This window comes from Streptomyces sp. NPDC090083 (genome assembly GCF_044747445.1).
Lineage (GTDB): Bacteria > Actinomycetota > Actinomycetes > Streptomycetales > Streptomycetaceae > Streptomyces.
In genome coordinates this window covers 1-56870 of the sequence record NZ_JBIVED010000021.1, presented here as the reverse complement: position 1 = coordinate 56870, position 56870 = coordinate 1, and the positions used below count along the sequence as shown (strand labels likewise).

At 72.3% G+C, this 56870-nt stretch carries 50 protein-coding genes (1 of these 50 running past the window's edge); 28 read left to right on the top strand and 22 right to left on the bottom strand.

Annotated elements, in window-relative coordinates; translation table 11 throughout:
- The 4 genes from ACIPTO_RS41875 to ACIPTO_RS41860 all read left to right on the top strand — a co-directional run.
- Positions 1-773: the 3' portion of a peptidase C39 family protein gene (locus ACIPTO_RS41875; RefSeq protein ID WP_401200893.1), read on the top strand. It extends 595 nt beyond the left edge of the window; the window shows 773 of its 1368 coding nt (coding positions 596-1368); the start codon falls outside the window, past its left edge; the stop codon is at positions 771-773.
- A 115-nt stretch (positions 774-888) separates the two neighbouring features.
- The gene (locus tag ACIPTO_RS41870) at positions 889-1035 is read left to right on the top strand and encodes an SCO1431 family membrane protein (protein ID WP_366323265.1); all 147 of its coding nucleotides are present in this window, start codon (positions 889-891) and stop codon (positions 1033-1035) included.
- Between the two features lie 65 nt (positions 1036-1100).
- Positions 1101-1760, top strand: coding sequence for a TetR/AcrR family transcriptional regulator (locus ACIPTO_RS41865; protein ID WP_401200890.1), 660 nt, complete (start codon positions 1101-1103; stop codon positions 1758-1760).
- Positions 1761-1989: 229 nt separating this feature from the next.
- Positions 1990-3171 (top strand): acyl-CoA dehydrogenase family protein, encoded by a 1182-nt coding sequence (locus tag ACIPTO_RS41860; RefSeq protein WP_401200887.1) that lies wholly within the window; start codon positions 1990-1992, stop codon positions 3169-3171.
- A gap of 71 nt (positions 3172-3242) precedes the next feature.
- On the opposite strand, the gene ACIPTO_RS41855 is transcribed toward ACIPTO_RS41860, so the two are convergent.
- Positions 3243-3485, bottom strand: coding sequence for a hypothetical protein (locus ACIPTO_RS41855; protein ID WP_366323271.1), 243 nt, complete (start codon positions 3483-3485; stop codon positions 3243-3245).
- Positions 3486-3626: 141 nt separating this feature from the next.
- Here ACIPTO_RS41855 and ACIPTO_RS41850 point away from each other — a divergent pair, with 141 nt between their 5' ends.
- Both ACIPTO_RS41850 and ACIPTO_RS41845 read left to right on the top strand, forming a co-directional pair.
- Complete coding sequence (locus ACIPTO_RS41850; RefSeq protein ID WP_401200884.1) at positions 3627-4727, top strand: hypothetical protein; 1101 nt, start codon at positions 3627-3629, stop codon at positions 4725-4727.
- Between the two features lie 15 nt (positions 4728-4742).
- The gene (locus ACIPTO_RS41845) at positions 4743-5837 is read left to right on the top strand and encodes a phosphotransferase family protein (protein ID WP_401200881.1); all 1095 of its coding nucleotides are present in this window, start codon (positions 4743-4745) and stop codon (positions 5835-5837) included.
- Between the two features lie 10 nt (positions 5838-5847).
- On the opposite strand, the gene ACIPTO_RS41840 is transcribed toward ACIPTO_RS41845, so the two are convergent.
- A complete protein-coding gene (locus tag ACIPTO_RS41840) occupies positions 5848-6282 on the bottom strand; it encodes a hypothetical protein (RefSeq protein WP_366323277.1) in 435 nt (144 codons plus the stop codon).
- 269 nt (positions 6283-6551) lie between these two features.
- Between ACIPTO_RS41840 and ACIPTO_RS41835 the strand changes: the two genes are divergently transcribed.
- From ACIPTO_RS41835 to fxsA, 4 genes are all read left to right on the top strand, one after another.
- Complete coding sequence (locus tag ACIPTO_RS41835; protein WP_366323279.1) at positions 6552-6992, top strand: Lrp/AsnC family transcriptional regulator; 441 nt, start codon at positions 6552-6554, stop codon at positions 6990-6992.
- Between the two features lie 47 nt (positions 6993-7039).
- Positions 7040-8641 carry an amidohydrolase gene (locus tag ACIPTO_RS41830; RefSeq protein ID WP_401200878.1) on the top strand — a complete coding sequence of 534 codons (1602 nt, stop codon included), beginning with the start codon at positions 7040-7042 and terminating at the stop codon, positions 8639-8641.
- Positions 8642-9171: 530 nt separating this feature from the next.
- Positions 9172-9984, top strand: a complete 813-nt coding sequence (locus ACIPTO_RS41825) for a polyprenol monophosphomannose synthase (protein ID WP_366323282.1) — start codon at positions 9172-9174, stop codon at positions 9982-9984.
- 72 nt (positions 9985-10056) lie between these two features.
- Entirely contained in the window at positions 10057-10614 is a 558-nt protein-coding gene (gene fxsA, locus ACIPTO_RS41820) for an FxsA family membrane protein (RefSeq protein WP_401200875.1), read from the top strand.
- Positions 10615-10719: 105 nt separating this feature from the next.
- Here fxsA and ACIPTO_RS41815 read toward each other — a convergent pair whose 3' ends face one another.
- The 4 genes from ACIPTO_RS41815 to ACIPTO_RS41800 all read right to left on the bottom strand — a co-directional run bounded on the left by ACIPTO_RS41815 (position 10720) and on the right by ACIPTO_RS41800 (position 14191).
- Positions 10720-11094 (bottom strand): RNA polymerase-binding protein RbpA, encoded by a 375-nt coding sequence (locus ACIPTO_RS41815; RefSeq protein WP_003977404.1) that lies wholly within the window; start codon positions 11092-11094, stop codon positions 10720-10722.
- A gap of 255 nt (positions 11095-11349) precedes the next feature.
- Positions 11350-12699 (bottom strand): MFS transporter, encoded by a 1350-nt coding sequence (locus tag ACIPTO_RS41810; protein WP_401200872.1) that lies wholly within the window; start codon positions 12697-12699, stop codon positions 11350-11352.
- A 38-nt stretch (positions 12700-12737) separates the two neighbouring features.
- Positions 12738-13505 carry a glycerophosphodiester phosphodiesterase gene (locus tag ACIPTO_RS41805; protein ID WP_366323288.1) on the bottom strand — a complete coding sequence of 256 codons (768 nt, stop codon included), beginning with the start codon at positions 13503-13505 and terminating at the stop codon, positions 12738-12740.
- Positions 13502-14191 carry a YitT family protein gene (locus tag ACIPTO_RS41800; RefSeq protein WP_401200869.1) on the bottom strand — a complete coding sequence of 230 codons (690 nt, stop codon included), beginning with the start codon at positions 14189-14191 and terminating at the stop codon, positions 13502-13504. The genes ACIPTO_RS41805 and ACIPTO_RS41800 overlap by 4 nt, the downstream gene beginning before the upstream one ends.
- A gap of 64 nt (positions 14192-14255) precedes the next feature.
- Here ACIPTO_RS41800 and ACIPTO_RS41795 point away from each other — a divergent pair, with 64 nt between their 5' ends.
- Positions 14256-15755 carry a PLP-dependent aminotransferase family protein gene (locus ACIPTO_RS41795; protein WP_366323292.1) on the top strand — a complete coding sequence of 500 codons (1500 nt, stop codon included), beginning with the start codon at positions 14256-14258 and terminating at the stop codon, positions 15753-15755.
- A gap of 69 nt (positions 15756-15824) precedes the next feature.
- Here the strand turns inward: ACIPTO_RS41795 and ACIPTO_RS41790 are convergent, their stop codons facing one another.
- Positions 15825-17402, bottom strand: a complete 1578-nt coding sequence (locus tag ACIPTO_RS41790; RefSeq protein ID WP_366323294.1) for a hypothetical protein — start codon at positions 17400-17402, stop codon at positions 15825-15827.
- 34 nt (positions 17403-17436) lie between these two features.
- Positions 17437-17631, bottom strand: coding sequence for a hypothetical protein (locus ACIPTO_RS41785; protein WP_019059657.1), 195 nt, complete (start codon positions 17629-17631; stop codon positions 17437-17439).
- A 256-nt stretch (positions 17632-17887) separates the two neighbouring features.
- Here ACIPTO_RS41785 and ACIPTO_RS41780 point away from each other — a divergent pair, with 256 nt between their 5' ends.
- The 5 genes from ACIPTO_RS41780 to ACIPTO_RS41760 all read left to right on the top strand — a co-directional run bounded on the left by ACIPTO_RS41780 (position 17888) and on the right by ACIPTO_RS41760 (position 23319).
- Positions 17888-18280, top strand: a complete 393-nt coding sequence (locus ACIPTO_RS41780; protein ID WP_401200864.1) for an ankyrin repeat domain-containing protein — start codon at positions 17888-17890, stop codon at positions 18278-18280.
- A gap of 336 nt (positions 18281-18616) precedes the next feature.
- On the top strand, positions 18617-20035 hold the full coding sequence (locus ACIPTO_RS41775; RefSeq protein WP_401200862.1) for a HEAT repeat domain-containing protein: 1419 nt from the start codon (positions 18617-18619) through the stop codon (positions 20033-20035).
- Positions 20036-20174: 139 nt separating this feature from the next.
- Complete coding sequence (locus ACIPTO_RS41770) at positions 20175-21302, top strand: glycosyltransferase family 4 protein (protein WP_401200859.1); 1128 nt, start codon at positions 20175-20177, stop codon at positions 21300-21302.
- Positions 21299-22462 carry a glycosyltransferase gene (locus tag ACIPTO_RS41765; RefSeq protein WP_366323302.1) on the top strand — a complete coding sequence of 388 codons (1164 nt, stop codon included), beginning with the start codon at positions 21299-21301 and terminating at the stop codon, positions 22460-22462. Before ACIPTO_RS41770 ends, ACIPTO_RS41765 begins: the two co-directional genes overlap by 4 nt.
- Positions 22459-23319, top strand: a complete 861-nt coding sequence (locus ACIPTO_RS41760) for an SGNH/GDSL hydrolase family protein (protein WP_366323304.1) — start codon at positions 22459-22461, stop codon at positions 23317-23319. Before ACIPTO_RS41765 ends, ACIPTO_RS41760 begins: the two co-directional genes overlap by 4 nt.
- A gap of 6 nt (positions 23320-23325) precedes the next feature.
- On the opposite strand, the gene ACIPTO_RS41755 is transcribed toward ACIPTO_RS41760, so the two are convergent.
- From ACIPTO_RS41755 to ACIPTO_RS41735, 5 genes are read right to left on the bottom strand one after another with little or no spacing between them, the layout of a single operon-like run.
- Positions 23326-24195, bottom strand: a complete 870-nt coding sequence (locus ACIPTO_RS41755; RefSeq protein WP_401200855.1) for a biotin-dependent carboxyltransferase family protein — start codon at positions 24193-24195, stop codon at positions 23326-23328.
- A complete protein-coding gene (locus ACIPTO_RS41750) occupies positions 24192-24809 on the bottom strand; it encodes an allophanate hydrolase subunit 1 (protein ID WP_401200853.1) in 618 nt (205 codons plus the stop codon). Before ACIPTO_RS41750 ends, ACIPTO_RS41755 begins: the two co-directional genes overlap by 4 nt.
- Positions 24806-25558, bottom strand: coding sequence for a LamB/YcsF family protein (locus ACIPTO_RS41745; protein ID WP_401200938.1), 753 nt, complete (start codon positions 25556-25558; stop codon positions 24806-24808). Before ACIPTO_RS41745 ends, ACIPTO_RS41750 begins: the two co-directional genes overlap by 4 nt.
- Before the next feature lie 12 nt (positions 25559-25570).
- Entirely contained in the window at positions 25571-26392 is an 822-nt protein-coding gene (locus ACIPTO_RS41740) for a putative hydro-lyase (protein WP_366323310.1), read from the bottom strand.
- Positions 26389-27708 (bottom strand): MFS transporter, encoded by a 1320-nt coding sequence (locus ACIPTO_RS41735; RefSeq protein WP_366323312.1) that lies wholly within the window; start codon positions 27706-27708, stop codon positions 26389-26391. Before ACIPTO_RS41735 ends, ACIPTO_RS41740 begins: the two co-directional genes overlap by 4 nt.
- A gap of 169 nt (positions 27709-27877) precedes the next feature.
- Between ACIPTO_RS41735 and ACIPTO_RS41730 the strand changes: the two genes are divergently transcribed.
- The 5 genes from ACIPTO_RS41730 (at position 27878) to ACIPTO_RS41710 (ending at position 36108) form a co-directional block, all read left to right on the top strand.
- A complete protein-coding gene (locus tag ACIPTO_RS41730) occupies positions 27878-28585 on the top strand; it encodes a GntR family transcriptional regulator (RefSeq protein WP_401200850.1) in 708 nt (235 codons plus the stop codon).
- Positions 28586-28708: 123 nt separating this feature from the next.
- The gene (locus tag ACIPTO_RS41725; protein WP_366323316.1) at positions 28709-30235 is read left to right on the top strand and encodes a hypothetical protein; all 1527 of its coding nucleotides are present in this window, start codon (positions 28709-28711) and stop codon (positions 30233-30235) included.
- On the top strand, positions 30232-30375 hold the full coding sequence (locus ACIPTO_RS41720) for a hypothetical protein (RefSeq protein WP_401200847.1): 144 nt from the start codon (positions 30232-30234) through the stop codon (positions 30373-30375). The genes ACIPTO_RS41725 and ACIPTO_RS41720 overlap by 4 nt, the downstream gene beginning before the upstream one ends.
- The gene (locus ACIPTO_RS41715) at positions 30372-31250 is read left to right on the top strand and encodes a hypothetical protein (RefSeq protein WP_366323319.1); all 879 of its coding nucleotides are present in this window, start codon (positions 30372-30374) and stop codon (positions 31248-31250) included. Before ACIPTO_RS41720 ends, ACIPTO_RS41715 begins: the two co-directional genes overlap by 4 nt.
- A gap of 49 nt (positions 31251-31299) precedes the next feature.
- Positions 31300-36108, top strand: a complete 4809-nt coding sequence (locus ACIPTO_RS41710) for a hypothetical protein (protein ID WP_401200844.1) — start codon at positions 31300-31302, stop codon at positions 36106-36108.
- Positions 36109-36124: 16 nt separating this feature from the next.
- On the opposite strand, the gene ACIPTO_RS41705 is transcribed toward ACIPTO_RS41710, so the two are convergent.
- Entirely contained in the window at positions 36125-36724 is a 600-nt protein-coding gene (locus tag ACIPTO_RS41705) for a hypothetical protein (RefSeq protein WP_401200841.1), read from the bottom strand.
- Between the two features lie 419 nt (positions 36725-37143).
- Here ACIPTO_RS41705 and ACIPTO_RS41700 point away from each other — a divergent pair, with 419 nt between their 5' ends.
- Genes ACIPTO_RS41700 through ACIPTO_RS41685 form a run of 4 tightly spaced genes read left to right on the top strand, consistent with a single transcriptional unit; the run spans position 37144 to position 41468 of the window.
- Positions 37144-39981 carry a nitrate- and nitrite sensing domain-containing protein gene (locus ACIPTO_RS41700; protein ID WP_401200838.1) on the top strand — a complete coding sequence of 946 codons (2838 nt, stop codon included), beginning with the start codon at positions 37144-37146 and terminating at the stop codon, positions 39979-39981.
- Complete coding sequence (locus ACIPTO_RS41695) at positions 39978-40409, top strand: roadblock/LC7 domain-containing protein (RefSeq protein ID WP_366323327.1); 432 nt, start codon at positions 39978-39980, stop codon at positions 40407-40409. Before ACIPTO_RS41700 ends, ACIPTO_RS41695 begins: the two co-directional genes overlap by 4 nt.
- Before the next feature lie 9 nt (positions 40410-40418).
- Entirely contained in the window at positions 40419-40814 is a 396-nt protein-coding gene (locus ACIPTO_RS41690; RefSeq protein ID WP_366323329.1) for a DUF742 domain-containing protein, read from the top strand.
- A gap of 48 nt (positions 40815-40862) precedes the next feature.
- The gene (locus ACIPTO_RS41685; RefSeq protein WP_366323361.1) at positions 40863-41468 is read left to right on the top strand and encodes an ATP/GTP-binding protein; all 606 of its coding nucleotides are present in this window, start codon (positions 40863-40865) and stop codon (positions 41466-41468) included.
- A 99-nt stretch (positions 41469-41567) separates the two neighbouring features.
- On the opposite strand, the gene glpK is transcribed toward ACIPTO_RS41685, so the two are convergent.
- The 5 genes from glpK to ACIPTO_RS41660 all read right to left on the bottom strand — a co-directional run bounded on the left by glpK (position 41568) and on the right by ACIPTO_RS41660 (position 47585).
- On the bottom strand, positions 41568-43079 hold the full coding sequence (glpK, locus tag ACIPTO_RS41680) for a glycerol kinase GlpK (RefSeq protein WP_401200835.1): 1512 nt from the start codon (positions 43077-43079) through the stop codon (positions 41568-41570).
- A gap of 79 nt (positions 43080-43158) precedes the next feature.
- On the bottom strand, positions 43159-43884 hold the full coding sequence (locus tag ACIPTO_RS41675) for an MIP/aquaporin family protein (RefSeq protein WP_401200832.1): 726 nt from the start codon (positions 43882-43884) through the stop codon (positions 43159-43161).
- A 335-nt stretch (positions 43885-44219) separates the two neighbouring features.
- Positions 44220-45872: an EAL domain-containing protein gene (locus ACIPTO_RS41670; RefSeq protein ID WP_401200830.1), complete on the bottom strand. Its 1653-nt coding sequence runs from the start codon at positions 45870-45872 to the stop codon at positions 44220-44222.
- 100 nt (positions 45873-45972) lie between these two features.
- Positions 45973-47163 (bottom strand): lipid-transfer protein, encoded by a 1191-nt coding sequence (locus ACIPTO_RS41665; RefSeq protein WP_366323337.1) that lies wholly within the window; start codon positions 47161-47163, stop codon positions 45973-45975.
- Positions 47163-47585 (bottom strand): Zn-ribbon domain-containing OB-fold protein, encoded by a 423-nt coding sequence (locus ACIPTO_RS41660; RefSeq protein ID WP_401200827.1) that lies wholly within the window; start codon positions 47583-47585, stop codon positions 47163-47165. Before ACIPTO_RS41660 ends, ACIPTO_RS41665 begins: the two co-directional genes overlap by 1 nt.
- A 235-nt stretch (positions 47586-47820) precedes the next feature.
- Here ACIPTO_RS41660 and ACIPTO_RS41655 point away from each other — a divergent pair, with 235 nt between their 5' ends.
- On the top strand, positions 47821-48357 hold the full coding sequence (locus ACIPTO_RS41655) for an NUDIX domain-containing protein (RefSeq protein WP_366323341.1): 537 nt from the start codon (positions 47821-47823) through the stop codon (positions 48355-48357).
- A gap of 2 nt (positions 48358-48359) precedes the next feature.
- Here ACIPTO_RS41655 and ACIPTO_RS41650 read toward each other — a convergent pair whose 3' ends face one another.
- Positions 48360-50744, bottom strand: coding sequence for a TIM-barrel domain-containing protein (locus ACIPTO_RS41650; protein ID WP_401200824.1), 2385 nt, complete (start codon positions 50742-50744; stop codon positions 48360-48362).
- A 214-nt stretch (positions 50745-50958) separates the two neighbouring features.
- Here ACIPTO_RS41650 and ACIPTO_RS41645 point away from each other — a divergent pair, with 214 nt between their 5' ends.
- On the top strand, positions 50959-52926 hold the full coding sequence (locus tag ACIPTO_RS41645) for an acetoacetate--CoA ligase (RefSeq protein ID WP_401200821.1): 1968 nt from the start codon (positions 50959-50961) through the stop codon (positions 52924-52926).
- 315 nt (positions 52927-53241) lie between these two features.
- Positions 53242-54141 (top strand): hypothetical protein, encoded by a 900-nt coding sequence (locus tag ACIPTO_RS41640; RefSeq protein WP_401200818.1) that lies wholly within the window; start codon positions 53242-53244, stop codon positions 54139-54141.
- An 80-nt stretch (positions 54142-54221) separates the two neighbouring features.
- On the opposite strand, the gene ptsP is transcribed toward ACIPTO_RS41640, so the two are convergent.
- Positions 54222-55892 carry a phosphoenolpyruvate--protein phosphotransferase gene (gene ptsP, locus ACIPTO_RS41635; protein ID WP_401200936.1) on the bottom strand — a complete coding sequence of 557 codons (1671 nt, stop codon included), beginning with the start codon at positions 55890-55892 and terminating at the stop codon, positions 54222-54224.
- 79 nt (positions 55893-55971) lie between these two features.
- Positions 55972-56421, bottom strand: a complete 450-nt coding sequence (locus ACIPTO_RS41630) for a PTS glucose transporter subunit IIA (RefSeq protein ID WP_401200815.1) — start codon at positions 56419-56421, stop codon at positions 55972-55974.
- Positions 56422-56870 lie beyond the last annotated feature (449 nt).

Genomic DNA, 56870 nt, shown 5'->3' with positions numbered 1-56870 from the left:
GCCTGACCCTCTACCGCAAGCCCGGCACCAGGCTCACTCCCGTGGTGTGGCGGCTCGGCGCGATGGGCTCGGACATCCCGGACCGCTTCACCGTCCCGGCCTCGACCCCGGGGCTCGCGCAGGAGCTGATCGTCCCGCGCTACTCGCAGGAGCTCCACGTCGGCCAGTACCCCGAGTACGACAACGGCGGCGAGGCCTGGTGCAGTCCCACCTCCTCGCAGATGATCATCGAGTACTGGGGCGGCCGGCTCACTCCGGAGCAACTCGCCTGGGTGGACCCGGCGTTCGCCGACCCGCAGGTCTGCAACGCGGCCCGCTTCACCTACGACTACCAGTACGAGGGCTGCGGCAACTGGCCGTTCAACGCCGCCTACGCCGCGACGTACAAGGGCCTCCAGGGCGTGGTCACCCGGCTCGGCTCGCTCGGCGACCTGGAGACGCTGATCGCGGCCGGCATCCCGGCCATAACGTCCCAGTCGTTCCTGGCCACCGAGCTGACCGGCGCGGGCTACGGCACCTCCGGCCACCTGATGACCGTGATCGGGTTCACGGCGGACGGGGACGTGATCGCCAACGATCCCAACTCGCCCACCGATCCGGCCGTCCGCCGCGTCTACAAGCGGCGCGAGTGGGAGAACATCTGGCTGCGGACCAAGCGGTACAACGCGTCCGGCAACGTCTCCTCCGGCACCGGCGGCGTCTGCTACCTCTACTTCCCGGCGGAGCCGACCGCCCGGCAGCGCAAGGCCCTCGCGGCGGTGGGCGTCCGCTGATCCCGTGCCGGAGACCGAGGCCCTGTGACCAAGGTCTCCGGCACAGAAGCCCACAGGGATGGCAAGGTGGACGAAACGGGGGAGTCCACCGCACATCCGACCTCTGCGAGCCACCATGACCGCACACTCAGCCAGCGCAGCCCGCACCCGTACCCGCACCGGCGGCCCCGGGAGCGACGGCCCGAAGATCGCCGAGCACGTCATGGGCTGGACCCTCGTCGTGGTGATCGCGATGCTCGTGACCCAAATCGGCCTGCTGTGACCTGATCCATACGCGACCTGCCATACTGCGGTTGACCCAGCCCAGTTGGAGAGCCAGAGTCGAAATTGGAAATCAGCGAACAGCGTGACGTCGGACGTCCCCGGGCGCGCGGTACCGAGCGCTCCCTGGCGCGCCGCGCCGAACTCATCGCCATTGGCCGGAAGTTGTTCGCCGACACGTCCTACGACGCGCTGTCCATGGACGACATCGCACGGCAGGCCCATGTCGCCAAAGGGCTGATCTACTACTACTTCCAGTCCAAGCGCGGCTACTACCTGGCGATCATCAACGACTCGGTCGTCGACCTGGTGACCTTCGCGGCGAGCGGTCTCGAACTGCCCCAACTCGACCGCGTCCAGCGGACGATGGACAGCTATCTGCGCTGGGCCGAGCACAACCAGGCCGCGTACCGCACCATCGTGAGCGGCGGCGTCGGCTTCGACACCGAGGTGCACGCGATCCGCGACGGCGTGCGCGCGGCGATCGTCGCGACCATCGCCGACGGGGCCTACGGCGGCGCCGACATCTCCCGGATCGCGCGCATGGCGCTCTTCGGCTGGGTGTGCAGCGTCGAGGGCGCGACCCTGGAATGGATCAGCACCTCCGACCTCTCCCGCGACACCATGCGCGAGATCCTCGTGAAGACGCTCGGCGGCACCCTGCGCGCCATCGAGGAACTGGACCCCGCGTACCCGGCGCCGAAGCCCGCCCGCCGGGACGGCTGAACCGGCGCTCCCGCCCTGTTCCGGACGACCGGGTTATTCTTGAAGTGAGCGGTCGTTAACTGGTGACGCGAGACCTCCGATCGGGCATACTCACAGCGCAGAGCCGCTGGTCAGCCGCTTCCGAGACCCGGAAGCGGGAGCAGCGGCCGTACCCGCGCGATACCCGGCGGAGCCGCCTCGACCCAAGGCGACGCCCGCCGCTGTGCCCGACAGGGAGGAGAGCGTCGCCATGCCCGACCGCGCCCCGCAGCCGGTGGACCGGCAACTGCCCACGGACGAGGCCCGGGATCTGATCTCGCTGGCCCGCGACATCGCGCAGCGAGAGATTGCCCCGAGAGCGGCCGAGGAAGAGGACGCCGGACACTTCCCGCGCGAGACCTTCGCCCTGCTCTCCCGGTCGGGACTGCTCGGCCTCCCGTACGACGCGGAGTACGGCGGCGGCGACCAGCCGTACGAGGTCTACCTCCAGGTCCTCGAAGAACTCGCGGCGGCCCGCCTCACCGTCGGCCTCGGCGTCAGCGTGCACTCGCTGTCCTGCCACGCACTGGCCAACTACGGCACCAAGCAGCAGCAGGTCGAGCACCTCCCCGCGATGCTCGGCGGCGGCCTGCTCGGCGCGTACTGCCTGTCCGAACCGTCCTCCGGCTCCGACGCGGCCTCCCTGCGCACCAAGGCCGTACGGGACGGCGAGGAGTGGGTGATCGACGGCACCAAGGCCTGGATCACGCACGGCGGCATCGCCGACTTCTACACGGTCATGGCCCGCACCGGCGAGGACGGCCCGCGCGGGATCAGCGCCTTCCTGGTGCCGGGCGACGCGGCCGGCCTCAGCGGCGCGGTGCCGGAGAAGAAGATGGGCATGAAGGGATCGCCCACCGCCCAGGTCCACTTCGACGGCGTCCGGGTCCCCGACGAGCGCCGTATCGGCGAGGAGGGCCAGGGCTTCGCCATCGCCCTGTCCGCGCTGGACTCCGGCCGTCTCGGCATCGCGGCCTGCGCGATCGGCCTGGCGCAGGCGGCACTCGACGAGGCGCTGGCCTACGCGACCGGCAGGCAGCAGTTCGGCCGCCCGATCTCCGACTTCCAGGGCCTGCGCTTCATGCTCGCCGACATGGCCACCCAGATCGAGGCGGGCCGCGCCCTCTACCTCGCGGCGGCCCGGCTGCGCGACGCGGGCCGCCCGTTCGCCAAGCAGGCGGCCATGGCCAAACTCCACTGCACCGACACCGCGATGAAGGCCACCGTCGACGCCGTCCAGGTCCTCGGCGGCTACGGCTACACCGCGGACTTCCCGGTCGAGCGCTTCATGCGCGAGGCCAAGGTCCTGCAGATCGTCGAGGGCACGAACCAGATCCAGCGGATGGTCATCGCCCGTCATCTGGCAGGTCCGGAGGCCCACCGGGCCGGCTGACGCCGGAGGCCCGCCCGGAGCCGCGGCGGTCGCGGTTCCCGGGCTTCCCGCAGGGGAGGCCCCGCCGCCGCTCACGCGCCGTTGACCTCCTCCGCCCTGATCCACCGGGCGGACCGCGTCGGCGCCGCCGCGAGCCGCGCCCACTCCGGGTCGTGACGCCCCGGCAGGGTGCGGCCCCGGTCGGCCCAACTCCGCATGAGATCGCGGTAGATGGGAGGGTCCTGGAGCTGCGGCGGCGGGGGCGGAACCGATTCTTCCGGTACGGGGGCGTAGCTACGGCGCTGATGTCCGGTCGGCGCATAGGTGACGGTCATACCAAGGCAACGTAAAGGCGCGTTGACAGGTCACCGGTGCCTGTAATCGAGCGTGCGTTCACCGGCGTACGGCTCCCGGGTCTGGCTACCGCACGAAACCTGACGTACCGTCACCTCCACTGTCCCCAGGGGAGGTTAGCCGTGGCAGACGACCGTCCCGTGCCCCTCGACGAGTACCCCGTGCATCAGGTGCCCCTGTCGATGAAGCACGTAGCGACCGGCGACCGGAACGCCTACGACCGCTGCATCTTCCACGTCCTCGACCACGAGGGCCGCGCCCTGCTCATCCTCGGCCTCGGCGTCTACCCCAACGTCGGGGTGATCGACGCCTACGCCACCCTCCGCACCGGCGACACCCTCCACGCGGTCCGCGCCTCGGACGCCCTCGGTGACGACCGCATGACGCTCTCCGTCGGCCCGCTGCGCATCGAGGTCGAGGAACCCCTGCACCGACTCCGCCTGCGCTGCGAGGACAACACCCTCTCCTACGACCTCACTTGGACCGCCGAGTTCCCCGCCCTCTGGGAACCCCACCACGTCCAGCACCGCGGCGACCGGCTCACCCTCGAAGGGCGCCGCTTCGTCCAGGCGGGCGGAGTGGAGGGCGTGATCCACGCCGGCGGCGAGGAGTTCCGGGTCACCCCGGGCGGCTGGACCGGGACCCGGGACCGGAGCTGGGGCGTGCGGCCGATCCCCGGCGAGGAGGGCGGCCGGCTCGCCGAGGACCACCCGACCGAGGGCTTCCACTGGATCTGGTGCCCGGTCCGCTTCGAGGACCGCTTCCTCATGGTCGTCGTCCAGGAGGACGCCGACGGCTACCGCACCCTGAACGACGCGACCGTCGTCCGCCCCGGCCACCGCGACCGCCAACTCGGCTGGCCCCAGGCCGAGATCGCCTACCGCCCCGGCACCCGTCACCCCGAGCGCGCCGTCATCCACCTGGGCGACACCCGCAAGCCGCAGGAACTCGACGTCGAGATCCTGACCTCCTCACCGCTGGCTATCGGCGCCGGCTACCCACCCGCCGACGACTGGCAGCACGGCACCTGGCGCGGCCGGGCCTGGACCGACAGCCGCACCTACGACCTCGCCCACCCCGCGCCCCTGGCCGCCTACGGCGTCACCGACCACGCGGCCCGCTTCCGGCTCGACGGCCAGGTCGGCCACGGCATCTTCGAGCACGGCTCCTTCGGCCGCCACGACCCGAGCGGCTTCACCGGCTTCGACTCGGTTGCTCCGTAGGGGAGGTGAGACGGCATGGCGACAGCACCCCGCCCCCGCACCACCACCCGCGACCCCGAGGAACTCGCCCACCGGCTCACCGCCTGGCTCGACACCCGGTTGTCCGGCGCCCGGGCCGTCGACGTCAGGGTGCCCGCGTCGAACGGCATGTCCAGCGAGACCCTGCTGTTCGACATCGAACACCGCGAACCGCCGCTCCGCGCCTGCGCGTTGAGACTCGCGGCCGACCCGGCGGCGTACACCGTCTTCCCGGTCTACGACATCCCGCGCCAGTACCGCACCATGCGCCTGGTCGCCGACCGCACCGATCTGCCGGTCCCCGGAGTGCGCTGGCTGGAGGAGGACCCGGGCCCGCTCGGCGCGCCGTTCTTCGTCATGGAGCGTGCCGAGGGGCGGGTGCCGCCGGACGTCATGCCCTATACGTACGAGGGCAATTGGCTGCACGCGGCGACCGACGCGGAGCGAGCGCACCTGGAGGAGGTCTCGGTTGCCCTCATCGCCCGCCTGCATGACCAAGTCCCGCTGCCCGAGGCCGAGTTCCTCACCCTTCCGGGTGACGGCGACGCCCTGGCACGTCACGTGGCATCCCAACGGGCGTACTACGCGTGGGTGGTTGACGGTGTCGCCCGCTCGCCCCTCATCGAGAGCGCCTTCGACCGGCTGACGGACCTCTGGCCCGCCGACCCCGGCGAACCGGTCCTCAACTGGGGCGACGCGCGCATCGGGAACGTCGTCTACGACGGGTTCGACCCCGTCGCCGTCCTCGACTGGGAGATGGCGGCCCTGGCCCCGCGCGAGGTGGACCTCGGCTGGACCGTCTACCTGCACCGCTTCTTCCAGGACCTGACGGTCGCCTTCGGCCAGCCGGGGCTGCCGGAGTTCCTCCGCCGGGACCGGGTCGAGGCGCGGTACGCCGAACTCACCGGCCACACCCCGCGCGACATGGAGTTCTACACCCTGTACGCGGCGCTGCGGCACGCGATCGTGATGCTCCGTATCGCCTATCGGCAGGTGCACTTCGGCGAGGTGGCCGTCCCGGCGGACCCGGACACACTGATCCTGCACCACGGCAGTCTGCGCGCCATGGTGCAGGGCAGCTACTGGGGTTGAGCGAGCGCGCTCAGGCGGCGCGGCGCAGGTCCGGCACGCGCATCGGGCGCGAGCTGGGACCGCCGACGTGCGAGAAGGGCTGCGTCCGCCAGTCGAGGCCCTGAGGGAGCGTCAACAGCAGGGCGGTGTCCTGCTCCTGGAGTGCCGCGGACTCGTCGGCGGAGCGGGCGTCGGCCGCCTCGCGGCCCGTACCGGCGCAGACCGTCAGCCCGAACGGGTTCCACGGCGAGGCGCACAGCGCGTGCTCCGGCAGGACCTCCTCGTCGGCGAGGAGCGCGATGGGCTGCACGCAGTCCGGGCAGATCACCCGGTACATCTCGAAGGTGTCGTACACATCGAGGTCGTCGGAGTCGAAGCCGTCGGCTTCGACGCCCTCCGGCTCGGGCTCGACGACGAGTTGCGGCCGCTTGGGCGCGGTGCGTCCAGGGCGCTTGAGACTCTGCATGGGTTTCTCCCCCTACTGGGCTGGGCCGTGAAGGCGCTGCGGCCTCGACCACAGCAAGCACTTCCCGTCCGGTCTCCGCGGTAATCACGAGACCATCACGGAGACCGCCCGAGACCTGTGGCGTTCGTCACATGCCGCCCGGAGGTGCCCGGTGCGGTGGTTTTGTCCCCAGCCGCCTCACCGGTCGCCCGCGGCCACATCACGAACCGGGTATGACCTGCGCCGCTGAGGTATCGGTGGAGATCAGACGCACTGTAGGTTCTTGCGTCATGGAGGAGCTGGACCGACAAATCGTGCAGCTGCTCGTCAAGGACGGGCGGATGAGCTACACAGACCTGGGCAAGGCCACGGGCCTGTCCACGTCGGCCGTGCACCAGCGGGTGCGCCGGCTGGAGCAGCGGGGCGTCATCCGCGGGTACGCCGCGGTCGTCGACCCGGAGGCGGTGGGGCTGCCCATGACCGCCTTCATCTCGGTGAAACCGTTCGACCCCAGCGCCCCGGACGACATCGCGGACCGGCTCTCCGACGTCCCCGAGATCGAGGCCTGCCACAGCGTCGCGGGCGACGAGAACTACATCCTCAAGGTGCGGGTCGCCACCCCGCACGAACTGGAGGAACTGCTGGCCAGGCTGCGCGGCCAGGCGGGCGTCTCGACCCGGACCACGGTGGTGCTGTCGACGCCGTACGAGGCGCGTCCGCCACGCATCTGACCGACCTGGGTGCGGGCCGGTGCCGGTGAGGCGCGAGACTGTTCCCCATGAGTGAGCGCACCCCCGAGCCGTCGACCGTCCTGCTCCGCCGCGGCGAAGTCCACAGTCCCGCCGATCCCTTCGCGACCGCGATGGTCGTCGAGCGCGGCCAGGTCGCCTGGGTCGGCTCCGAGGGCGCCGCCGACGCGTTCGCGGACGGGGTCGACGAGGTCGTCGACCTCGACGGCGGCCTGGTCACCCCGGCGTTCACCGACGCACACGTCCACACCACGGCCACCGGCCTCGCGCTCACCGGCCTCGACCTGTCCGACGCGCCGTCCCTGGAGGCGGCCCTCACCCTGGTCCGGGACTTCGCCGCCGCCCGCCCCGCCGACCGCGTCCTGCTCGGCCACGGCTGGGACGCCGCCCGCTGGCCCGGGGGCCGGCCGCCGACCCGCGCCGAACTCGACACGGCGACCGGCGGACGTCCGCTCTACCTCTCCCGCATCGACGTCCACTCCGCGGTCGTCACCTCGGCCCTGCTCGACCTCGTCCCCGGCCTCGACGCACCCGAGGGCCCCCTCACCGCCGACGCCCACCACGCCGTCCGCTCCACCGCGCTCGCCGCCATCACCCCCGCCCAGCGCGTCGGGGCCCAGCGCGCCGCCCTCGCCCGCGCGGCCTCCCTGGGGGTCGGCTCGGTCCACGAGTGCGCGGGCCCCGACATCTCCTCCGAGGACGACTTCACGAGCCTGCTGCGGCTCGCCGCCGAGGAGCCGGGCCCGCGTGTCGTCGGCTACTGGGCCGAGCAGGACGTGGAGAAGGCGCGGGAACTGGGCGCCGTGGGAGCCGCCGGGGACCTCTTCGTGGACGGGGCGCTCGGGTCGCACACCGCGTGTCTGGAGCAGCCGTACGCCGACGCCGGGCACGGGGGCATCGCCTACCTCGACGTGGACGCCGTCGCCGCGCATGTCGTCGCCTGTACCGAGGCGGGGCTCCAGGCGGGCTTCCACGCCATCGGGGACGCCGCCGTGACTACGGTGGTCGAGGGAATCAGGGCCGCCGCCGAGAAGGTGGGCCTGCCGCGCGTCCGTGCCGCCCGGCACCGCGTCGAGCATGCCGAGATGCTCACCCCGGAGACGATCGCCGCCTTCGCCGAGCTGGGGCTGACGGCCTCCGTGCAGCCCGCCTTCGACGCGCTGTGGGGCGGCGAGGACGGGATGTACGCGCAGCGGCTCGGCGCGGAGCGCGCGCGGGCCCTGAACCCCTTCGCCGCCCTGCTGCGGGCCGGGGTGCCGCTCGCCTTCGGCTCCGACAGCCCGGTCACCCCGATCGACCCGTGGGGCACGGTCCGCGCCGCCGCGTTCCACCGGACGGCTGAACATCGCGTCTCGGTCCGGGCCGCGTTCACCGCGCATACGCGCGGCGGCTGGCGGGCCGTGGGGCGGGACGACGCGGGTGTCCTGGTCCCGGGCGCGCCCGCCGACTACGCCGTCTGGCGGACCGACGCCCTGGTGGTGCAGGCGCCCGACGACCGGGTCGCGCGCTGGTCGACCGACCCGCGCTCCGGCACACCCGGACTGCCCGACCTGACCCCGGGCGGCGAACTCCCGGTGTGTCTGCGTACGGTCGTCGGCGGACGGACGGTGTTCGTACGGCCGGGCGAGTGATCTCCCGGGGTGGCGCGCCCCCGATCCACGGCCGCCGCCGCGTCGCGCGACCTGCGCATCCTCTGCCCTGACCAGCCGGTTGAGGGGGAAAGAGCAGGTCAAACGACTGTTGACAGGCGGGCGCAGGGGGCCGGTAGGTTCGTCCGAGTCCACCACCGGACGCCCGACCGGGGAACCTCCGAGCACTCGTCGGAGCGCCGCTGGGTCAGGGTCGGTGCCGCACCGGGCACCGTCACTGGGAGCCAGGCTCAGCGCCCGCGCCACGGCGAGGGAACGTTCCGGCCGGTCGGCTGGTGTGACCCGGGTGGGGCCCGGACGTCCAGTAGACAACGGCCTTGGTCGACCCGCAGCCGGCGGGTCCCAGGTCGGCCCGAAGGGCGCCGGGCCCCCATCCGCAGCAGGCGGCTGCCCAAACGGGCAGTCTTACCCCGTTCTTGTCGAATCGACACCGCCGTACGAACGACCTGGCACGTCATCTCAGGTGTGGGCCACTATGGTGGACGCCTGCGTACGGACATGAAGGGGCAGCAGTGAACGACGGCGACGGAGCCCTCGCGGCACAGGCCCAGGGGCGGAAGTTCGGCCCGCTCGGCACGGCCTTGGTGATCATCCCGACCTACAACGAGGCGGAGAACATCAAGTCCATCGTCGGTCGGGTGCGGCAGTCGGTCCCCGAGGCTCATGTCCTCGTGGCCGACGACAACAGCCCCGACGGCACCGGCAAGCTTGCCGACGAGCTGGCGGCCGAGGACGAACAGGTCCAGGTGCTGCACCGCAAGGGCAAGGAAGGTCTCGGCGCCGCGTACCTCGCGGGCTTCCGCTGGGGCATCGACAACGGCTACGGCGTCCTCATCGAGATGGACGCCGACGGCTCCCACCAGCCCGAGGAGCTGCCCCGGCTGCTCACCGCGCTCAAGGGCGCGGACCTGGTGCTCGGCTCCCGCTGGGTGCCCGGCGGCCGGGTGGTGAACTGGCCCAAGTCCCGTGAGTTCATCTCCCGCGGCGGCAGCCTCTACTCGCGCGTGGCCCTCGATCTGCCGCTGCGCGACATCACCGGCGGCTACCGCGCCTTCCGCCGCGAGACCCTCGAAGGCCTCGGCCTGGCGGACGTGGCCTCCCAGGGCTACTGCTTCCAGGTGGACCTGGCCCGCCGCGCCGTCAAGGCCGGCTACCACGTCGTCGAGGTCCCCATCACCTTCGTGGAGCGCGAACTCGGCGACTCCAAGATGAGCCGCGACATCCTTGTCGAGGCCCTGTGGCGGGTCACGACCTGGGGCGTGGGCGAGCGCGTCGGCAGACTCCGCGGCCGTGCCAACCCCGGAGGGAAGCCCTCACAGCCGTAGCCCCGCGACCTCACAGGTCTCGTTGATCGTCCGCTTATCCCGCCCTGAGCCGGGCCCAGGCACACTGGACGTATGACGACTGGCGCACCCACTCCTTCCTCCGCCGCCCGGCCTCCGCGTTCCCGGCTGCGTACGTTCCTGCCGTTGGGCATCGCCCTGTGGCTGGTGCTGGAGATCTGGCTGCTGACCGTGGTCGCGGGCGCGTCGAGCGGTCTCACGGTCTTCCTGCTGCTGCTCGCCGGGTTCGTGGCCGGTGCCGTGGTGATCAAGCGGGCGGGCCGCCGGGCCTTCCAGAACCTGAGCCAGGCCGTGCAGCAGGGCATCGCGCCGGCCGCCGGCGGTGGCAGCGGCCTGATGATGCTGGGCGGCCTGCTGCTGATGATCCCGGGCCTGATCTCCGACGCGGCCGGTCTGCTCCTGCTCGTCCCGCCGGTCCGGAAGGCGCTGGCGCGCTACGCGGAGCGCGTGGTCGAGCGGAAGCTCGGCAGGGCCACCCCCGGAACCCTCGGAGACGCCTTCCAGCAGGCTCGTATGCACCGTCCGGACGGCAAGGTCGTCCAGGGCGAGGTCATCCGGGACGAGCCCGGCGACGAGGCCTCGCAGGGCCCGCGCCCGCCGCTCACCCGCTGACCCGGTCCGGGGCAGGCAAAAGCCCGGGCGCCGTACGGATTCGTACGGCGCCCGGGCTCATTCGCTTGGTGCCTTGTGCGGTAGAACCGCTCCGGACCGTCAGGACTAGGCCGACTTGCGGCTGTCCCTCGGGTGAACCGCGATGTTCATCGCGCCGGAACGGAGAACGGCAAGTCGCTCCTCGAGGACCTCTTCGAGTTCCTCGCGGGTGCGCCGCTCCATCAGCATGTCCCAGTGGGTACGCGCGGGCTTGGCCTTCTTTTCCTCAGGGCCGTCGCCGTCGACCAGGAGTGCCTGGGCCCCGCAGACCTTGCACTCCCACTCCGGCGGGATCTCCGCCTCGACCGAGAAGGGCATCTCAAAGCGATGTCCCTTCTCGCATGCGTACTCCACGGCCTGGCGGGGTGCCAGGTCGATACCGCGGTCCGTCTCGTAGCTGGTCACCACGAGGCGCGTGCCGCGAAGAGCTCGCTCACTCATGAATCGTGCCTCCCGGGCTTGTCGCCCACAGGACAGGTGTCGCTGTCGTCGTCATCCGGTCAACGTCCGGTCGGCGGTAAAGATTCCCGTACGGGGTCATGCGTCGCCGTCGTAGCCGCCCCTTGTTGTACCCACCAGCGCCCGGTTTGTCACATCTACTAGCAGATGTCACCTAGCGATTCGTCATCTTTGACGCGCAGTAACGGTACGCCATGCAGGCCAAACGCGTACACTACCGCCCTTTCGTCTCCAGCGCTAAATCCTCTCGGGCAGAGGATTCCCCGCGTCGCTGATCGCCCGCGCCACGGGTACCCGCGCGAGCAGCACGAATCCCACCACGAAGAAGACCACCAGGGAGATGATCGCGTCCCGATAACTTCCGGTCAGCTGGTAGGTCACCCCGAACAGCAGGGGTCCCAGCCAGCTCATGCCCCGATCGCTCATCTCGTACGCGGAGAAGTACTCGGCCTCTTTCCCCGGCGGCACCAGATGGGAGAACAGGGACCGGGACAGCGCCTGGCTGCCGCCCAGGACGAGGCCGATGCCGGCGGCCAGCACGAAGAACCAGACGGGCGCGCCGGCGGGCAGGAAGTACCCGGCGGCCAGCGTTAGCGTCCACGCGATCAGCGAGCCGAGAATCGTCCGCTTGGCCCCGTACGTCCGGGCGAGTCGCCCCATGCCGAGCGCGCCCGCCACCGCGAGCACCTGGACCATCAGGACGGCCGTGATGAGCGTGGACTGGCTCAGGCCCAGCTCCTCGGAGCCGTAGACGGACGCCTGGGAGATCACCGTCTGGATGCCGTCGTTGTAGACCAGATAGGCGAAGAGGAAGGACAGCGTGAGCGGTTTGCCGCGCATGTCCCGGACGGTCGCCGCGAGCTGCCGCCAGCCCTGCGCCGTGGGTGCCCCGGACGGCGCACGGCCGCGGTCGCGCAGCCGTTTCAGCGGTACGAGGGTGAAGGCGCCCCACCAGATGCCCGCCGACGCGAGACAGATGCGGACGGCCATCGACTCGGAGAGGCCGAAGGAGTCGTGGGCGGTGAACAGGACCAGGTTCAGGACGAGGACCAGGGAGCCCGCCGCGTAGCCGAAGGCCCAGCCTCGTGAGGAGACCGCGTCGCGCTCCTCCGGAGGGGCGATCTGCGGGAGGTAGGAGTTGTACACGACCATCGAGACGGCCACCGACGAGTTGGCGACGACCAGCAGGAAGCCGCCGAGAAGGTACCGGTCGCCGTCCAGGAAGAAGAGGCCCGTGGTGGCGGTCGCGCCCACGTAGGCGGCCAGCGCCAGGAGGGGCTTCTTGCGGCCCGTGCGGTCGGCCGCCGCGCCCGCCAGGGGCATGACCAGGATGGACACGATGACCGACACGGAGACCGTGTAGGCGAAGAAGGAGCCCGCCCGGACCGGTATCCCCAGGGGATGCACGAACCCGTCGGGGTCCGCCGCCGACTTCGCGACCGAGGTCAGGTAGGGGCCCAGGAACACGGTGAGCACGCTCGTCGAGTAGACGGAGCAGGCCCAGTCGTAGAAGTACCAGCCGCGCTGTTCGCGCCGCCGTTCGGCGGCCTCGTCGGCCGGCTGTGACCGCAGGGTGTCGGTACCCACCCGTGCCTCGCTTCCCCGTGAGCGCGTCGACCCGCGGCTCAGGTCCAGACGCCCCGCTCCACCATGACGTCGCGCAGTGTGTCGATGTGATCGGTCATGATGCCATCGACGCCCAGGTCCAGAAGCCGGTGCATGCGATCGGCCTCGTTGATGGTCCAGACGTGGACCTGCACTCCACGCGCGTGTGCGGCCCGCACGAAGCTCCGGTCGACCACCGGGACGCCCGACTGCTCCTCGGGCACCTGGGCGGCGAGGGCCGAGCGGCGCACCGGAAGAGGCGCGCCCCAGGACCGCAGCCGCAGATTCAGCACCCCGCGCGTGCCGAACGACGTGGCCAGGCGCGGCCCGGCCAGGTGCTGGGCGCGGACCACGCGCTTCTCGGAGAAGGAGCCGACGAGGACGCGGTTCCAGGCGTCGGTGCGCTCCAGGAGGTCCAGGAGGGGGCGCAGCGCGGGCTCCGCCTTGATGTCGACGTTCCAGCGCACCTCGGGGAAGGTCTCCAGCAACTCCTCGAAGAGGGGCACCGGTTCCCTGCCCGCCACGCGCGCGTGGCTCACGTCCGACCAGAACAGGTCCGCGATCCGCCCGGCGCCGTCGGTGACCCGGTCCAGGGTCTCGTCGTGGAAGGCGACGAGCTTCCCGTCCGCCGTGGCGTGGACGTCGGTCTCGATGTACCGGTAGCCCATCTCCACCGCGCGGCGGAACTGGAACACGGTGTTCTCCAGGCCGTCCGCCGCGCCGCCCCGGTGGGCGAAGGGGATCGGGCCGGGGTGGTCGAGGTAGGGATGACGTATGAGCGTGGTCACCCGGGCAGTATGGCCCGTTCCGGTGACCCGGTGGCTACGACCGTGCTGCCGTCGGATGCCGGCCGGGCGGCGAACACACGCAGGAACAGCTGGGCGAGGGGGCCTATCGCCAGGGCGTACAGGAGGGTGCCGACGCCGACGGTGCCGCCGAGCGCGAAGCCGGTGGCCACCACCGCGACCTCGATCGCCGTCCGCATCAGCCGGATGGACCGGCCGGTGCGCCGGTGCAGCCCGGTCATCAGCCCGTCGCGCGGGCCCGGTCCGAAGCGCGCGGATATGTAGAGGCCGGTGGCCGCCCCGTTGAGGACGATGCCCGCCAGCAGCAGCGGAATCCGTACGGCCAGGCCGTGCGCGTCGGGCAGCAGCGCGAGTGTGCCGTCCATGGCCAGGCCGACCACGAACACGTTGGAGACCGTGCCCAGGCCCGGTCGCTGGCGCAGCGGGATCCACAGGAGCAGCACCGCCGCGCCCACGATGATCGAGACGACGCCGATCGTCAGGCCGGTGAGTTCGGCGAGACCCTGGTGCAGCACGTTCCAGGGCTCCAGGCCCAGGCCCGAGGCCACCAGGAGCGCCGAACTGGCGCCGTAGAGCGCGAGTCCGACGTAGAGCTGGACCAACCGTCGCCCGAGACGGTTCCGCGTGGACAAAGGGTGCCCCCTGGTGGTGGTAGTGGCCTGACGCATGTCACTCTGTGGCTTGAGAACGCAGGCCATCCATGGCCAATTCCGGGAAGGTGGACTGGTTTCCATGGCTCAGTGGACCTCGGCGATGGGCGCCGCGCAGCTGGCCCGGCTGCTCAACTCCCAGCAGGACCGCCCGGCCGGGCCCGGTACCCGCCGCCCGCCCGCCTACCGGGCGCTCGCCGACGGCATCCGGCTGCTCGTGCTGGAGGGCCGCGTCCCGGTGGCCGCCCGGCTGCCCGCCGAACGGGAACTGGCCCTCGCCCTCTCCGTCAGCCGCACCACCGTCGCCGCCGCCTACGAGGCGCTGCGCGCCGAAGGGTTCCTGGAGTCCCGGCGCGGAGCCGGGAGCTGGACCGCCGTACCGGCCGGAAACCCGCTCCCCGCGCGCGGGCTGGAACCGTTGCCCCCGGAGGCGCTCGGTTCGGTGATCGACCTGGGCTGCGCCTCGCTGCCCGCGCCCGAGCCGTGGCTCACCCGGGCCGTGCAGGGCGCCCTGGAGGAGCTGCCGCCGTACGCCCACACGCACGGCGACTACCCGGCCGGGCTGCCCGCGCTGCGCGCGATGATCGCCGAGCGGTACACCCTGCGCGGGATCCCGACGATGCCCGAGCAGATCATGGTCACGACCGGCGCGATGGGCGCCATCGACGCCATCTGCCATCTCTTCGCCGGGCGCGGCGAGCGCGTCGCCGTCGAGTCGCCGTCCTACGCCAACATCCTCCAGCTGATGCGCGAGGCGGGCGCCCGGCTGGTGCCCGTGGCGATGGCGGACGGGCTCTCCGGCTGGGACATGGACCGCTGGCGGCAGGTGCTGCGGGACGCGGCGCCCCGGCTCGCGTACGTCGTCGCCGACTTCCACAACCCGACCGGCGCCCTCGCCGACGACGACCAGCGGCGTCAGCTCGTCGACGCGGCCCGCTCGGCGGGCACCGTGCTCGTCGCCGACGAGACGATGACCGAGCTGTGGCTCGACGAGGGCGTCGACATGCCCAGGCCCGTCTGCGGCTTCGACCCGGCCGGCTCCACGGTGATCACCGTCGGCTCCGCCAGCAAGGCCTTCTGGGCGGGCATGCGCATCGGCTGGGTCCGGGCGGCCCCCGACATCATCCGCAGCCTGGTCGCCGCCCGCGCCTACGCCGACCTCGGCACCCCCGTACTGGAACAGCTCGCCGTCAACTGGCTGTTCAGCACCGGTGGTTGGGCCCAGGCCGTGGACATCCGGCGCGCCCAGGCCCGGGAGAACCGGGACGCGCTGGTCGGCGCCCTGCGGCAGCAGCTGCCCGACTGGGAGTTCGAGGTCCCCAGGGGCGGGCTCACGCTCTGGGTGCGCACCGGCGGACTGTCGGGCTCACGGCTCGCGGAGATGGGGGAGCGGGTGGGGCTCCGGGTCCCGTCCGGGCCGCGCTTCGGCGTCGACGGCGCCTTCGAGGGCTATGTGCGGCTGCCGTTCACCGTCGGCGGCGCGGTGGCCGAGGAGGCCGCCGTACGACTGGCCGCGGCGGCCCGGCTGGTGGAGAACGGCGTCACCGGGGGCGGCGATTCGCCGCGCACGTTCGTGGCGTAGCCGGATCTCCGGGCACCCGGTCCCGGTGCGGGCGGGCGACTCCCGGCCGCCCGCGCTGGCACCGGGCTGCTACGAAGTCTCCGCCACGGCGGCCTCCACCACCGCTTCCGTCGCCACCGTCTCCTCGGCGTCCGCCGGTGTCGTGCGCGGCGGGAGCAGGGCCAGGACGGCCTGGCGGTGCGCGTCGTTCGTCGCGTCGTCGTAGGGGTCCGGGGTCGCCGGCACCTGGAGCCGGTGGACCGGGCCGCCGCCCAGGCGGGCGTAGCCGCGGCCCGGGGGCACCTGCGCGACCGGTGTGGTGTGCGGGGGAGCACCGAGCACCGCCTCCAGCTGGCCGGCGGTGGCCGGGCCGAGGACGACACGCGCGCGTGTGTGCTGCCGTACGGCGTCGCTGAGGGTGTCCGCGCTGTCGAACTGCTCGGCCACCACGACCGTCACGTTGGCCGCGCGGCCGTGCCGCAGGGGGACCTGGAGCAGGGACTGCGGGTCCTGGTGGCCGTCTGCCTGGGCGAGGTGGGCGAAGGCGCTCGGGCGGTCCAGGAGGATCCACAGGGGGCGCCTGGTGTCGTCCGGTGCCGGCTGGCCCGACTGGCGGGCGCGGTTGGCCGAGATCAGCCGGCGCTCGGTCTCCTGCGCGGCCCACTCCAGGCTGGCCAGCGCGCCGGTCAGTCCGCACTCGACCGCGAGGACGCCGTCCCGGCCGGTGAGGCACGCGTACTCGCCGGTGCCGCCGCCCTCGACGATCAGCACGTCGCCGTACTGGAGCGCCTGGAGGGCGATCGAGCGCAGCAGGGTGGAGGTGCCGCTGCCTGGCTGGCCCATGACCAGCAGGTTCGGCTCGGTGGAGCGGATGCCGGTGCGCCAGACGACCGGCGGGACGTCGCGCTGTTCCTCGCCGTGGGTGAGGGGGAGGGTGCGCTGGACCTGGGACGGGTCGGTGAAGCCGAGGACGGTCTCCCCGGGGGCGGTGACGAAGCGCTGGGCGGCGATGTCGGTGGGGAGCGGGGCGAGCACACCGATCGTGAGCTGGTTGCCCTCCTCGTCCCACGCGAACCGGTACTCCCGGCCTCGGCCCGACTTCGCGGTGAGCAGCTGCTCGATCCGCGCGCGGGAGTCGGCCTCGCCGTCGGTGAAGTACGCCGGATAGCGGACGACCAGATGGGAGATCCGGCCCGCTCCGTCGAACTCGTAGGCAGGGAACGCCTTCTCCCAGTCGCCGCCGTGGGCGAACAGGGGCGCCGGGTCCTCGGCGGCCGAGAAGTAGGGGACCAGCGCCTCGTAGAGGGACTGCAGGCGCTGGGTCTGGGACTCGTCGGGCCCTTCGGGCGCCGGCTGTGTGCGGTCCCGGCCGTGCCATGCCGCCGCCGCCATCAGGGTGATGGCGGCGAGCAGCGGGCCGTACGGAACCAGTGCCACGACCAGGATCACCGAGGCCACCAGGAAGAACAGCGGCCCGCGCTTGTCCTTCGGGGTGTCGGCCCATCTGCGCCGTCCGGCGGATGCCAGCCGGCGCAGACCCTTGGTGATCGTGATCAGCGGATGGAGGACATCGGTGGCGCTGTCGGCCGCCGTCCGGGCCAGCTCCCGGCTCCGGGCGATCTGGGCGGTGCCGTTGCTCAGGATGCGGGGGAGGGGGCGCCGGGCCACTGCTGTCTCCTGAAGGTGCGTACGGGTGGGTGTGTCAGAACTTGATGCCGCCGAGGAGGCTCGCCAGGCTCTCGCCGCCGGCCTTGATGCTCGGCGCGATGGCCGTGCTGGCCATGTAGAAGCCGAAGAGTGCGGCCACCAGGGCGTGGGAGGCCTTGAGTCCGTCCTTCTTGAAGAAGAGGAAGACGATGATGCCGAGAAGGACGACGCCTGACATGGACAGGATCATTTGAGCTCTCCTGGTTCGTGGGGACAGTCACCATGAGTTCTTCCAGGATCACAGGATGTATCCATACGATAAAAGGTGCAACTGGGTGAATTTCGGCGGATTTCCCTCGGATGGTGGAGCGCATTCGGGCCCTCTGAGCAGGGGTTTCACCCGTGCCGGGCCCGTCGGTGATCTTTGCCGCGGAGAGCGCCGGTCATGTGTCCGCCGAGCCAGTACGCTGGCGATTCACCCGTACTAGTGAGAGGCGGTCAGGCCGATGAGTGAAGCCCCCGACCCCGAGGTCGTGGAGTTCGCGACCAAGATCTTCGACCTGGCCCGCCAGGGCGGGACCGAGGCGCTGGTCGCCTATGTGGACGCGGGCGTTCCGGCCAACCTCACGAACGACCGCGGCGACTCCCTGGTGATGCTCGCGGCCTATCACGGGCACGCCGACGCGGTACGGGCCCTGCTGACCCGGGGGGCCGAGGCCGATCGGATCAACGACCGGGGGCAGACCCCGCTCGCCGGGGCCGTCTTCAAGGGTGAGCAAGAGGTCATCGAGGTGCTCCTGGAGGCCGGTGCCGATCCGGCCGCGGGCACCCCGTCGGCCGTCGACACGGCCCGGATGTTCGGCAAGGCCGAGCTGCTGGAGCTGTTCGGCGCGCACTGACACACGGCCCGTCGGCGGCGAGAACGGGCCTTCTGACCAGGTACGACAAGGAAAACGGGGGAAAACGGGGGAAGGCAGCACGGGGCCGCCCGAAATTTCGGTCGCGGCATCGAGAACCGCCGGGTCATCATGACGTCGTGATTTACGGACGCGATGGCTGGGCAGGTGTTGCCGCACCGCGCGGGCCGTAGTTGCGGCCCGCATGGGCCACCAACGAGAGGCAGAGGAAAATGGTCTACAGCAAGCAGGAAACGGCGGGCGCCCCGACGTGTTGTCACGCGGCCAGGTAGTGCACGTCCCCCGGTTGCGTCGACGCTTGATGTGAGGCTGTTTCCCATGTTCGATCCGGTCATAGCGCCCAGCGGTACGCTGCTCGGCCTGCTTCAGCGGGGCCGCGGCGACGGCACACTGCACGCGCTCACCGCACCCCGTGCCGAGGCACTCGCGGCACTGAACCACTGTGTGCTGCGCGACCCCCGCCACGACTGGCAGGTGGAGAACCGCTCCCTGTACTACGCCCGTCTGTACCTCGACCTGAACGGCGACCTGGACGCCGTGAAGGCCCACCTCTTCGACGCCGAGGACTTCCTCGACACCGAGGAGTCCCGCACCGGCCTCGCGCTCGCCGTCCTCGGGCACCTCGCCTCCTACGGCCGCCGGGACGCGCTCGACCTGCTGCGCAGGTACGCGGCCTCCGGCAGCAACTGGGCCTGGGCCCTGGACGAGCTGGCGCTCCGGGACGACGACGCGGGCCTGCGCGCCCTCGCCGCCCCCGTGCTGGCGCGTTTCCCGGCCGACCCCGAGGGCGAGGCCGAACTCGTCACCACCGTGCGCGACGCCTTCGAACCCCGGCCCTGGCGGCTGTGGGCCGAGGACTCCCGCGAAGCGATCGCCACGCGCGTGCGTGCCGCCCAGGAAGCCGGCTGCTTCGACCGCTGGCAACGCCAGATGCGACCTACCGGGCCCCGTCCGGGGTGGAGCGTCCGAGCGGTGTTCGAATGGGCCCAGCAGGGCCTCGAACGCGGCGCCGCGCTGCACGTCCCCGCCGCCCGCTGCCTCACCGCCGTGGCAGGCCCCGAGGACCGGCCCGAGATCGTCGAGGCCGCCAAGGACGGCGACGAGGGAGCCCGCTGCACCGCCCTGAGGTACCTCGCCGACGGCAACGATCCCGAGGCCCTCCAGCTGATCGAACGCGCGGTGGCCACCGGCTCGGCACCCGTCGTGGAAGCCGCCGTCGACGCCTTCGAACGGATGCGCTCCGTCGCCGCCGTCGACCGGGCCCGCGGCTGGGCCCGCCGCCCGGACCCGCTCGGCGCCGCCGCCGGCCGGATGCTCGCCTGCCGGGGCGGGGCCCAGGACAGCGACCTCGTGCTCGGCGCCCTCAGGGAGGCCGTCATGGGCGAAGGGCCCGACGCCCCCACCCTGTGGACCCTCGTCGACGGCGCCGGACGCCTCGGCATCGCCTGCGCGGCACCCGTTCTGCGCCATGTGTACCGCGAGACCGCCTCGTCCCATCTCCGCGGCCGGGCCGCCCGGGCACTGGCCGCCACCGACCCCTCCTACGCCGCCGGATTCGCCGTCGAGTGCCTCTGGGACTGCGAGGAGACCACCCGCGAGATCGCCGCGCGGCACGCCGAGACCGGCGACGCCCGCGTCGTGGAACAGCTCCGCAGACTCGCCGCCGACCCGGCCGAGGAAGCGGAGGTCCAGACGGCCGTACGCAGCCGGATCGGGCCGGACGCCCCCGCAGTGTGAACATGGGATGACCCGCGGGTCAGACGGGCATGGACGCCGTTTGACCTGCTCGGGTGCGCAGCGCAACGCTCATGGGACGTTCACCGTTCGCATAGATCCACGTTGACGCGGCCACGTCCAGTGCGGCGACAACACGGGTATGCGTGTCGTCATCGTGACCGAATCCTTTCCCCCCGATGTGAACGGCGTGGCCCACTGCGCGCTCCAGACCGCCCGGCACCTCGTGGATCGCGGTCATCATCCGCTCGTCGTCGCGCCGGCCACCTCGGCCGGTAGCGGGCCCGACGCCCAGTCGCCGTGCCCCGTCATCCGTGTCCCCTCCCTACCGCTCCCGGGCTACCCCCAGGTCCGTGTCGCCCTCCCCAGCCGACGCGTCGCCGCGGCCATCACCGAGCACCGCGCCGACATCGTGCACCTGGCCAGCCCGTTCATCCTCGGCGTCCGCGGCATGGCCGCCGCCGCGCGGCTCGGCATCCCCGCCGTGGCCGTCTACCAGACCGACCTGGCCGGATACGCCCGTACGTACGTCGGCGCGGGCGAGGCCACCGCCTGGCGGCGCATCCGTTCCGTGCACGCCGCCGCCGACCGCACCCTCGCGCCCTCCAGCGCCGCCCTGGGCGACCTGGAGGCGCACGGCGTGCCCCGGGTCCGGCTGTGGCCGCGCGGCGTCGACACCGAGCGTTTCCGCCCCGAGTACCGGGACGAGGCGCTGCGCCGCGAACTCGCCCCGAACGGCGAACTGCTCGTCGGCTACGTCGGCCGGCTCGCCCCCGAGAAGCAGATCGAACTCCTCGCCGGGACCTGCGGTCTCCAGGGTGTCCGGGTCGTGGTCGTCGGCGACGGGCCCAGCCGCCCGCACCTCGACGAGGCGCTCCCGGGCGCGGTCTTCCTCGGCCGGCGTACAGGTGACGAGCTCGCCCGTATCTTCGCCTCGTTGGACATATTCGTGCACACCGGACCTTTTGAGACCTTCTGTCAGACCGTCCAGGAAGCCATGGCCAGCGGCGTCCCCGTCGTCGCGCCCGCCGCCGGCGGCCCGCTGGACCTGGTCGCCCACGGGCGCACCGGGTTCCTCTTCCCGCCGCGCGACGAGGCCGCCGTCACGGACGCCGTGCGGACCCTGGCCGCCGATCCCGCACTGCGGGCCGCGTACGGCACCGCCGCGCGGGCCATGGTCGAGGGCCGCACCTGGGCGGCCGTCGGCGACCAGCTGATCGCGCACTACGGCGACGTCCTCGCCGGGCGCAGGACGGCGGTGGCGGCATGAACACCGCCTCCCTGCGCATCGTCCGGCTCGCCAACTTCGTGGCCCCCTCCTCCGGGGGGCTGCGCACCGCCCTGCGCGAGCTGGGCAAGGGCTTCAAGGAGGCCGGGCACGACCCGGTCCTCATCGTGCCCGGCGAGCGCCACACCGACCGCGAGACCGAGCAGGGCCGGGTCATCACCCTGCCGGGACCGCTGCTGCCCGGCACCGGCGGCTACCGCGTCCTCACCGACAAGCGGCGCGTCGCCGGCCTCCTGGAACACCTCGCCCCCGACCGCCTGGAGGTCTCCGACCGTACGACCCTGCGCTGGACCGGCAAATGGGCCAGACGGGCCCGCGTCCCCGCCGTGATGGTGTCCCACGAGACCGCCGACGGCGTCCTGCGCACCTGGGGCCTGTCCGAGAACATGTCCCGGCGTACCGCCGACGCCCTCAACGTCCGTACCGCCCACACCTACGCGCGCGTGGTGTGCACCACCGAGTTCGCCGAGCGGGAGTTCGTCCGCATCGGCGCCCGCAACGTCGTCCGGGCTCCACTGGGCGTCGACCTGGCGGGGCGCACCCCGGCGCTGCGGGACCCGCTGGTGCGCGCAGAGTACGCGCGCGGGGACCAGGTCCTGCTGGTGACGTGCACCAGGCTCTCCGTGGAGAAGAAGCCCGGCACGGCACTCGACGCCCTGGAGGCGCTGGTTCGGCGCGGACGGCGGGCCGTGCTGGTGGTCGCCGGGGACGGGCCGCTGCGGGCCCGGCTCGAACAGCGGGCGCGGGAGCGGAGGCTTCCGGTCACCTTCCTCGGGCACGTCTCCGACCGGCGGCTGCTCGGCGCGCTCCAGGCCTCCGCCGACGTGTGCCTGGCGCCCGGTCCCGCCGAGACCTTCGGGCTCGCCGCGCTGGAGGCCATGGCCTGCGGCACGCCCGTGGTGGCCAGCGCCTCGTCCGCACTGCCCGAGGTCATCGGCTCCGCGGGCGCCACGGCCGCGGACAACGGACAGGCCTTCGCGGACGCCGTCGACATGCTCCTCGAACGCTCCGAGGCGGAGCGCCGCGAGACCGCACGCGCGCGTGCCGAGTGTTTCGGCTGGCACACGGCGGTCGACGCGTTCCTGTCCGCGCACGACGCGGACGTTCCGGTTCGGCGGTACGTGCCCGGAGGCGTGGCATGAGAACGGTCCGTTTCGTCGCCCTCGGTGACTCGCTCACCGAGGGCGTGGGCGATCCCGTCGGCGAGGCATGGCGCGGTTGGGCCGCGCTGCTCGCCGGCGGTCTCGCCGAACAGCCGGAAGGGTCCGTGGAGTTCACGAACCTGGCGGTCAGCGGGGCACAGACCCGGGACGTCCTGGAACGGCAGACCCCGGCCGGGCTCGCCCTGGACCCGGACATCGTGTCCGTCGTCATAGGCGTCAACGACACCCTGCGCTGCACCTTCGACATCCAGGCCGTCGCCGCCCGCCTCGACGAGGTCTACGCCGCCTTCACGGCGCGGGGCGCGGTCCTGCTCACGGCCTGTCTGCCCGACCCGGGCGCGATGCTCGGCCTCCCGGGCGCGCTGGCCCGCCCGCTCGCCCGCCGCCAGCGTGCCGTCAACGCCGTCGTGCACGCCCTCTCCGAGCGCTACGGGGCGGTGCATCTGCACGCGGCGGAAGGCGACTGGATCATGGGCCGCGAGATCTGGAGCGCGGACCGGCTGCACCCCAGTGAGCGCGGGCACCGTCAACTGGCCCTGCGCTTCCACGCGTTGCTCACCGAGGAGGGTGCGGCCTCGGGGGCCGCGCCGTCGCCCGAGCCCGAGTTCCCCGTCCCCACCAGGTCGGCCAGCCTGCTGTGGCTGGCGACCGCGGGCACCGGGTGGGTCGCACGCCGCTGCACCGACCTGCTGCCCCAACTCCTGAGGCTGGCCGCCGACGAGATGCGGCACCGCGCGCGGGGCACCAGCGCCCGCCTCGACCTGAGCGCGTCCCACGCCGTGTCGACGGCGCTGGCCTCGCTGGCGGTGCCGCAGGAGCAACCGGACGCCGCCTAGAGGGCTTCAGCGGCGCCTCACGGCCACGAAACGGACCGGGGTGCCGGGCACCGCCTGCGCGGCGGCCGGGAGGTCCGTGGGGCGGACGACGGCGATCACCGGGTACCCGCCGGTGGTCGGATGGTCGGCGAGGAACACCACCGGGCGGCCGTCCGGGGGGACCTGCACGGCACCGAGGACCATGCCCTCGCTGGGGAGTTCACCGGTCAGGGCCCGCTCCAGGGCGGGCCCCTCGGTGCGCAGGCCGATGCGGTTGCTCGCCGAGGACACCCGGTAGGCGCGGGACGTGAACCCGCGCACCGCCTCCGCCGTGAACCAGTCGTCCCGGGGACCGAGCGTCACCCGCAGGACGAGTTCGGCCGGGGCTCCGGGCTGCGGGGCGACGTCCACGCACGCGTGGCGGATCGTCGGCGACCCCAGGGGCAGTATCGCGCCGTTCGTGAGCGGCGCCGGACCGAGCCCGGACAGCAGGTCCGTGGAACGGCTGCCGAGCACCGGCTCGACCCCGACACCGCCGGCGAAGGCGACGTAGGACCGTACCCCGGAGACAGCCGTTCCGATGTCGAGCAGTGCCCCCGCGGGCACGCGGACGGGGGCGCCCCAGGCGGCGGGCCGTCCGTCGACCGTGACCGGGCAGGGGGCGCCGCCGACCGCCACGAGGATCGTTGAACGAGGCCGTACGGCACAGCCGTTGAGGGTCGTCTCCAGGACGGCCGCTCCGGGCGGGTTGCCGACCAGCCGGTTGACGAGCGCCGCCGCGGGCCCGTCGAGCGCCCCGGATCGCGGCACCCCCAGGTGCGCGTGTCCGGGCCGCCCCAGGTCCTGCACCGTGGTCAGGGCACCGGCCCGGACCACGGCGACCGCGACGTCCGTCATACGTCCGCCACCGGGACGAAGCGCACGCGCGTGCCGGGCGACAGCAGCGCGGCCGGCTCGCGCGCGGTGTCCCACAGGACCGCGTCCGTCGTGCCGATCAGCTGCCAACCGCCGGGCGAGGAACGGGGGTACACGCCGGTGTACGGGCCCGCCAGCCCCACGGCACCGGCGTGCACGGCCGTGCGCGGAGTGGCTCGGCGGGGGACGTCGTAGCGGGCCGGGAGGCCGGTGAGGTAGCCGAAGCCGGGAGCGAAGCCGCAGAAGGCGACGCGGAACTCGGTGGCCGCGTGGATGCGGGCCGCCTCCCGCTCGGGCACGCCCCACAGGGCGGCGACGTCGGCGAGGTCCGGGCCGTCGTAGCGCACCGGGAGTTCGATGACCTCACGCGCGCGTGGGGGAGCGGGGGGTACGTCCGAGGTGGTGAGTTCGGCGGCCAGGCGGGCCGGGTCGGTGAGGCCGTCGAGGAGGACCGTGCGGGCGGCGGGGACGATCTCGCGGACGGTGAGCCGGCCCTCCGCGCGGCGGCGCAGCAACTCCGCGTGGACGGCCTGGGCCTCCTCCCCGGAGGCGACCTCGACGAGCAGGGCGTCGTCCCCGACGGGAAGTGCCCTCATGCGAAGGCCTCCACCCGGACACCCGACTCCACGAGCCGCGCGCGGACCCTGCGGGCCAGGTCGACCGCGCCGGGTGTGTCCCCGTGCAGGCAGAGGGAGCGGGCCCGCACCCCGATGCGGGCCCCGGAGAGCGCGTCGACCTCGCCGGAGCGCGCCAGGCTCAGCGAACGCTCCACGACGGCCTCGGGGTCGGTGACCACCGCGCCGTCCCTGCCGCGCGGGACGAGCGTGCCCTCGTCGGTGTACGCGCGGTCCGCGAACGCCTCCGTGACGGCCGGAAGACCGGCCTGCGCGGCCAGGTCGAGGACGACCGAGCCGGGCAGCCCCAGCACGGGCAGCGAGGAGTCCGCCAGGAGCACGCCCTCGACCACCGCGGCGGCCTGCTCCGGGTCGCGCACCACCCGGTTGTAGAGCGCCCCGTGCGGCTTGACGTACGACACGCGCGTGCCCGCCGCCCGGGCGAACACCTCCAAGGCGCCGATCTGGTACGCCACTTCGGCCGCCAGCTCGGCGGACGGCACGTCCATCGCGCGCCGCCCGAACCCCGCCAGGTCCCGGTAGGACACCTGCGCGCCGACCCGTACCCCGCGCTCGGCCGCCAGCTCGCACACCCGCCGCATGGTGACCGGGTCCCCGGCGTGGAAGCCGCAGGCCACGTTGGCACTGGTGACGACGGACAGCAGCTGTTCGTCGTCGGTGAGGTGCCAGCGGCCGAAGCCCTCGCCGAGGTCGGCGTTCAGATCGATCATCATCTCTCCTGGTCAGGCGACGCGGTACTGCTCGTCGCGGGCGTCGGTGACGAACATCTGGCCCGGCGCGTGCGTGATCGCGAACGGCGGGCGGGAGGCCATCACCGCGGCCTGCGGGGTCACTCCGCAGGCCCAGAACACCGGGATGTCGTCCGGCGCGGCCTCCACCGGATCGCCGAAGTCCGGACGGCCGAGATCCGCGATGCCGAGCCCCGAGGGATCGCCGCAGTGTACGGGGCTGCCGTGCACCGCCGGGAGCAGCGCGGTCTCCCGGATAGCCGTCGCCAGGTGCTCCGGCGGCACCGGGCGCATCGACACCACCATCGGGCCGTGCAGCCGCCCCGCCGGACGACAGGGGCGCCCGGTGACGTACATCGGGACGTTGCGGCCCTGTTCGATGTGGCGGATCGGGACACCCGCCTCGCTTAGCGACCACTCGAAGGTGAAGCTGCAGCCGATCAGGAACGACACCAGGTCGTCGCGCCAGTACGCCCGTACGTCCGTCGGCTCGTCGGTCAACTCGCCGTCCCGCCACACCCGGTAGCGCGGCAGATCGGTGCGCAGGTCCGCGCCGTCCGCGAGCACCGTCCGCCAGGAGCCCGCGTCCGTGACGTCGAGCACCGGACAGGGCTTCGGGTTGCGCTGGCAGAACAGCAGCATGTCGTAGGCCCAGTCGGCGGGCACCGAGATCAGGTTGACCTGGGTGTGGCCCGCCGCGACCCCCGCCGTGGGGCCTGTGAGACCGGCCCGGAAGCGGGCCCGGGCGGAACGCGGGCTCCACGCGTGCGCTTGCTCGTCGACGAGGGTCAGGGGGCGGTCCTCCGTGCGGTTCACACCAGTTCCCTTCCGCGCGTCTCCGGCAGTCCCAGGAGCGCCAGCGCCGCGATGCCGTAACCGATGGCCCCGAAGACGAGCGCTCCGCCCACACCCCAACTGTCGGCCAGGAAGCCCACCAGGGTCGGGAAGACGGCGCCCACCGCGCGGCCCGTGTTGTACGTGAAGCCCTGTCCCGTGCCGCGCAGTGCCGTCGGGTACAGCTCGCTCAGGTACGAGCCGAAGCCGCTGAAGATCGCCGACATGCAGAACCCGAGCGGGAAACCGAGCACCAGGAGAAGGGTGTTGGCGCCGCTGGGGATGTGCGTGTACGCCAGGATGCAGATCGCCGAGAGCAGGGCGAAGAGCCAGATGTTGCGTTTCCGGCCGAGCACGTCGGTGAGATAGCCGCCGGTCAGATAGCCCAGGAAGGCGCCGGAGATCAGGAACGTCAGGTAGGCGCCGGTGCCGACGACCGACAGGCCGCGTTCCGTCTTGAGGTAGGTGGGCACCCAGGTGGCGAGGGTGTAGTAGCCGCCCTGGACGCCGGTCGAGAGCAGGCCCGCGAAGACCGTCGTGCGCAGCAGGCCCGGTGCCGCCGCGGTGCCCGGCTTGAAGATCGCCGTGAACGACCCCTTCTGGGTGTTCTGTTCGCGCAGGGCCGTCGCCTCCGGGGCGTCGTGCACCCGGCGCCGCATCCACAGCACCAGCAGCGCGGGCAGCGCGCCGGTCCAGAACATCACCCGCCAGGCCAGGTCGTCGCCGAGGAACGAGAACACCAGCGTGTAGACGACCGCCGCCAGCGCCCAGCCCACCGCCCAGGAACTCTGGACCGCGCCGAGCGTACGGCCGCGGTGCTTCGCGCTCGCGTACTCGGCGACCAGGATCGCGCCGACCGCCCACTCGCCGCCGAAACCGAGCCCCTGGAGGGCCCGGAACACCAGCAGGGTCTCGTAGGTGGGCGCGAAGCCGCAGGCCACCGTGAAGACGGCGTAGGTGATCACCGTGATCATCAGCGCCTTGACGCGGCCGACCCGGTCGGCGAAGACGCCCGCCATGGCGCCGCCGACCGCGGAGACGACCAGCGTGACCGTGGTGAACAGGCCGGTCTGGCCGCTGTCCAGGCCGAAGTACGCGGCCAGCGCGACCATGCTCAGCGGCAGCGTGAAGTAGTCGTAGGAGTCGAGTGCGTAGCCGCCGAACGCGCCGGCGAAGGCGCGGCGGCCGTTCGGACCGAGCGCGCGCAGCCAGGCGAACGCGCCGTCGTCGGCGGTGAGTTCGTCCGCGGCCGGCTGTGTTCCGGTGTTCAGGGCCTGGGGTGGAGGGGTCGTGCTCATGGGCACCTCGCAGAAGGAGGACGGAGGGTGCTGGGAGTGAGCAGTGCCGTGCGGGAGGCGGTGGCGCCGGGGTGAGCGGTGGCGCCTTGTCGAGAAAGGTAGAGGATCGTTGAACGATCCTTCAATACCCATGTTGTTTCGTTCTTGTATCTGCGGTTGAATTCCGGGCATGGCAGAGCAGCTGACGGGACTGGCCGACGACCGCGCCCTCCTGGGTCGTACGAGCACCGCGGAACGCGTCTCGGACATCCTCAGGAGCCGGATCGCGGAGGGCTATTTCCCGCCGGGCACCCGGCTCTCGGAGGACAGCATCGGCGGGGCGCTCGGTGTGTCGCGCAACACACTCCGCGAGGCGTTCCGGCTGCTCACCCACGAGCGCCTGCTCGTCCACGAGTTGAACCGGGGCGTCTTCGTCCGGGTGCTGAGCGTCGAGGACGTCGAGGACATCTACCGCACCCGCCGCCTCGTCGAGTGCGCCGTCGTGCGCGGGCTGGGCGAGCCGCCGTACGCCCTCGAACAGCTCGCCTCGGCCGTCACGGAAGGGCAGTTGGCGTCCGTCGAGGATGACTGGAAAGGCGTGGGTACGGCCAACATCCACTTCCACCGGGAACTCGTCGCCCTCGCCGGCAGCGCCCGCACCGACGAGCTGATGCGCAGCGTCTTCGCCGAACTCCGGCTCGCCTTCCACCTCGTGGACGACCCGAAGGCGCTCCACGAGCCGTACCTCCAGCGCAACCGCCTGATCCTCCAGGCCCTTCAGGCGGGCCACCGCACCGAGGGCGAGAGGCTGCTCGCGGTCTACCTCGACGACTCGCTCGAACGGGTCGTCGACGCCTACCGCAACAGGGTGGGCGAGGACGGCACGACCCTCGGCTGAGGTTCGTGCGGTACGCGGCCGAAGGCGGCGCGGTCCACGGCGGGGCCCGCGCACGCGGCTGTGGCGGGAGTCGCTTCTGCGTCGTTTGGGTCGTTGTCAGACCGAGGACCTAGGCTGTGCACCGTGACTTCGCCTGCATCGACGGACAGCGTTCCGCCCCAGTTCAGCGCGGGGCCGCGCCCCGCCCCGGGCCCGGCCGCCGACGAGGGACTGGCGCGCCGGCTGCGCGCGCTCGCGTGCACCGCGCCGCTGCACGACCTCGACGTCCGCAAGGCCAACCTGGCAGGCGAGTACTCGGTCTACGGCATGGCCGAGGTGGCCCTCGCCGCCATCGACCTGGTCACCCTGAACATGGACTTCGACACCGGCGCGGACCACGACCAGATAGTGGCCAGGCTCATCCCGCGCATCGCCGCCCAGGCCCCCCGGCGCCCCGTCGCCGAGCACGAGCGCGTGGCCCGCTGGGTCCTGGAGAACCTGATCAACGTCGGCAGCGTCGACCGCGGCTTCCGCACGGTGTACGGCACGTTCGCCCAGGACGGCACCTATGTGCGCCGCGACTACGACTTCAAGCTGATCGAAGAAGTCCCCGGCTACGGCGGCAGCGTCTACCTCCGCACGACCGACGAGGCCGTCAACGTCCTGGTGGGCGCCCTCGACACCGACGTCACCAGCGCGCAGATCGCCGCCGAGGTCAAGCTGGAGGTGCTGATCAGCCGGGGCCGGCTCGCCGACGCGCAGCTCGCCGCGGAGCAGGCCAGGTACCGGACCGTGCAGTACTCGGAGACGCTCCGCCGCGCGCTGGACGCCACGCGGCGCAACGTCCGCGCGGTGGACTGGCTCAACGCCGTGCCGGACATGATCGCCGAGGCCCTTGACCACGTCGCCGACCGGTACCGCCACGAGAACGCGATCCTGACCAACATCCGCAAGGCCCGTGACGAGTCCGAGGACGCCGAACAGAAGCGTCGGGCGGCCGAGTTGGTCGACATCGTGAAGGACTGCATCCGGCGGCACACGCAGCTCCAGTCGCGCCTTCTGGAGGCCGGGCCGCTGTTCCGGGCCGAGCAGGACCGGCAGGCGTTCGCCACGCCCATGACCACCTCGGGGATAGACCTCTACGGCCATCTCGTCTCGCCCGTGCTGCCGTTGCCCCTGGAGCAGGCGATCCGGGTCACGGACGCGTTCTTCGCCCGCGGGACCGGATTGCGCACGCCGGTGTCCGTCCGGGTGGGGGATCTCGTCGACGTGCTGCTGACACCGCCCCAGGAGCGGGAGCACCTCGGGGCGGAGATGCCCGAGCCGGATCTCATCGCGACACCGGACGACAGCCGGTTCAGCGAGGAACAGCTCGCCGCGGCCATGGAGTTGCTCGATCTGCCCGCGGACGCGCCCCGGCGGCTGTCCGGGCTGCTGGCCGACGCGCGGCGCCAGGACCCCGAACTGCCCTATCTGGTCGCTCTGTTGGCGGTCCACGCGGCCAGCCCGCCGGTGGGCACGGCATATCGGCAGGGGGAGCCGAAGCTGTTGTTCGCCGTGGACGACGGGGTCGAGTTGGACGATCCGGAGTTCGGCGGGGCCGATCTCATCGTCGGGACCGCCCTCCTGGACACCGTGGGCATGGCGGCCGGACGGAGTGAGGCCGCATGAGGGGTCTGCAGGTGGCCGGGTGCGCGTCCGTCGGGGTCGGCCGCGCCCACGCGATGGAGCCGCGCACGCCCCGACCCCGCGCACCGTTCGGGGCGCTCGGCCCCACCCCCGTCATGAAGTTCAAGGAGTTGTCGTCGTGAGTGAGCCCGCCGAGTGGAGTGAGCCGGACACCGCCGCCGCGCCGGTGACCGCCGTCATCACGCCCGCCGACGCCGCCGACGCGGCCCGGCTCGTCGCGTTCGGTCTGCAGCCCAAACTGCAGCCCGCGCGGGACCAGGAGTACACGGAACTGCTGCGCCGCTACCGGGAGGACCCGCCGTTCGCCCGGCTCGCCGACGCCGTCGCCGCCGGACTCGGACTGGTCGTGCTGGAGGTGTCCCCGCGCGCGGGGATGGCCGTCACCGCCGCCGAGGACTCGGTGTTCGCCGTGCGGATGGGTGACTACGCGCGCCGTACCGCCGCGGACTCCGGGGACCGGTTCCTGCACGGTCTCGCCCACCTCGCCGTGGCCGCCATGGCCTTTCCGCGGCCCGAGGATCTCGCGGACGACGGATACATCGGCCGGGTCACGGTCAACGGGGTCGACGCCTTCGTGCGGCAGGCCTGCCGGCGGCTGGAGGAGCGCGCCGACGAGCAGGGGATGAACACCGACCCGGCCACCGACGCACCCGGACTGGAGACCGCCTGGCGGATCTGGGTCAGACGCAGCGCCACCGGAGCGACCAAGGACGCCCGGAGACTGGCCGGTTCGACCACCGGGATCGTCGGGAAGGCCGCCGCCTTCCTCACCGACTCCGGGTTCCTGCAGCGCACCGGTGACGACAGCGGCGGGACCTACCGCACCACCGCGCGCTATCAGCTCCAGGTGCGTGACATGGCCGGAAGCGCCGCCATGGCCGAGCTGTTGGAGCTGGGCGTCGTCCCGGTCACCGACGGCACCGCGACCCTGATGCCCGCCGAGGACACCGAAGACCTGGAGCTGGTGGCCGACGCCGGGCTGCCGTTCCACTCCTGAGTCTCCCCGACTCCCCCCACCTGCCGAAGACTTACGACGAGAGTCCGCCATGTACGAGCTGTCCAGGGTCCGCCTCTACTCCATCGGGCCCGCCGGTGCGCGCTATGCCGACACCGTGCTTGACCTGCGAGGCGTGGGCAAGCCCGTGCCCGACCCCGCGCCCACCCAGGCGGAGTTCTTCGCGGACGAGCCCGTCGGCCCGCCCCTGCGCCCGGCGCCCGCCGGCGTGCTCTTCCTGGAGAACGGCGGCGGCAAGTCCGTCCTGCTCAAGCTGATCTTCTCCGTGATGCTGCCGGGCCACCGCAACACCCTGGGCGGCGCCAGCTCCGGAGTGCTGCGCAAGTTCCTCCTCGCGGACGACTGCGGGCATGTCGCCCTGGAGTGGCAGCACACGCTGACCGGCGAGTGCGTGGTCGTCGGCAAGGTCAGCGAGTGGCGGGGACGCCAAGTCTCCAACGACCCGCGGAAGTTCGCCGAGGCCTGGTACTCGTTCCGGCCCGGGCCCGGGCTCAGCCTGGACAACCTCCCGGTCGCCGAGGCCACTTCGGTCCGCCCGTCCGCCGAGGGCGTGTCCGGCGCGCAGGGCCGCAGGCGCACGATGAAGGGCTTCCGGGACGCCCTCACCGAGGCGGGCAAGGCGTACCCGCACCTCGAAGTGCACTGGGAGGAGATCCACGACCGCTGGATCGAGCACCTCGGCGACCTCGGTCTCGACCCCGAACTCTTCCGCTACCAGCGGGAGATGAACGCCGACGAGGGCGAGGCCGCCGGCCTCTTCGCGGTCAAGAAGGACTCCGACTTCACCGACCTGCTGCTCCGCGCGGTTACCGACACCCGGGACACCGACGGCCTCGCCGACCTGGTCGGCGGCTTCGGCAACAAGCTGGGGCGACGGGCCGAACTGATCGCCGAGCGGGACTTCACGGCCGGTTCCGTCGACCTCCTCGGCCGGATCGTCGAGGCCGCCGAGGCGCGGGCACGCGCGCGTGACGTCCACGTCGGCGCCGAGCGCCGTACGCGCACGCTGGCCCGGCGCCTGTCCGCGCGGGGCGCGCAGGAGCGGGTACGGGCCGCCGACCTCGCCCAGCGGGTCACCGCCGCCGCGTACGCCGTCACCCACGCCGAGGGCGCCCGGGAGCGCAGCGCGCTGATCGCCGCCGAACTGGCGTACCGGCACGCCTCGTTGGCCCTCGCCACGATGGAGAAGTCCGCCGCCGCCCAGAAGCGCGAACTGGCCGACGCACGCACCCTGCACGCCGCCTGGCAGGCCGCCGAGGCCGTCCTGCGGCACCGTGCCGCCGCCGACCGCTCCGCGCGCGTGGCCGTCGCGATCCGCGAGGCCGAACGGGACGCCGCACCGGCGCTCGCCGCCCGCGCCAAGGCAGCCGTCGATCTCGTACGGGCCCTGCACTCGGCCGCCGAGAGCGCCGAGAACCTCGCCAACGAGGGCGAGGAGCGCTCCGCCGCGCTCCAGGAGGTCGGCGAGACCTCGCACCGGGACGCGACCTCCGCCGCCACCGAGGCCCAGCGCGCCCGCAGCGAGGTCGGGCATCTGCGCCAGCGGCTGTCCGAGGTCGAGCAGGAGACCGCCGAGGCGGTGCGGGCCGGCTGGCTCGACGACAGCGCCCCGGACGCCGACCCGGCCCGCGCGGCCCTCGCCGCGAGCGACGCCGAGAAGACCGCGGTGGCCGCCTGGGACACCGCGCGCGAGGCATCCCGCAAGGCCTCCGAGCACGCGCGTGAGGCCGCGTCCGCCGAGTCCCGCGCGGAGCTGACGGCGGCCCGCGCGTCCGACGCTGCGACCGCCGCCGAGCGCACGTACGACGCGGAGCGGCGCCTCGCGGAAGGGCTCGCGGGCGAGGAACGGCTGGCCGAACTGCTCAGCCTGCCTGCTGCTGGTGGCGTCGGGAGCGGTGTGCCGGTACCTCGCGGTGCCGACGGGGCCGCGATCGGCCAGGGCGACCCCGGAGCCGTGGGCCGTGCCGGTCAAGGCGCCGAGGGCACCGACGGTGACGGCGCCGAGTCGGACGGACGTGCCGGTGCACCGGCCAACGGCGGCGCGGGAAGCGGCCGTTCCGCCGCCAAGTCCGCCCGCCCGCTTGCCGAGGGTCCGCTCACTCCCGAGGAACTCGACCGCTTCGCCGACGAGTTGCGCGAGCTGCTCGACGACGGTGTCTCCGCCTCCGAGCGGCACCTCTTCGACCTGCGCACGGCCGCCGCCGACGACTCCCGGATCCTCGGCGCGCTGGGCGACGGCGGGCTGCTGCCGCCCGGGCCCGACGTGCTGGCCACCGTCGAGTTCCTCGGCGAGCACGGCATCCCCGCCCTGCCCGGCTGGCGCTACCTCGCCCAGGCCGTCGACCCCACCGACCACGCGCGCGTGCTCGCCGCCCGGCCCGAGCTGGTCGACGGCGTGATCATCACCGATCCGGACACGCACGCCCGAGCCCGTGAGGCCCTCAGCGAAGCGGCCCTGCTGCCCCGCTCCGCCGTGGCCGTCGGTACGGCCGCCGCCCTCCTCGCCCCGACCCCGGCGCCCGACGCGCAGACCGGGGACGTCTTCCTCGTACCGCCGAACCCGGCCATGCACGACGAGCATGCCGCCGACGAGGAGCGGCAGGCACTGCGCGCGCGTGCGGGGCAGCGCGACGAGGAGATCCGTACGCTCGCCGCCCGGCTCGGCAAGGACCGGGAACTGGCGGCACGGCTCGCGTCCTGGCGCACCGGCTGTCCGAGCGGGCGGCTGGTCGAGCTGGCCCGGACCGCGCAGGACACGCGCGCGTTCGCCGAGGAGGCCGAGGCCGAGCTCGCCGAGGCGCGGACCGCGCGGGCCGAGGCCGAAGAAGCCGCCGCCGAGGCCGCCCAGGTGCGCGACGAACGGCAGGAGACCGCGCAGAAGACCCGGCGCGCCGCCGACGCCCTCGCCGGACTCGCCTTCCGGCTCCGGGAGCGCGCCGGCTGGCAGGTCAAACTCCGTGAACTCGCGGACGAGGCAAGCGAGTCCGAGGCCCGCGCCCAGTCCTGCCTGGAACGCGCCCGCGCCGCCGACGAGGACCGCCGCGCCGCCCAGCGCGCCGCCGACGATGCCCGCCGCACGGCCCGCGCGCTGCGCGCCGAGCGTTCCGAGATCGCGGGCGCCCCCGACGACGTTCCGGACGACGACGCGGACGCCCCCAAGCCCGCGCTCGCCGCCCTCCGCGAGGCCTACCGGGCCGCATCGCAGCTCTACGAGAAGGTCGGCGTCGGCGCCGATCTGCGGGCCGAGCAGGCGCGGGCGGAGAGCGACGAGAGCGCGGCCATCGCGGAGCTCGACCGGCTCAGCAACAAGGTCCGCACCCGCGCGGCACAGCTGCTGGAATCACCCGACGGTTCCGACGGACCCTCCCGGCAGGCCGCGGCGGCGCGAGCCGAGGAACTGGTGCAGCTCCTGGAGACCCGGGTGTCCACCGCGAGCGAGCAACTCGGGCGGCTGCGCGGCGAGGCCGAGCGGCACGCGCCCGAGGACGGCGAGGCGCACACCGAGCTGGCCGAGGACCTGGTCCCGCGCGACGCCGAGCACGCCCAGGCCCTGCTGCGCACGGCGACGGCCGAACTCGGCTCCCGCACCGACGCGTTGGGCGGCGCCCGCGAGGCGCACGCCGAACTCCTCGACTCCCACCGCGCCGCCGAGGACGGGGCGGGCGGCTTCGACGAGACCGCGGCGATGCTCCGCGACCTGCTGCGCGAGCACGCCTCGGACGAGGAGCAGGAGGAGCCCGAGCCGTACCCGGGCAGCCTGGAGGAGGCCCGGCACTCCGCCGCCGAGGCCCGCCGCTCACTGCGCGGCTGCGCCACCGACCTGTCCGCCGCCGAGAGCGCCGTCCGCGAGGCGAGCGACGTCCTCGTCCGGCACGCCAACTCCACGCGCTACGAGCAGGTGCGGACCCCCGCGCGGCAGCAGATCCGCGAGCTGCCCGCGTCCGCGCTGCCCGAGCACGCGCAGAAGTGGGCCGACGCCTTCGCACCCCGACTCCGGGTCCTCACCGACGAGTTGGCGCAGCTGGAGCGCAACCGGGACTCGATCGTGGACCGGCTGCGCGGTCTCGTCGAGTCGGCGCTCGCCACTCTGCGGTCCGCGCAGCGGCTGTCCCGGCTGCCCGAGGGGCTCGGCGAGTGGTCCGGGCAGGAGTTCCTCCGCATCCGCTTCGAGGAGCCCGACCAGGCCACGCTCATCGAGCGGCTCGGCATGGTCGTCGACGAGGCGACCCGGGCCGCGGTGAAGAAGAACTCCGACATGCGGCGGGACGGAATGTCCTTGCTGCTGCGGGGAGTCGGTGCCGCCCTGGAGCCCAAGGGCGTCGCCGTCGAGATCCTCAAGCCGGACGCCGTCCTGCGCGCGGAGCGGGTGCCCGTCGGCCAGATGGGCGACGTCTTCTCCGGCGGCCAGCTGCTCACCGCCGCCATCGCCCTGTACTGCACGATGGCCGCGCTGCGCTCGAACGACCGGGGCCGGGACAAGCACCGGCACGCCGGCACGCTCTTCCTCGACAACCCCATCGGCCGGGCCAACGCCACCTATCTGCTGGAGCTCCAGCGCGCCGTGTCCGACGCGCTCGGTGTCCAACTCCTCTACACCACCGGCCTGTTCGACACCACGGCGCTCGCCGAGTTCCCGCTGGTGATCCGGCTGCGCAATGACGCCGACCTGAGGGCGGGACTGAAGTACATCAGCGTGGAGGAGCACCTCCGGCCGGGGCTGCCGCAGCAGGCCCCTGCCGGAGAAGGGGAGTCGGTGCACAGCGAGATCACGGCGACCCGGATGTTCAAGCGTCCGGCGCCCGACCGCCCCGCGGACGAACGTCAGCCGACCGCTCCCTAGGCTCCGCCCGCGAAGCTCAGGAGTGGGACAGCTGGCCCGAGCCGGCCTTGCGGGCTATCCGCTCCTGGGCCCGCTCGCTCGACCGCGCCTGACGCTGGGCCCGACGCCGCTCGCGGCGGAGGGCCCTCGCCGTGCTGCTGGGCTCCGAGACCACGCCATTGCGCTGGTTCCACATCTGGCGCGTCACCCAGACGTCCAGGGCGCCCCAGGTGGCCACCACCGTGCTGACCACGCTGCTGATCACCATCGGGAACGCCAGCCAGGAGCCGGCCATCGTGCACAGGAAGGCCACCGTCGCCTGCATCAGCGTCACCGCGATGATGATCACGGCCCGCACGGCCGCCGTGCGCACCGGGTCGGGCAGCCGGCGCCTGCGCGCGGGCTCCTCGATCCACAACGGCCGGTAGTACTCCCGCTGTTGCGTGCTCGCGCGAGCCGGACGCGGCTCGTCGAGTCCCGCCTCGATGGGCTCACCCGATCTCGCCGGAGCCTCGCCGCCCGTCGTCACGTGATCCTGCGTCGCAGGACCACGACCCGGTGTCTCACGGCGCCGCTGCGCCGTCGACCGCGCCGCCACGCCGTCCTCAAGCGCCTCTTGCCGCTCCGCCGTGCCCATCAACGTGTCCTCCCCACCGCCGGTGACCCACTCGCTCCGAGTCCGAAGACTTCGGCTCCCCAGTGGGTGCCCGGCTTGCGCTGTTTTACGCCGCCCGGTTGCGGATGCGGCTCGCGTGGCCGGTTCCGCTCCCCATGTCCCGTAGAGAAAGACGAACAACTTGCCACGAAGATTCCCAACGGGGGAAAAATTCTGGCCAACTGACCCAACGGACCGATCGGGTGGGTGTGTGGTGATTCTGGGAATGTCAGGGCGGCAATCTCCCGCAATGACCTGACAACTCCCCATGTCTCGCCGCCGCGGCGGGCGTTCAGGCTCCGGACAGCCCTTCGGGTTATCTGTGTGTCGGTAGTAGGCTCGCGCCGTTTGTTGACGCACATGTGTGCCCCCGGCCGGAGGGGGTCCAGCTGGGGGAGACCATGCGCTTTCGCGGGAAGTCCATCCGCCGGAAGATCGTGGCGCTCCTTCTCGTGCCGCTCGTGTCCCTGACCGCGATCTGGGCCTTCGCCACGGTCCTCACCGGCCGGGCCGCCGGAGACCTGTTCAACGTGTCGTCGGTGGTCGAGAAGATCGGCTATCCCACCGAGGACACCGTCCGCGTCATCCAGCGGGAACGCCGCCAGTCGCTCGTCTACCTCGCCGACCCGCGCGCCGCCGACGGCCTCACCGACCTCAGGCGCAGCCGCGCCGCGACCGACGAGGCCGTCGCCAAGATCCGTAAGAACGCCCGGAACCCGGACGTCCGCAACGCCATGGGCCGGGCCACCGACAGCCGGGTCTCCGCGGTCCTCGACGCCTTCGACGGACTCCAGTCGCTGCGCCGCAGCGTCGAGGACGGCACCGTCGACCGGTCCCAGGCCCTCGGCCTCTACAACCACCTCGTCGACCCGTGCTACGTCCTGCTGACCAACCTCCACGTGGTCGACAACGTGGCGATGGACAAGCAGTACCGCGCCCTCGTCAACCTCGCCCGGGCCCGAGAGTTCCTCTCCCGCGAGGACGCCCTGCTCGGCTCCTCCCTGATCGTCGGCAAGCTCACCCGGGACGAGACCCGCGACATCTCCGACCTCGTCGCGCAGCGCACCCTGATGTACGACGTGAACCTGCCGCTGCTGCCCGCCTCGGAGCGCGGGCACTTCGAACGCTTCTGGAAGAACGCGGCCAGTGCCCCGCTGCGTGTGGCCGAACAGGCCGCCGCCGCCTCGGAGTCGGGATCGGTCCGCAACGTCACCGCACAGACCTGGAACACCGCGGCCGGCGCCGTGCTGGACAAGCTCGGCACCCTCGACGACCAGGCCAACGACCGCTACCAGGACCGCGTCCGGCCCGTCGCGATGAACGTCATCCTCAAGGCGGCCATCGCCGGTGTCCTGGGGCTGATCGCCCTCCTGTTGTCGTTGTTCCTGTCCGTCCGCATCGGCCGCGGCCTCATCCGGGACCTGCGCCAACTCCGCCTGGACGCCCACGAGGCGTCCGGCGTCCGGCTGCCCAGCGTGATGCGCCGCCTGTCCGCGGGCGAGGTGGTCGACGTCGAGACCGAGGTCCCGCACCTGGAGTACGACCGGACCGAGATCGGCGAGGTCGGCCAGGCCCTGAACACCCTGCAGCGCGCGGCCGTCGAAGCCGCCGTCAAGCAGGCCGAGCTGCGCTCCGGTGTCTCCGACGTCTTCGTCAACCTCGCCCGCCGCAGCCAGGTCCTGCTGCACAAGCAGCTCACCCTGCTCGACACCATGGAGCGCAGGACCGAGGACACCGACGAACTCGCCGACCTGTTCCGCCTCGACCACCTGACGACCCGTATGCGCCGCCACGCGGAGGGCCTGGTGATCCTCTCCGGGGCCGCACCGTCCCGGCAGTGGCGCAAGCCGGTCCAGCTCATGGACATCGTCCGCGCGGCCGTCGCCGAGGTCGAGGACTACGAACGCATCGAGGTCCGCAGGCTGCCGCGCATCGCCGTCACCGGGCCCGCCGTCGCGGACCTCACCCACCTGGTGGCCGAACTCCTGGAGAACGCCACGGTGTTCTCCCCGCCGCACACCGCCGTCCAGGTCGTGGGGGAGCGGGTCGCCAACGGCTTCACCCTGGAGATCCACGACCGGGGCCTCGGCATGGCGGCCGAAGCACTCCTGGACGCCAACCTCCGGCTCGCCGAGACCCCGGAGTTCGAACTCTCCGACACCGACCGCCTCGGCCTCTTCGTGGTCAGCCGGCTCGCCCAGCGGCAGAACGTCCGCGTCTCGCTCCAGCCCTCGCCCTACGGGGGCACCACCGCCGTCGTGTTCATCCCCGACGCCCTGCTGAGCGACGAGGTCCCGGACACCAACGGCATCGGCTTCCGCCTCGACCGGCCGCGGCCGACCAAGGAGGCCGAGCTGGAGGAGAGCCACCGCTCGGCGCTCTCCCGGATGCCCGTGAAGCTGCCCGGCATGCCGCCCGCCCTCCTCGACGGCCCGGTCGAGCTGGAAGCCCCCGTCGACCTCGACACGCTCGAAGGCTTCCCGAGCCCGCTCGACGACGAGGACGGCGAGCGCGGCGGGATCTTCCGCCCCCGCCGCGCCTCCACCCACCGCGACGACCTCTCTCCCGTGCGCCCTGTGGACCAGCATCAGCAGGCCCCGGAGGCGGACACCGACGGCCGTCGCGGCGAGCCGCTCCCGCTGCCCCGGCGCCGTACGCCCAAGCTGGTCAGTTCGCATGGACGCCCGGTCGTCGAGCAGCGCTCCCGGCACGAGCCGGGGGACTCCGGAGAGGCCGATTTCGACGGACCCTCCACTGCCCCGACCTTGGGCGGACCGGAGACGGAAGGACCCGCACCGCTCCCGGCCCGACGGCGCGGTGACACGCCGCTACGGCGCCGTACCGACGTCCCCGGAGGGCGTGCCGAAGCCGCGCAGCCCCCCGCTTCGCCGGGGCGCGGGTTCGGCGAGCCGCCCGAGCCACCCTCCCTGCCCAGGCGCACCAGGCGGGCCGAGATCGCGTCGAGCGCTCCGGACCCCGAGGTTCCGCCGGGCCGGACCGGGCCCGACACGGGAGCGTTGCCCAGACGCGTACGTCAGGCCAATCTGGCCCCTCAGCTGAAACAGGACCCGGAGCGGCGCGCCGCCGGCCCGGCCGAGGTCGCCGAACGCGACGCCGACGAGGTGCGCAGCCGTATGGCCTCGCTCCAGCGCGGCTGGCAGCGCGGCCGCGAGGAGAACGCCGCGGGCGACGACGCCCAAGGCGGCACAGCACAAGGAACGAAGGGGGACGGTCGATGACCGCACCGAAGGCGACCGGCCACAGCACCGACCAGCGTGGTCTGAACTGGCTCCTCGACGACCTCGTCGAGCGCGTGGCCAGCATCCGCAAGGCCGTCGTGCTCTCCGGCGACGGCCTCGCCACCGGCGTGTCCCAGGACCTGACCCGCGAGGACAGCGAACACCTGGCCGCCGTCGCCTCCGGCTTCCACAGCCTCGCCAAGGGCGTCGGCCGCCACTTCGAGGCCGGCAGCGTGCGGCAGACGGTCGTCGAACTCGACGAGGCCTTCCTGTTCGTCACGGCCGCGGGCGACGGCAGCTGCCTCGCCGTCCTCGCGGACGCCGACTCCGACGTCGGACAGGTCGCCTACGAGATGACCCTGCTCGTGAAGCGGGTCGGTGTGCATCTGGGAGCCGCCCCGCGCACCGACCTGCCCCTGGGCGGGTAGTGACATGACATGAGCGCAGACGGTCAGGGAAGAAGCCACTGGTTCGACGACGAGGCCGGACCGGTCGTCAGGCCGTACGCGATGACGCGCGGCCGCACGACCAGTGCGGCCCAGCACCGCCTCGACCTCATCGCGGTGGTCATCGCGGAGTCTCAGGACGACGACCCGGAAGCGGACCACACGCTGTCCCCGGAGCATGTGGACATCGTCGGCCTCTGCCGTGACGCCCCGCAGTCGGTCGCCGAGCTCGCCGCCGAACTCGACTTGCCCATCGGGGTGATACGGGTCCTCATCGGCGATCTCGTGGACGGCGAACTCGTCCATGTGTCACGTCCCGTACCTCCTGCCGAACTGGTGGACGAGAGTATTCTGCGCGACGTGATCTCCGGCCTCCGGGCCCTGTGAGCGGTGCGAGCCACCACCCCCTACCCCATCGAGCAGGAGAACAGATCGATGATCTTCGGGCGTTCTGAGCGAGGCAAGCCTCCGGTCGAGCCCGTCACGCTCAAGATCCTGGTGGCCGGCGGCTTCGGCGTGGGCAAGACGACCCTCGTCGGCGCGGTCAGCGAGATCAGGCCGCTGCGCACCGAGGAACTGCTCACCGAGGCCGGCCGCCCGGTCGACGACACCAGCGGGGTGGAGGGCAAGCACACCACCACCGTGGCCATGGACTTCGGCCGCATCACCCTGCGGGAGGACCTGGTGCTGTACCTCTTCGGTACGCCCGGGCAGGAGCGGTTCTGGTTCATGTGGGACGAGCTGTCCGAGGGCTCCCTCGGAGCCGTCGTGCTCGCCGACACCCGCCGCCTGGAGGACTGCTTCGCCGCCCTCGACTACTTCGAGCGGCGGTCCATACCCTTCGTCGTCGGCGTCAACTGCTTCGAGGGCGCGGACCGTTACCCCGTGGACGCCGTACGCCAGGCCCTCGACCTCGACGAGGAAGTCCCCCTCATGCTCTGCGACGCACGCGACCGGGCGTCGGTCAAGGAGGTCCTCATCGAGGTCGTCCAGCACGCGATGGCCTACGGCGCCAAGCGCCGCCAGACCGTGACGAGTTGAGGCGGGCGCGTCCCGCACCTCCGTTGACCGGGGTACGGGCCGCGGCTCGCGGACGGCACGCACACGCGTGTGCCCCGTGAACGCCCCACGCGCGTGTGCCTAGTCGTCGCCGTCCTCCTCCCAGCCGAAGCTCTTCTCCACCGCCTTGCGCCAGTTGTGGTACTCGCGGTCCCGTACCGAGGACTCCATGGAGGGCGTCCACTCGACGTCCTTCTGCCAGTGCGCCTTCAGCTCGTCCAGGCCGTTCCACACGCCGGTGGCGAGCCCGGCCGCGTAGGCGGCGCCCAGGCAGGTCGTCTCGGACACCCTGGGCCGGATCACCGGTACGTCCAGGACGTCCGCCTGATGCTGCATCAGGAGGTTGTTTTGGGTCATGCCGCCGTCCACCTTCAGGGTGGTGATCTGCACCCCGGAGTCCTGGAACATGGCGTCCACCACCTCCCGCGTCTGCCAGCTCGTCGCCTCCAGGACCGCGCGGGCGAGGTGTCCCTTGGTGACGTACCGGGTCAGCCCGGTGAAGACACCGCGCGCGTCCGAGCGCCAGTAGGGGGCGAACAGGCCGGAGAACGCGGGCACGATGTATGCGCCGCCGTTGTCGTCCACGCTCGCGGCCAGGCTCTCGATCTCGTCGGCGCTGCGGATGATGCCGAGCTGGTCGCGGAACCACTGGACCAGCGCGCCCGTTATGGCGATCGATCCCTCCAGGCAGTAGACCGGCGCCTCACCGCCGATCTTGTAGCCCATCGTCGTCAGCAGCCCGTTCTTCGAAGGGACGGGCCGGTTCCCGGTGTTGAGCAGCAGGAAGCTGCCCGTGCCGTAGGTGTTCTTCGCGTTGCCCACGTCGTAGCAGGCCTGTCCGAACACGGCCGCCTGCTGGTCGCCCAGGGCCGACGCGACGGGCACGCCCGCGAGTTGGCCGACCGCGGTGCCGTAGACCTCGGCGGAGGACCTGATCTCGGGGAGGACGGCCTCGGGCACGTTCATCGCGGAGAGGATGGCCGGGTCCCACTGGAGGGTCTCCAGGTTCATCAGCATGGTGCGTCCGGCGTTCGTCACGTCGGTGACGTGCTTGCCGCCGTCGGTGCCCCCGGTGAGGTTCCAGATCAGCCAGGAGTCGATCGTGCCGAAGGCGATCTCACCGCGTTCGGCGCGGTCCCTGAGGCCGGGCACGTTGTCGAGCAGCCAGGCCGCCTTGGGGCCGGAGAAGTAGCTGGCGAGCGGCAGTCCTGTCTGCTCGCGGAAGCGGTCGGGGCCGTCCGAGCCGCCCAGCTGCTTGCACAGGGCGGCGGTGCGGGTGTCCTGCCACACGATGGCGTTGTGCACGGGTTTGCCGGTGGCGCGGTCCCAGAGGACCGTCGTCTCGCGCTGGTTGGTGATGCCGAGCGCGCTCAGCTGGTCGGCGCGCAGCCCCGCCTTGGCGATCGCCCCGGCGACCACCGCCTGCACCTTGGACCAGATCTCGGTGGCGTCGTGCTCCACCCAGCCCGGCTTGGGGAAGATCTGGCGGTGCTCGCGCTGGTCGACGGCGACGATCGCGCCGTCCTGGTTGAAGACGATGCAGCGGCTGGAGGTGGTGCCCTGGTCGATTGCGGCGACGAACCTGTCCGTCATGACGACCCCTTTGTCGTGTCCTTCGGCTCCTGCGGAGGGCGGCCCCGTCCTGCGGCGGGCCGCTCCTCGAAGTCCGTTGTCAGAAGGCTGCGTTGAAGATGACCCCGGCCAGGGCCCCGCCGACGAGCGGTCCCACCACCGGGATCCACGCGTAACTCCAGTCCGAGGTGCCCTTGTTGGGGATCGGGAGCAGCGCGTGGACGATGCGCGGGCCCAGGTCGCGGGCCGGGTTGATGGCGTACCCGGTGGGACCGCCGAGCGACAGACCGATGCCGACCACCAGGAAGGACACGACCAGCACCGCCGTGCCGGACGTACCGAGCCCCTTGGTGAGCCCGAAGGCCAGGATCGGCAGCACCAGCGCGATCGTCGCGATGATCTCCGTCATCAGGTTCGCCACCGCGTTGCGGATCGTGGGCGAGGTGGAGAAGATCCCGAGGGTGGGCTGCGCCATCTCCTCCTCGGCGTTGGCCTGGAACTGCGCGTAGTAGACCAGCCAGCACAGCAGCGCGCCGAGCATGGCGCCCACCAACTGGCCCGCGATGTAGAGCGGGACCTTGTCCCACTTCCCGGTGTCGATGGCGATGCCGACGGTGACCGCCGGGTTGAGCTGTCCGCCGGACAGCGGGGCGGCGGTGTACGCCCCGGCCATCACGCCGAAGCCCCAGCCGAACGCGATGACGATCCAGCCGCCGTCCTTCGCCTTCGAGTAGTTGAGCACGACGGCGGCGACCACGCCGGCGCCGAAGAGGATCAGGATCGCGGTGCCGATGACCTCACCGAGGAATATGTCTCCATTGCTCATGGCGGCTCCTAGGCCCTCGCCCGGGACGGTCGGCCCCGGTCCTCCGTGCAGGGTGCGGTTCCCTTGGCGACTTCAGCCGGAGGCAGGGAGGGTCCCGAGCCCCGCCCGGCGTCCGTGACGAGCGTGCCGTCGTGGCCGAATCGCCCATGGGGTGTGGGCCTGAGCGCAGGCGGAGCCAGCGCGGCGCAGTGCCTGGTACGCCGAGAATGTACGGCGATGTCGACCGACACCGGGAAGTGTTCACCGGCGCCCAGGGAGCGTCAAGGTCGCGGACCGCAACGGTGACGCCCGCTCAGACGGCCTCTGACGCCCCGCAGAAGCCCGCCGGGCCGCGCTCAGCGCCCGGGGGACCCCGCTGCCCTGCGGTCGGCCTGTACGGGCGTCACGCGGGTTCCGCGCAGGATCTCGTACTCGGTCAGTCCCGCGCGGCTCAGCACCCAGCTCGTGCCGTCCAGCGCCTTCGCCGCCTTCTTCAGCGGCGCCAGACACGCGGCCGCCTGCCGGTGGTCGGTCACACTGCCCGGCAGACACAGGACGGTCGCCAGGGACAGCGTCACGGGCCTGCCGCCCGCCTCCCAGCGCATGTCGAGCACGGCGCCGGCCAGCGGACCCAGCCCGTCCGGATCGGTGAGCACCAGGAAGTCGTCCCCGCCGATGTGCCCCACGCGTGTGTGCCCGGTCGCCGCCGACTGCAGCGCCCGTCCGACCGAGCGGATCAGCTCGTCCCCCGCCGCGAACCCGGCCCCGTCGTTGACCTGCTTGAAGTGGTCGACGTCCAGCCAGCTCAGCGCGAACGTCAGCCCGTCGACGATCCGCCGGTCCACCTCACCGGTGATCGCGTCCGAACCGGGCAGCCTGGTCAGCGGATTGAGCCCCGCCGCCTCCTCCACCCGCGTCTCGGCCAGCGCCCGCAGCAGGTCCGCGAGCCGTACGACGCCCACGCACCGCCCGTAGCGGTCGACCACCGCCACGTCGTCCGACGTACGGTCCGCGTCGCCGACCGCGACGACGTCCAGGACCTCCCAGGCGGTCGCGTGGTCGCCGACCGTCCGCGGCACGTCACCGAGCCGGGCGGCGGGCCGGTCGGCGTACAGGGCATGGCCGTAGCGCCCCGACATCGACAGCAGGAAGCGGGAGCGGTGCACCGAACGCACCGGCACCCCGTCCCGGTCCACGAGCACCACCCCGGAGACGTCCGGCGAGCCGGTCAGCAGCGCCCGCACCTGACCGGAGGACGCGGTGTCGGGCAGCAGCGCGGCCGGCCGGACGAACTCCCGCACCCACGGACCCGACGCCGGTGTCGCCGCGAGCCCGGGAGCGCGCGACGGAACGTATACGTCCGCCGCCGGGACCCGAGTCGCCGGTGCGAACAGCTCGCCCTGCGCCAACTGCGCCCCGGCCGCCCGCGCGGCGGCACACTGCGCCTCGGTCTCCACGCCCTCCACCGACAGCAGGGCGCCCAGCTGCTCGCACAGGGTCCGCATCGCCCGCACCGCGGCCGGCCGCTCCAGCAGCGACGCGTCGAGTTTCACCAGGTCGGGCGCGAGATCCGTGAGCAGCCGCAGGGGTACGTCACCGTCGCCGACGCCGTCCGCGCAGATCCGGAACCCCTGGCCCCGCAGTTCGGACACCGCCTCCAGAAGCGCCCGCCGGGGCACGTGCGTGTACGGCGGCCCGATGTCGAGCGTGACCTCCCACGGCAGCCGTCCCGCCTCGCGCACCGCGCGGTGCAGCGGGGTCAGGCCGCCGAGGTCGGCGAGCGTGCCGGCGAACACGTTGATGTGCAGCGGCAGCAGCGTCTCCCTGCGCGCGGCGGCGCGGACCGCCAACACGGCCAGCCTGCCGTCGAGTTCGGGGTCGCGGCGGGCCTCGGCCAGGATGTCGCCGGTCTCGGGGCGGACGAGGATCTCCAGCCCCGCGATCCCGCCGGTGGTCAGATTGACCACCGGCTGGAAGGCGAAGCGGAGAGTGTCCGTCGAGGAGCGCACGGCAGCATGATGGCGTCACCGGCGTACGCCCAGGGCCAGTTCATAAGACGTTCACGCAGCCTTGCGGGCCGATCCCACGGTCTGCGGGACACGCCGTCGCTCACCGCACGGCGAGCACCGCCGACCCGTGCCCGAACAGCCCCTGGTTCGCGGTGAGCCCCACCCGCGCCCCGGGGATCTGCCGCTCGCCCGCGTCGCCCCTCAACTGCCAGGTCACCTCGCAGACCTGGGCGATCGCCTGCGCCGGAACCGCCTCCCCGAAGGAGGCCAGTCCGCCGCTCGCGTTCACCGGTATCCGCCCGCCCGGAGCCGTCGCGCCCTCCCGCAGCAGCTTGGCGCCCTCGCCCTCGCCGCACAGCCCCAGGTCCTCGTACCACTGCAGCTCCAGGGCGGTGGACAGGTCGTACACCTCGGCCAGCGAGAGCTCCTCCGGGCCGACGCCCGCCTCCTCGTAGGCCGCGCGCGCGATCGACGCCCGGAATGTCTCGTCCGGGGGTGCCACCGCCGCAGCGGAGTCGGTGGCGATGTCCGGGAGGTCCAGCACCGTGTTCGGATAACGCGGCGTCACCGTGGACACAGCCCGGATCCGCACCGGGTCCGCCGCTCCGTGGCGGCGCGCGAACTCCATGGTGGACAGCACCAGGGCCGCCCCGCCGTCGGAGGTGGCGCAGATGTCGAGCAGCCGCAGCGGATCGGCGACCACCGCGGAGGCGGCGACCTCCTCGGCGGAGACCCGCTTGCGGTAGCGCGCGTACGGATTCAGTGCCCCCAGGGCCGCGTTCTTCACCTTGACCTGGGCGAAGTCTTCGGGGGTGTCCCCGTAGAGGGCCATTCGCCGGCGCGCGTACAGCCCGAAGTACGTCGGGTTCGTCGCCCCGAGGACCCGGAAGCGCAGCCAGTCCGGATCGTCGTGCCGCTCCCCGCCGGCCGGCCGGAAGAACCCCTTGGGCGCGGCATCGGCGCCCACCACCAGCACCACGTCCGCGAGCCCCGAAAGGAGCTGCGCCCGCGCCGCGTTGACGGCCTGCGCCCCGGACGCGCACGCCGCGTACACGCTCGCCACCCGGGCGCCCTGCCAGCCCAGCGCCTTCGCGAACGTGGCGCCCGCCACGTACCCCGGATAGCCGCCACGCACCGTGTCCGCGCCGACGATCGAGCCGACGTCCCGCCACTCCAGTCCCGCGTCGGCGAGCGCGGCCCGGGCCGCCGCCGTCCCGTACTCGACGAAGCCGCGCCCCCACTTCCCCCAGGGGTGCATGCCCGCGCCGAGCACCGCCACGTCCGCCGTCATCACGCCACCCCCACGGGCCGCCAGTGCCAGGTCGTCCAGGTCGTCTCCGTGTCCTCGCTGAGCACCCCGGGGACGACCTCCACCTCCATGCCCACCGTCAGGTCGGCGACGGTGATCCTGGGAACCGCCTGTCCCAGCACCACGATCCGCTCGGACTCCAGCTCCACAGCGATCAACGCGTACGGTTCCCACGGAAGTTCCGGATCGCTCACATACGGTGACGGTGGCCGGTACCGGCTGTCCGTGTACGACCAGACACGGCCGCGCCGCGACAGCGGGACCTCCTCCAGGTCGCCGCCCCGGCAGGCCGGATTGCGGCAGTGGGCGTCCTCCCGGGGGAAGAAGACCGAGTCGCACGCCGAGCAGCGCGTGCCCAGCAGCCGGAAGCCGTCCCCGTTCCCGGTGAACCAATCGGTGACCACAGGTGTGCGTGTCCGCGACAACGTCCCTCCACAACACTGGATCTGACGGAACGTCAGAAGTGTGCCACGGGCAACGGAAAATGAGCAGGGCGTTTCGGTGAACCATCGAGCCGCTCACGGCGTCGTCGTATCAGGAGAGACGGCCGGGGCCCACGGGGGTGGTTCCGGCCGTTTTCCGTTCACGCGCGCGGCCCCCGGAAAGACGTCCTCCGCTTGATCGGATACAGTCCGCCGGGTGTCCGAAACTCAAGCCTCCGTCCCCAACTCCGGGCCGAACAGCCACTGTTCGAGCTGCGGATCGCCCTACGGAGAGGGCGTCTCCGGCTGGCCCCGCACCTGCCCGGCCTGCGGAACCGTCGCGTACCGCAACCCGCTGCCCGTGGCCGTCGCACTCCAGCCCGTGTACGACACCAAGGGCACCGCCCTGGTCGTCATCACCCGAACCGTCGACCCCGCGCGCGGAGGCGTCGCCCTCCCGGGCGGTTTCGTCGACGACCGCGAGGACTGGCGCCAGGCCCTCGTCCGCGAACTCAGGGAGGAGACGGGCATCGAAGCGGCCAGCCGCGACGTACGGCTCGTCGACGCCATCAGCTCGCCCGACGGGCATCTCCTGCTCTTCGGGGTCCTCCCCGAGCGCCCGGTCGAGGGACTGCCCAAGTCCGCCGCCACCGACGAGACCGAGGGGTGGCACCTCCTGCGCAGGCCGGAGGAGCTCGCCTTCCCGCTGCACTCCGTGGCCGTCAGGGCCTGGTTCGAAGGCCGGTACATCTGAGGTCAGCCCTCACCGAGCCCTCGCACCCGCACCGGGTAGGACGGCGCACTCACGCCGTCCCCTCCTTCTAGGCCTTCCCGGCCTTCCCGCTCCACGACCACCCGCCGGCCCTCCCAGCGGGCGACGTACCGCTCGATCTCCGGTTCGTCCCAGCCGTCGCCCGCGTCCGGCACCACCAGCCCGCCCCCGGTCCGCCCCCGGGCGGGCGCCCACACCTCCAGCTCCAGCCCGCCGTCCGCTCCCCGCACCGGCAGCACGGCACCCGCGCGCGCGAGCACCGGAATCCGCGACAACGGGGCGTCGACGAGAATCTGCGCCGGCCCCTCGTAGGCCTGCTCCGTCTCCGTGTCGTACCAGCGCCCCCTCGGCAACTGCACCGCCCGCCGGTCCGACCCGGGATCGAGCACCGGCGCCACCAGGAGACAGTCGCCCAGCAGGAAGGCGTCCTCGCAGTCCCGTAGCGCACGATCCTCGGGAACACCCCACCACAGGGGCCGCACATAGGGCGCCCCGGTCCGCCGCGCCAGATGGGCCAGCGTCATGAAGTACGGCAGCAGCCGCCGCCGTTCGACGAGCGCCACGCGCGCGTGCTCCAGCACCTCGGCACCGAACTCCCAGGGCTCCCGACGCCCCGCCCGCGAACTCGCGTGCGTCCGGAACAGCGGCAGATACGCGCCCAGCTGGAACCAGCGCAGATACAGCTCCGGAGACGGACTCCCGTCGAAACCGCCCACATCAGGACCCGAGTACGGCACCCCGCACAGCCCGAGCCCCATCACCAGCGACAGCGAGGCCCGCAGCCCCTGCCAGCCGGTGGCCACATCGCCGGACCACGTACCCCCGTAGATCTGCATCCCCGCCCACCCCGAGCGCGAGAAGAGGAACGGCCGCTCCTGGGGGGCCAGTTCACGCAACGCCTCATAGGCGGCTCTCGCCATGCACAGCGCGTACACGTTGTGCGCCTCACGATGGTCGCCGCCCCGCCCGTCGAGGTCGTGCCGAGCCGAACGCGGAAGCGTCGACTCCCCGAAGGCGGCGAACGACGTCGGCTCGTTCATGGCGTGCCAGAACCCCGCGAAGCCCTGCGCGAGCCGCTCCTTGTAGAGCCCGCCCCACCACTCCCGCACACGCGGGTGCGTGAAGTCCGGGAAAACGGCCTCCCCGGGCCACACGACTCCGCGCACCAGCCGCCCCGAGGCGTCCCGCACGAAGGCGTCCTCGGCCGTCCCGCTGTCGTGGACGGCGTTCCCCGGCTCGGCCTTCACCGCGGGCTCGATCACCGACACCAGGCGGATGCCGTCCCGCCGCAGCTCCTCGGCGAGCACCGGCAGCTTCGGGAAGCGCTCGTGGTCGACGGTGAACACCCGGTGCTCGTCGTAATGGTCGATGTCCAGGTGCACGGCGTCCAGCGGCAGACCGCGCTCCTGGTAGCCGGCGACGATCCGCCGCACCTCCTGCTCACTGCCGAAGCCCCACCGCGCGTGATGGTGACCCAGCGCCCACGCCGGGGGCAGCGCGGGAGCGCCGGTCAGCGAGGCCCAGGCGTGCAGCACGCGCGCGGGGGTGCCCACCACCACCCAGCAGCGCAGCGGACCGCCGTCCATCCGCAGCTCGGACGTCCCGGCCCGGTCGTGCCCGGAACCGGCCCCTTCCTCGCCCTCCCGCAGCGTCACCGTGCCGTCCCAGGAGGTGTCGTGGAACACCAGATGCGTCGCCGCGTCGGCCACCACCAGCTGCACGGGCATGGTCACGTACAGCGGATCGTCACCCGGGGTGAATGCGTGCCCGGGGTCGGTGTTCCACAGCCTGTACGTCCCGTCCCGCAACCGCGGCCCCGACGCGCGCCCGCCGAGCCCGAAGAACCGGGCGTCCGCAGCCACCTCGGAGCGCTGCTTCCAGCGCGCCGTGCCCCCGCCCACCGGCTCCCACCACCGCGGCGGCAGGTCCCGGCGCAGCGTCACCCCTCCGGGCGTACGCACCTCGACCGCGCCGTGCCGGGACACGATGACCGTCACCCGCTCCGCCACGACCCGCCAGCCGCCGTCCTTGTCCGGCTCCAGGACCGCCCGCGGATCCGGCTCCGGGCACCGCCCGCCCAGCGCGTACGACGGCTCGGGACCGGCCCCGTCCCAGCCCCAGAAGACGGCTCCGTTCACGGCGACCGTGATGCGCAGCTCGGAGCGGCTGAACCGGACGACCCCGCCCCCGGGGCCCGGCTCGGCGTCCCGGACCGGCCCGGGCACCCGTGCCCGCTCCGCCCCGCGCGCGGGCAGCCCGATGGCGTCGGCACGCCTGCTGCGCCACGCCGCCCGTACGGTACGCAAACCCTGCGCCGCCCCCGTCGAACCGACCACTTTCACCGAACGCACCAGGTCACGACCGTCCATGCTGCTCACCCTGCCATCACAAGCCCCGCATAACCGTGTCGTTCAACTGCCGTTCACCCGTGGTGGGACCACATGTTCACGACACGGACTATGTGGAGCGCGCCCTGGTGTAGAAGTCGATCACATGGCATCGTCCGTGTCAGCCGCGTCACGCGCACACCCCCGCCCGTGCGCGACCGACGCACACGACGCGCACAGTCCCGGGAGCCGCCCCATGTCGACCGCGAACCCCCTGCCGCTCTGGCAGCCAGATCCGGAACGCATCGCCCAGGCACAGGTCACCACGTTCCAGTCCTGGGCGGCCGAACACCACGGAGCCCCGGCCGAGGGCGGCTACGCGGCGCTGCACCGCTGGTCCGTCGACGAACTGGACACCTTCTGGCAGGCCGTCACCGAGTGGTTCGACGTCAGCTTCTCGACCCCCTACGCGCGTGTGCTCGGCGACCGCTCGATGCCCGGCGCCCAGTGGTTCCCCGGAGCGACCCTCAACTACGCCGAGCACGCCCTGCGCGCGGCGGCGACCCGCGCGGACGAACCGGCCCTCCTGTACGTCGACGAGACCCACGAACCGACCCCGGTCACCTGGTCGCAGCTGCGCCGGCAGGTCGGCTCCCTGGCCGCCGAACTGCGCGCCCTCGGTGTACGCCCCGGAGACCGCGTCAGCGGCTACCTCCCGAACATCCCCCAGGCCGTCGTCGCCCTGCTCGCCACCGCCGCCGTGGGCGGCGTCTGGACGTCCTGCGCGCCGGACTTCGGCGCCCGCAGCGTCCTCGACCGCTTCCAGCAGGTCGAACCGGTCGTCCTGTTCACCGTCGACGGCTACCGCTACGGCGGCAAGGAGCACGACCGCCGCGACGCGGTGGCCGAACTCCGCCGCGAACTGCCCACCCTGCGCGCGGTCGTCCACGTCCCCTTGCTCGGCACCGAAGCCCCCGAAGGCGCCCTGGAATGGTCGTCGCTGACCTCGGCCGACGTGGAGCCCGTCTTCGAGCAGGTGCCCTTCGAGCACCCCCTGTGGGTCCTCTACTCCTCGGGCACGACCGGCCTCCCCAAGGCCATCGTCCAGTCCCAGGGCGGCATCCTCGTCGAGCACCTCAAACAACTCGGCCTGCACTGCGACCTGGGCCCCGAGGACCGCTTCTTCTGGTACACGTCCACCGGCTGGATGATGTGGAACTTCCTCGTCTCCGGCCTCCTGACCGGCACGACGATCGTCCTCTACGACGGCAGCCCCGGGTACCCCGACACAGCGGCCCAGTGGCGCATCGCCGAACGCACCGGAGCGACTCTCTACGGCACCTCGGCCGCGTACGTCATGGCCTGCCGCAAGGCCGGCGTGCACCCGTCGGCCGACTTCGACCTCTCCAAGGTCAAGTGCGTCGCCACCACCGGCTCACCCCTGCCCCCGGACGGCTTCCGCTGGCTGCACGACGAGGTCCGCGACGACCTCTGGATCGCCTCGGTCAGCGGCGGCACGGACGTCTGCTCCTGCTTCGCGGGAGCCGTACCGACCCTCCCGGTGTACATCGGTGAACTCCAGGCCCCCGGCCTCGGCACCGACCTGCAGTCCTGGGACCCGAGCGGCGCACCCTTGGTCGACGAGGTGGGCGAACTCGTGGTCACCAACCCGATGCCGTCCATGCCGATCTACTTCTGGAACGATCCCGAAGGCACGCGCTACCACGACAGTTACTTCGACACGTACCCCGGAGTGTGGCGCCACGGCGACTGGATCACCGTCACCTCCCGGGGCTCCGTCGTCATCCACGGCCGCTCCGACTCCACGCTCAACCGGCAGGGCGTACGCATGGGCTCGGCCGACATCTACGAGGCGGTCGAACGGCTCCCGGAGATCAAGGAGTCCCTCGTCATCGGCATCGAACAGCCCGACGGCGGCTACTGGATGCCCCTTTTCGTGCACCTCGCCCCTGGAGCCGTCCTCGACGACGCCCTCCTGGGCCGCATCAAGCAGACGATCCGCGAACAGCTCTCCCCCCGCCACGTGCCCGACGAGGTCATCGAGATCCCCGGCGTCCCGCACACCCTCACCGGAAAGCGCATCGAGGTACCCGTCAAACGCCTCCTTCAGGGCACTCCGTTGGAGAAGGCGGTCAACCCGGGCTCCATCGACAACCTCGGCCTGCTGGCCTTCTACGAGGAACTCGCCCGCAAGCGCGCCTGATCGGCATCCGGTAGCGGACGATCAGCCTCCGCGGCCGGCCTCGGACTCACCCAGCACAGCGACGAAGCCCGAGGCCAGCCGCACCGCTTCGCCCGTGCCGCTCTCACCCTGTCCGAGATGCGCCATGCCACCGGCTCATCGGAACTCTCCGTCGCCCCCCCGCACCGAACCGAGTCGCCCCCGGCACCGAATCGACGAGCGCTCTGACCTGCATGATTCAGAGCTGCCCGGTCCGCCGACCACTCGCTCGGACGCCGTTGTCAGTGCCGCCGGTTACTGTGAGTGAGCATTGATCGACAGCGCACAGGGGGAAACATGGCGCACACCGACCACCTGACCGTCCGACGCGTTCTGCGCCGCGAAATCGCGGGCACCATCGGCCTGTTGACCGACGAGCAGGACTTCAGCGCCATGCGGCGCTACCGCAGCTTCACCTTCGACGACCACACCGCCTACCTCCAGCAGGTGGAGGCCCTCCTCAGGAGTCGCGCCTCCCAGGGCAGCCACACCAGCGTGGCCCTCTTCGACCCAGAGGAATACGCCGAGTTCTGCGCAGCCCGTGACCTGGAGCCCGACATCTCGTCGAGCCGCGCCCGCTTCACGGCCGAGCTCGCGGCCACCGGCCCCACCCTGCCCTACGAGGGCCAGCCACTGGCCGACCTCCTCCCGGCCCTGGTCGACGAGGCCGTCCGCCAGGCCACCTGGGAGTACGCGACCACACTCCTGTCCCGTCTCGGCGCCTGTGCCTCCTGCGGCGAGGACATCGGCCGCGCGGCCTTCACCCGGGCTTCCGGCCTCCTCGTCCGCATCCTCGACACGGCCCGCCCCGGCAACCGACATCTGGTCTGCAGCGTCTCGGGCGCACCGGAAACCCTCGTCTCCGTCCTCCACGCGGACGAGGACGAGGACGGCACCACGCACCTGGACGACGCCGAGGCCCTCGAATTCACCACGGTCCTCGCCCTCGGCCTCGCCACCCGAAGCCCCGGCGGCCTCGTCATGCGCACCACCAGCCCGAACACCACCGACTGCGTCTACGGCTGGCGACTGCGCGGCGACGGCCTGGAACCGCTGACCGCGGGCGAGGTCTTCGACGCCTACTGCACCGACGTCGAGTCCGGCGACCTCATCTCCCCGGAATCGGGCGTCGACTACTGCGTACCGCCGGACCTCGGAGACCTGGAACCGCCCCAACGAGGAGGACACCACCACTGAACACACCAGGGGCGCCCCACCCGCAGGTGAGGCGCCCCTGGAACACAGCCGACGGACGGCCGCCCGATCACTCGGCCCGACTACTCGCCGGACAGCACCGCCTGGGCCGCCACGCGCGCCTCCTCGGCACTGTCCGCAGCGCGCGCCGCCAGCGCGGCCCGCTCGCACTGGGCCAGCGTGTACTTCGCCAGCGTCGACCGCACATAAGGAATCGAGGCAGCACCCATCGAAAGGGAGGTGACCCCCAGACCGGTCAACACACAGGCCAGCAGCGGATCGGACGCGGCCTCACCGCAGACACCACAGCTCTTGCCCTCAGCCTTCGCGCCCTCGGCGGACATCGCGACCAGGTCGAGCAGCGCGGGCTGCCAAGGGTCCTGCAGCCGGGACACCGCGCCCACCTGACGGTCGGCGGCGAAGGTGTACTGCGCGAGGTCGTTCGTCCCCAGCGACAGGAACTCGACCTCCTGCAGAATCGAGCGCGCCCGCAGCGCGGCCGACGGAATCTCCACCATCGCCCCGAACTTGGCCCGCAGCCCGGCCTCCCGGCACGCGTCGGCGAACGCCTTGGCGTCCGCACGGTCCGCGACCATCGGAGCCATGACCTCCAGATACACCGGCAAGCCCTCGGCGGCCTTCGCGAGCGCCGTCAACTGGGTACGCAGGACGTCCGGGTGATCGAGCAGCGACCGCAGCCCCCGCACACCCAGCGCGGGGTTCGGCTCGTCGGCCGGCGTCAGGAAGTCCAGCGGCTTGTCCGCGCCCGCGTCCAGCACCCGCACCACGACACGCCCCTCGGGGAATGCCTCGAGCACCTGCCGGTAGGCCTCGACCTGCTTCGCCTCGGACGGCGCGTTCTTGCTGTCGTCCAGGAAGAGGAACTCGGTACGGAAGAGACCCACCCCCTCGGCCCCCGCCTCCAGCGCGGCCGGCAGATCGGCGGGGCCGCCGACATTGGCCAGGAGCGGCACCTTGTGCCCGTCGGAGGTGGCACCCGGACCCGTGGAAGCGGAGAGAGCGGCCTTGCGCGCGGCAGCGGCGGCCTCCAACTGCTCCTTCTTCTCGGCACTCGGGTTCACGAAGATCTCACCGGTGCTGCCGTCGACGGCGACGACCGTGCCCTCGACCAGTTCCCCGGCTCCCGGCAGCGCCACCACGGCCGGCACGCCGAGCGCTCGCGCCAGGATCGCGCTGTGACTCGTGGGCCCGCCCTCCTCGGTCACGAAACCGAGCACCAGCGCGGGGTCCAGCAGCGCCGTGTCCGCAGGAGCGAGGTCACGGGCAATAAGGACGTACGGCTCGTCACTGTCCGGAACACCCGGCATGGGCACGCCGAGCAGCCGGGCGACGATACGGTTCCGCACGTCATCGAGGTCGGCGACCCGACCGGCGAGATACTCACCCGCACCGGCCAGCAGAGCACGGTAGGCGGCGAAGGCGTCGTACGCAGCACGCTCCGCGGTGCTGCCCACCGCGATCCGGCGCTCCACGTCCGCCATCAGCTCGGGGTCCTGGGCCATCATGGCCTGCGCCTCGAGCACCGCCTGGGCTTCGCCCCCCGCCAGATTGCCGCGCGCCATCAGGTCGGCCGCCACAGCGTCCACGGCTTGGCGGGCGCGCCCCTGTTCACGCTCCGCGTCCTCCACCGGGCTCTGCTTGGCAGGCGGTTCGAGAACCGCCGTCCCCATGTGCCGAACCTCGCCGATCGCCACACCGTGGCTCACACCGACGCCTCGCAGCGTTGTCTCCATCTCACCCGTCTCCGATAGTGCGGCGGGTCCCGCCGCCGCGGTGGTTGTCCTGCTCACCGTCATGACGACGGCACTGACGTCACGCCCAGGCGAAGAGAACGTCGCCGGTCTTCACTTCGCCGTCCTCACGGAGGTCGGCGAGCGATTCGGCGGTCGCTTCGAGAGCCACGATCGGGCACACCGGGGACTTGCCGGCGGCCTCGACCGCGGCCGGGTTCCAGCGCACGACGCTCTGGCCGCGGACCACCGTGTCGCCCTTGTTGACGAGCAGCTCAAAGCCCTCGCCGTTGAGCTGCACGGTGTCGATGCCGAGGTGAGTGAGCACACCGTGCCCCTCGCTGTCCACGACGACGAAGGCGTGCGGGTGGAGGGAGACGATGACTCCGTCCACGGGAGAAACGGCCTCGGAAGGCTCGCGTACGGGGTCGATGGCCGTGCCGGGGCCGACCATGGCCCCGGAGAAGACCGGATCCGGCACCGCGGCCAGTCCGATGGCACGTCCTGCGAGAGGGGACGTCACGCTGGTCATGGGAAGCCTCCCAGAGGTGGGAAATGTGATGGGGCCGTCACTACCTGTCCCGGACGGCGCACTGAGCAGCAGGGTATGTCATATGTAGTAACGGTTCCGCCCGAGAGGTCCGGATTAGTGGTCTAGACCACACCTCTAATCGATTTGCACCTGCTCCGCGGCCGCATGTACAGTCGTACTCCTGCTTGAGGCCGAGCGGCGCGACCAAGCGCCTTTGCTTGGCCTGGCAGCACCCAACTTGTCAGATCCTATCTCGGGGTCACCTTCCGCATGCCTGCGGGACGGTGGTCAGGGGGCCGGAAAAACACTGATACAGTTTGGAACACCGAAGGGAAGCCCGGAGGAAAGCCCGAAAGGGTGAGTACAAAGGAAGCGTCCGTTCCTTGAGAACTCAACAGCGTGCCAAAAATCAACGCCAGATATGTTGATACCCCGTCTCCGGCTGTCAC

Bases quoted from the DNA above. Each gene is read 5' to 3' on its own strand.
- ACIPTO_RS41830 (WP_401200878.1), top strand. From the start codon at position 7,040: ATGAGTGAGCGCACCCCCGAGCCGTCGACCGTCCTGCTCCGCCGCGGC.
- ACIPTO_RS41755 (WP_401200855.1), bottom strand. From the start codon at position 24,195: ATGACGGACGTCGCGGTCGCCGTGGTCCGGGCCGGTGCCCTGACCACG.
- ACIPTO_RS41630 (WP_401200815.1), bottom strand. From the start codon at position 56,421: ATGACCAGCGTGACGTCCCCTCTCGCAGGACGTGCCATCGGACTGGCC.
- ACIPTO_RS41705 (WP_401200841.1), bottom strand. From the start codon at position 36,724: ATGGGCACGGCGGAGCGGCAAGAGGCGCTTGAGGACGGCGTGGCGGCG.
- ACIPTO_RS41720 (WP_401200847.1), top strand. From the start codon at position 30,232: ATGAGGGGTCTGCAGGTGGCCGGGTGCGCGTCCGTCGGGGTCGGCCGC.
- ACIPTO_RS41710 (WP_401200844.1), top strand. From the start codon at position 31,300: ATGTACGAGCTGTCCAGGGTCCGCCTCTACTCCATCGGGCCCGCCGGT.
- ACIPTO_RS41685 (WP_366323361.1), top strand. From the start codon at position 40,863: ATGATCTTCGGGCGTTCTGAGCGAGGCAAGCCTCCGGTCGAGCCCGTC.
- ACIPTO_RS41795 (WP_366323292.1), top strand. From the start codon at position 14,256: ATGGCTCAGTGGACCTCGGCGATGGGCGCCGCGCAGCTGGCCCGGCTG.
- ACIPTO_RS41675 (WP_401200832.1), bottom strand. From the start codon at position 43,884: ATGAGCAATGGAGACATATTCCTCGGTGAGGTCATCGGCACCGCGATC.
- ACIPTO_RS41645 (WP_401200821.1), top strand. From the start codon at position 50,959: ATGTCGACCGCGAACCCCCTGCCGCTCTGGCAGCCAGATCCGGAACGC.
- ACIPTO_RS41640 (WP_401200818.1), top strand. From the start codon at position 53,242: ATGGCGCACACCGACCACCTGACCGTCCGACGCGTTCTGCGCCGCGAA.
- ACIPTO_RS41650 (WP_401200824.1), bottom strand. From the start codon at position 50,744: ATGGACGGTCGTGACCTGGTGCGTTCGGTGAAAGTGGTCGGTTCGACG.
- ACIPTO_RS41845 (WP_401200881.1), top strand. From the start codon at position 4,743: ATGGCGACAGCACCCCGCCCCCGCACCACCACCCGCGACCCCGAGGAA.
- ACIPTO_RS41870 (WP_366323265.1), top strand. From the start codon at position 889: ATGACCGCACACTCAGCCAGCGCAGCCCGCACCCGTACCCGCACCGGC.
- ACIPTO_RS41775 (WP_401200862.1), top strand. From the start codon at position 18,617: ATGTTCGATCCGGTCATAGCGCCCAGCGGTACGCTGCTCGGCCTGCTT.
- ACIPTO_RS41765 (WP_366323302.1), top strand. From the start codon at position 21,299: ATGAACACCGCCTCCCTGCGCATCGTCCGGCTCGCCAACTTCGTGGCC.
- fxsA (WP_401200875.1), top strand. From the start codon at position 10,057: ATGACGACTGGCGCACCCACTCCTTCCTCCGCCGCCCGGCCTCCGCGT.
- ACIPTO_RS41770 (WP_401200859.1), top strand. From the start codon at position 20,175: ATGCGTGTCGTCATCGTGACCGAATCCTTTCCCCCCGATGTGAACGGC.
- ACIPTO_RS41835 (WP_366323279.1), top strand. From the start codon at position 6,552: ATGGAGGAGCTGGACCGACAAATCGTGCAGCTGCTCGTCAAGGACGGG.
- ACIPTO_RS41780 (WP_401200864.1), top strand. From the start codon at position 17,888: ATGAGTGAAGCCCCCGACCCCGAGGTCGTGGAGTTCGCGACCAAGATC.
- ACIPTO_RS41750 (WP_401200853.1), bottom strand. From the start codon at position 24,809: ATGAGGGCACTTCCCGTCGGGGACGACGCCCTGCTCGTCGAGGTCGCC.
- ACIPTO_RS41760 (WP_366323304.1), top strand. From the start codon at position 22,459: ATGAGAACGGTCCGTTTCGTCGCCCTCGGTGACTCGCTCACCGAGGGC.
- ptsP (WP_401200936.1), bottom strand. From the start codon at position 55,892: ATGGAGACAACGCTGCGAGGCGTCGGTGTGAGCCACGGTGTGGCGATC.
- glpK (WP_401200835.1), bottom strand. From the start codon at position 43,079: ATGACGGACAGGTTCGTCGCCGCAATCGACCAGGGCACCACCTCCAGC.
- ACIPTO_RS41745 (WP_401200938.1), bottom strand. From the start codon at position 25,558: ATGATCGATCTGAACGCCGACCTCGGCGAGGGCTTCGGCCGCTGGCAC.
- ACIPTO_RS41730 (WP_401200850.1), top strand. From the start codon at position 27,878: ATGGCAGAGCAGCTGACGGGACTGGCCGACGACCGCGCCCTCCTGGGT.
- ACIPTO_RS41700 (WP_401200838.1), top strand. From the start codon at position 37,144: ATGCGCTTTCGCGGGAAGTCCATCCGCCGGAAGATCGTGGCGCTCCTT.
- ACIPTO_RS41800 (WP_401200869.1), bottom strand. From the start codon at position 14,191: ATGCGTCAGGCCACTACCACCACCAGGGGGCACCCTTTGTCCACGCGG.
- ACIPTO_RS41785 (WP_019059657.1), bottom strand. From the start codon at position 17,631: ATGATCCTGTCCATGTCAGGCGTCGTCCTTCTCGGCATCATCGTCTTC.
- ACIPTO_RS41855 (WP_366323271.1), bottom strand. From the start codon at position 3,485: ATGACCGTCACCTATGCGCCGACCGGACATCAGCGCCGTAGCTACGCC.
- ACIPTO_RS41735 (WP_366323312.1), bottom strand. From the start codon at position 27,708: ATGAGCACGACCCCTCCACCCCAGGCCCTGAACACCGGAACACAGCCG.
- ACIPTO_RS41690 (WP_366323329.1), top strand. From the start codon at position 40,419: ATGAGCGCAGACGGTCAGGGAAGAAGCCACTGGTTCGACGACGAGGCC.
- ACIPTO_RS41840 (WP_366323277.1), bottom strand. From the start codon at position 6,282: ATGCAGAGTCTCAAGCGCCCTGGACGCACCGCGCCCAAGCGGCCGCAA.
- ACIPTO_RS41815 (WP_003977404.1), bottom strand. From the start codon at position 11,094: ATGAGTGAGCGAGCTCTTCGCGGCACGCGCCTCGTGGTGACCAGCTAC.
- ACIPTO_RS41860 (WP_401200887.1), top strand. From the start codon at position 1,990: ATGCCCGACCGCGCCCCGCAGCCGGTGGACCGGCAACTGCCCACGGAC.
- ACIPTO_RS41665 (WP_366323337.1), bottom strand. From the start codon at position 47,163: ATGACGGCGGACGTGGCGGTGCTCGGCGCGGGCATGCACCCCTGGGGG.
- ACIPTO_RS41695 (WP_366323327.1), top strand. From the start codon at position 39,978: ATGACCGCACCGAAGGCGACCGGCCACAGCACCGACCAGCGTGGTCTG.